Origin of the sequence: Micromonospora sp. CB01531, assembly GCF_001905095.1 — a bacterium.
Lineage (GTDB): Bacteria > Actinomycetota > Actinomycetes > Mycobacteriales > Micromonosporaceae > Micromonospora.
Genome location: NZ_LWLS01000077.1, coordinates 1 through 56,379, shown reverse-complemented (window position 1 = coordinate 56,379; position 56,379 = coordinate 1). Strand labels below are relative to the sequence as shown.

Annotated in this window: 52 protein-coding genes, 2 tRNA genes and 1 pseudogene; 37 read left to right on the top strand and 18 right to left on the bottom strand. The window is 73.0% G+C overall.

The features are described 5' to 3' along the window. Window positions 1-50: 50 nt before the first annotated feature. Window positions 51-866: an SURF1 family cytochrome oxidase biogenesis protein gene (locus A6A27_RS22500; RefSeq protein ID WP_073836649.1), complete on the bottom strand. Its 816-nt coding sequence runs from the start codon at window positions 864-866 to the stop codon at window positions 51-53. Between the two features lie 164 nt (window positions 867-1,030). On the opposite strand from A6A27_RS22500, the gene A6A27_RS22495 reads away from it, so the two are divergent. Continuing rightward, window positions 1,031-2,398: a cobyrinate a,c-diamide synthase gene (locus A6A27_RS22495; protein WP_073836628.1), complete on the top strand. Its 1,368-nt coding sequence runs from the start codon at window positions 1,031-1,033 to the stop codon at window positions 2,396-2,398. Continuing rightward, window positions 2,395-3,051, top strand: a complete 657-nt coding sequence (locus A6A27_RS22490; protein ID WP_241825393.1) for a GNAT family N-acetyltransferase — start codon at window positions 2,395-2,397, stop codon at window positions 3,049-3,051. Before A6A27_RS22495 ends, A6A27_RS22490 begins: the two co-directional genes overlap by 4 nt. 55 nt (window positions 3,052-3,106) lie before the next feature. Here A6A27_RS22490 and A6A27_RS22485 read toward each other — a convergent pair whose 3' ends face one another. Next, window positions 3,107-5,242 carry a transglycosylase domain-containing protein gene (locus A6A27_RS22485; RefSeq protein ID WP_073836627.1) on the bottom strand — a complete coding sequence of 712 codons (2,136 nt, stop codon included), beginning with the start codon at window positions 5,240-5,242 and terminating at the stop codon, window positions 3,107-3,109. 133 nt (window positions 5,243-5,375) lie between these two features. Between A6A27_RS22485 and cobC the strand changes: the two genes are divergently transcribed. The 3 genes from cobC to cobA are packed head-to-tail and all read left to right on the top strand — an operon-like array spanning window position 5,376 to window position 8,813. Continuing rightward, on the top strand, window positions 5,376-6,479 hold the full coding sequence (cobC, locus tag A6A27_RS22480; RefSeq protein ID WP_073836626.1) for an Rv2231c family pyridoxal phosphate-dependent protein CobC: 1,104 nt from the start codon (window positions 5,376-5,378) through the stop codon (window positions 6,477-6,479). Beyond that, entirely contained in the window at window positions 6,479-7,558 is a 1,080-nt protein-coding gene (gene cobT / locus A6A27_RS22475; protein ID WP_073836625.1) for a nicotinate-nucleotide--dimethylbenzimidazole phosphoribosyltransferase, read from the top strand. The genes cobC and cobT overlap by 1 nt, the downstream gene beginning before the upstream one ends. Before the next feature lie 46 nt (window positions 7,559-7,604). After that, window positions 7,605-8,813, top strand: a complete 1,209-nt coding sequence (cobA, locus tag A6A27_RS22470) for a uroporphyrinogen-III C-methyltransferase (RefSeq protein WP_073836624.1) — start codon at window positions 7,605-7,607, stop codon at window positions 8,811-8,813. A 183-nt stretch (window positions 8,814-8,996) separates the two neighbouring features. On the opposite strand, the gene otsB is transcribed toward cobA, so the two are convergent. Together otsB and A6A27_RS22460 are read right to left on the bottom strand one after the other, a co-directional pair. Continuing rightward, window positions 8,997-11,558, bottom strand: a complete 2,562-nt coding sequence (gene otsB, locus A6A27_RS22465) for a trehalose-phosphatase (RefSeq protein WP_443189993.1) — start codon at window positions 11,556-11,558, stop codon at window positions 8,997-8,999. Between the two features lie 29 nt (window positions 11,559-11,587). Beyond that, window positions 11,588-12,988, bottom strand: coding sequence for an alpha,alpha-trehalose-phosphate synthase (UDP-forming) (locus A6A27_RS22460; protein WP_073836622.1), 1,401 nt, complete (start codon window positions 12,986-12,988; stop codon window positions 11,588-11,590). A 312-nt stretch (window positions 12,989-13,300) separates the two neighbouring features. On the opposite strand from A6A27_RS22460, the gene ettA reads away from it, so the two are divergent. From ettA to A6A27_RS22440, 4 genes are all read left to right on the top strand, one after another. Further along, window positions 13,301-14,977, top strand: a complete 1,677-nt coding sequence (ettA, locus tag A6A27_RS22455; protein ID WP_073836648.1) for an energy-dependent translational throttle protein EttA — start codon at window positions 13,301-13,303, stop codon at window positions 14,975-14,977. Beyond that, window positions 14,970-15,413 (top strand): acyl-CoA thioesterase, encoded by a 444-nt coding sequence (locus A6A27_RS22450; protein WP_073836621.1) that lies wholly within the window; start codon window positions 14,970-14,972, stop codon window positions 15,411-15,413. The genes ettA and A6A27_RS22450 overlap by 8 nt, the downstream gene beginning before the upstream one ends. Window positions 15,414-15,522: 109 nt before the next feature. Next, window positions 15,523-16,191, top strand: coding sequence for a hypothetical protein (locus tag A6A27_RS22445; RefSeq protein WP_073836620.1), 669 nt, complete (start codon window positions 15,523-15,525; stop codon window positions 16,189-16,191). Window positions 16,192-16,322: 131 nt separating this feature from the next. Further along, complete coding sequence (locus A6A27_RS22440) at window positions 16,323-16,907, top strand: YbjN domain-containing protein (protein ID WP_073836619.1); 585 nt, start codon at window positions 16,323-16,325, stop codon at window positions 16,905-16,907. A 48-nt stretch (window positions 16,908-16,955) separates the two neighbouring features. On the opposite strand, the gene A6A27_RS22435 is transcribed toward A6A27_RS22440, so the two are convergent. The 3 genes from A6A27_RS22435 to A6A27_RS22425 form a co-directional block, all read right to left on the bottom strand. After that, complete coding sequence (locus A6A27_RS22435; RefSeq protein ID WP_073836618.1) at window positions 16,956-17,345, bottom strand: globin; 390 nt, start codon at window positions 17,343-17,345, stop codon at window positions 16,956-16,958. Between the two features lie 83 nt (window positions 17,346-17,428). Then, entirely contained in the window at window positions 17,429-18,820 is a 1,392-nt protein-coding gene (locus tag A6A27_RS22430) for an MFS transporter (RefSeq protein WP_073836617.1), read from the bottom strand. A 249-nt stretch (window positions 18,821-19,069) separates the two neighbouring features. Beyond that, window positions 19,070-20,110, bottom strand: a complete 1,041-nt coding sequence (locus A6A27_RS22425) for a mechanosensitive ion channel family protein (RefSeq protein WP_083672769.1) — start codon at window positions 20,108-20,110, stop codon at window positions 19,070-19,072. A gap of 179 nt (window positions 20,111-20,289) precedes the next feature. Here A6A27_RS22425 and A6A27_RS46855 point away from each other — a divergent pair, with 179 nt between their 5' ends. Then, window positions 20,290-20,412: a hypothetical protein gene (locus A6A27_RS46855; RefSeq protein WP_274534575.1), complete on the top strand. Its 123-nt coding sequence runs from the start codon at window positions 20,290-20,292 to the stop codon at window positions 20,410-20,412. Beyond that, a complete protein-coding gene (locus A6A27_RS22420) occupies window positions 20,405-20,944 on the top strand; it encodes an HNH endonuclease (RefSeq protein ID WP_073836615.1) in 540 nt (179 codons plus the stop codon). The genes A6A27_RS46855 and A6A27_RS22420 overlap by 8 nt, the downstream gene beginning before the upstream one ends. A gap of 86 nt (window positions 20,945-21,030) precedes the next feature. On the opposite strand, the gene A6A27_RS22415 is transcribed toward A6A27_RS22420, so the two are convergent. From A6A27_RS22415 to A6A27_RS22405, 3 genes are all read right to left on the bottom strand, one after another. Continuing rightward, complete coding sequence (locus A6A27_RS22415) at window positions 21,031-21,804, bottom strand: class F sortase (RefSeq protein ID WP_073836647.1); 774 nt, start codon at window positions 21,802-21,804, stop codon at window positions 21,031-21,033. A 489-nt stretch (window positions 21,805-22,293) separates the two neighbouring features. Further along, a complete protein-coding gene (locus tag A6A27_RS22410) occupies window positions 22,294-22,803 on the bottom strand; it encodes a hypothetical protein (RefSeq protein WP_073836614.1) in 510 nt (169 codons plus the stop codon). Window positions 22,804-22,915: 112 nt separating this feature from the next. Continuing rightward, window positions 22,916-23,386 (bottom strand): Lrp/AsnC family transcriptional regulator, encoded by a 471-nt coding sequence (locus A6A27_RS22405; RefSeq protein ID WP_073836613.1) that lies wholly within the window; start codon window positions 23,384-23,386, stop codon window positions 22,916-22,918. A 140-nt stretch (window positions 23,387-23,526) separates the two neighbouring features. On the opposite strand from A6A27_RS22405, the gene A6A27_RS22400 reads away from it, so the two are divergent. The 15 genes from A6A27_RS22400 to A6A27_RS22330 all read left to right on the top strand — a co-directional run bounded on the left by A6A27_RS22400 (window position 23,527) and on the right by A6A27_RS22330 (window position 36,946). Further along, entirely contained in the window at window positions 23,527-24,411 is an 885-nt protein-coding gene (locus A6A27_RS22400) for a tryptophan 2,3-dioxygenase (RefSeq protein ID WP_073836612.1), read from the top strand. 14 nt (window positions 24,412-24,425) lie between these two features. After that, window positions 24,426-25,703, top strand: coding sequence for a kynureninase (gene kynU, locus A6A27_RS22395; protein WP_073836646.1), 1,278 nt, complete (start codon window positions 24,426-24,428; stop codon window positions 25,701-25,703). After that, window positions 25,700-27,034 (top strand): FAD-dependent oxidoreductase, encoded by a 1,335-nt coding sequence (locus A6A27_RS22390; RefSeq protein WP_073836611.1) that lies wholly within the window; start codon window positions 25,700-25,702, stop codon window positions 27,032-27,034. The genes kynU and A6A27_RS22390 overlap by 4 nt, the downstream gene beginning before the upstream one ends. Before the next feature lie 20 nt (window positions 27,035-27,054). Next, window positions 27,055-28,536, top strand: a complete 1,482-nt coding sequence (locus tag A6A27_RS22385; protein WP_073836645.1) for a 2-hydroxymuconic semialdehyde dehydrogenase — start codon at window positions 27,055-27,057, stop codon at window positions 28,534-28,536. A 196-nt stretch (window positions 28,537-28,732) separates the two neighbouring features. Next, window positions 28,733-29,530: a 2-keto-4-pentenoate hydratase gene (locus tag A6A27_RS22380; RefSeq protein ID WP_073836610.1), complete on the top strand. Its 798-nt coding sequence runs from the start codon at window positions 28,733-28,735 to the stop codon at window positions 29,528-29,530. Continuing rightward, the gene (locus tag A6A27_RS22375) at window positions 29,527-30,522 is read left to right on the top strand and encodes an acetaldehyde dehydrogenase (acetylating) (protein ID WP_073836609.1); all 996 of its coding nucleotides are present in this window, start codon (window positions 29,527-29,529) and stop codon (window positions 30,520-30,522) included. Before A6A27_RS22380 ends, A6A27_RS22375 begins: the two co-directional genes overlap by 4 nt. Further along, entirely contained in the window at window positions 30,519-31,574 is a 1,056-nt protein-coding gene (gene dmpG, locus A6A27_RS22370) for a 4-hydroxy-2-oxovalerate aldolase (protein WP_073836608.1), read from the top strand. The genes A6A27_RS22375 and dmpG overlap by 4 nt, the downstream gene beginning before the upstream one ends. Continuing rightward, window positions 31,571-32,344 (top strand): 2-keto-4-pentenoate hydratase, encoded by a 774-nt coding sequence (locus A6A27_RS22365; protein WP_073836607.1) that lies wholly within the window; start codon window positions 31,571-31,573, stop codon window positions 32,342-32,344. Before dmpG ends, A6A27_RS22365 begins: the two co-directional genes overlap by 4 nt. After that, entirely contained in the window at window positions 32,341-32,769 is a 429-nt protein-coding gene (locus A6A27_RS22360; protein WP_073836606.1) for a RidA family protein, read from the top strand. Before A6A27_RS22365 ends, A6A27_RS22360 begins: the two co-directional genes overlap by 4 nt. After that, the gene (locus A6A27_RS22355; protein WP_073836605.1) at window positions 32,766-33,290 is read left to right on the top strand and encodes a 3-hydroxyanthranilate 3,4-dioxygenase; all 525 of its coding nucleotides are present in this window, start codon (window positions 32,766-32,768) and stop codon (window positions 33,288-33,290) included. The genes A6A27_RS22360 and A6A27_RS22355 overlap by 4 nt, the downstream gene beginning before the upstream one ends. After that, window positions 33,290-34,291: an amidohydrolase family protein gene (locus A6A27_RS22350; RefSeq protein ID WP_073836604.1), complete on the top strand. Its 1,002-nt coding sequence runs from the start codon at window positions 33,290-33,292 to the stop codon at window positions 34,289-34,291. The genes A6A27_RS22355 and A6A27_RS22350 overlap by 1 nt, the downstream gene beginning before the upstream one ends. 33 nt (window positions 34,292-34,324) lie before the next feature. Next, window positions 34,325-34,618 (top strand): PIN domain-containing protein, encoded by a 294-nt coding sequence (locus A6A27_RS22345; RefSeq protein ID WP_143194112.1) that lies wholly within the window; start codon window positions 34,325-34,327, stop codon window positions 34,616-34,618. Between the two features lie 106 nt (window positions 34,619-34,724). Beyond that, the gene (locus A6A27_RS22340) at window positions 34,725-36,185 is read left to right on the top strand and encodes an amidase (RefSeq protein WP_073836602.1); all 1,461 of its coding nucleotides are present in this window, start codon (window positions 34,725-34,727) and stop codon (window positions 36,183-36,185) included. A 58-nt stretch (window positions 36,186-36,243) separates the two neighbouring features. Further along, window positions 36,244-36,546, top strand: a complete 303-nt coding sequence (gene ctaJ, locus A6A27_RS22335; RefSeq protein ID WP_443189991.1) for an aa3-type cytochrome oxidase subunit CtaJ — start codon at window positions 36,244-36,246, stop codon at window positions 36,544-36,546. Continuing rightward, window positions 36,533-36,946 carry a DUF5130 family protein gene (locus A6A27_RS22330; RefSeq protein ID WP_073836600.1) on the top strand — a complete coding sequence of 138 codons (414 nt, stop codon included), beginning with the start codon at window positions 36,533-36,535 and terminating at the stop codon, window positions 36,944-36,946. The genes ctaJ and A6A27_RS22330 overlap by 14 nt, the downstream gene beginning before the upstream one ends. A 59-nt stretch (window positions 36,947-37,005) precedes the next feature. Here the strand turns inward: A6A27_RS22330 and A6A27_RS22325 are convergent, their stop codons facing one another. Both A6A27_RS22325 and pepN read right to left on the bottom strand, forming a co-directional pair. Next, complete coding sequence (locus A6A27_RS22325) at window positions 37,006-37,569, bottom strand: Uma2 family endonuclease (RefSeq protein ID WP_073836644.1); 564 nt, start codon at window positions 37,567-37,569, stop codon at window positions 37,006-37,008. Window positions 37,570-37,654: 85 nt separating this feature from the next. After that, window positions 37,655-40,204, bottom strand: a complete 2,550-nt coding sequence (gene pepN / locus A6A27_RS22320; RefSeq protein WP_073836599.1) for an aminopeptidase N — start codon at window positions 40,202-40,204, stop codon at window positions 37,655-37,657. Window positions 40,205-40,452: 248 nt separating this feature from the next. Between pepN and A6A27_RS22315 the strand changes: the two genes are divergently transcribed. The 4 genes from A6A27_RS22315 to A6A27_RS22300 all read left to right on the top strand — a co-directional run bounded on the left by A6A27_RS22315 (window position 40,453) and on the right by A6A27_RS22300 (window position 43,445). Further along, a complete protein-coding gene (locus A6A27_RS22315; RefSeq protein WP_443189992.1) occupies window positions 40,453-41,052 on the top strand; it encodes a mycothiol-dependent nitroreductase Rv2466c family protein in 600 nt (199 codons plus the stop codon). A gap of 164 nt (window positions 41,053-41,216) precedes the next feature. After that, complete coding sequence (locus A6A27_RS22310; RefSeq protein ID WP_073836597.1) at window positions 41,217-41,603, top strand: hypothetical protein; 387 nt, start codon at window positions 41,217-41,219, stop codon at window positions 41,601-41,603. A 99-nt stretch (window positions 41,604-41,702) separates the two neighbouring features. After that, window positions 41,703-42,902, top strand: coding sequence for a DUF1015 family protein (locus tag A6A27_RS22305; RefSeq protein WP_073836596.1), 1,200 nt, complete (start codon window positions 41,703-41,705; stop codon window positions 42,900-42,902). Between the two features lie 72 nt (window positions 42,903-42,974). After that, window positions 42,975-43,445, top strand: coding sequence for a ribose-5-phosphate isomerase (locus tag A6A27_RS22300; protein WP_073836595.1), 471 nt, complete (start codon window positions 42,975-42,977; stop codon window positions 43,443-43,445). Between the two features lie 3 nt (window positions 43,446-43,448). Here A6A27_RS22300 and A6A27_RS47560 read toward each other — a convergent pair. Both A6A27_RS47560 and A6A27_RS22290 read right to left on the bottom strand, forming a co-directional pair. Then, window positions 43,449-43,661: pseudogene (locus A6A27_RS47560) on the bottom strand (hypothetical protein); the annotation flags it as partial. Between the two features lie 404 nt (window positions 43,662-44,065). Next, window positions 44,066-45,286 carry a GNAT family N-acetyltransferase gene (locus A6A27_RS22290; RefSeq protein WP_073836594.1) on the bottom strand — a complete coding sequence of 407 codons (1,221 nt, stop codon included), beginning with the start codon at window positions 45,284-45,286 and terminating at the stop codon, window positions 44,066-44,068. Between the two features lie 99 nt (window positions 45,287-45,385). Between A6A27_RS22290 and A6A27_RS22285 the strand changes: the two genes are divergently transcribed. Next, window positions 45,386-45,925 (top strand): hypothetical protein, encoded by a 540-nt coding sequence (locus tag A6A27_RS22285; RefSeq protein WP_073836593.1) that lies wholly within the window; start codon window positions 45,386-45,388, stop codon window positions 45,923-45,925. Window positions 45,926-46,090: 165 nt separating this feature from the next. Here A6A27_RS22285 and A6A27_RS22280 read toward each other — a convergent pair whose 3' ends face one another. The 3 genes from A6A27_RS22280 to A6A27_RS22270 all read right to left on the bottom strand — a co-directional run bounded on the left by A6A27_RS22280 (window position 46,091) and on the right by A6A27_RS22270 (window position 49,937). Continuing rightward, a complete protein-coding gene (locus A6A27_RS22280) occupies window positions 46,091-49,051 on the bottom strand; it encodes an Hsp70 family protein (protein WP_073836592.1) in 2,961 nt (986 codons plus the stop codon). A 237-nt stretch (window positions 49,052-49,288) separates the two neighbouring features. Further along, window positions 49,289-49,702 (bottom strand): VOC family protein, encoded by a 414-nt coding sequence (locus A6A27_RS22275; RefSeq protein ID WP_241825392.1) that lies wholly within the window; start codon window positions 49,700-49,702, stop codon window positions 49,289-49,291. A gap of 161 nt (window positions 49,703-49,863) precedes the next feature. After that, window positions 49,864-49,937, bottom strand: a tRNA-Gly gene (locus A6A27_RS22270). A gap of 270 nt (window positions 49,938-50,207) precedes the next feature. Here A6A27_RS22270 and A6A27_RS22265 point away from each other — a divergent pair. The 6 genes from A6A27_RS22265 to A6A27_RS22240 all read left to right on the top strand — a co-directional run bounded on the left by A6A27_RS22265 (window position 50,208) and on the right by A6A27_RS22240 (window position 55,639). Continuing rightward, window positions 50,208-50,281, top strand: a tRNA-Pro gene (locus A6A27_RS22265). A 145-nt stretch (window positions 50,282-50,426) separates the two neighbouring features. Then, the gene (tig, locus tag A6A27_RS22260; RefSeq protein ID WP_073836591.1) at window positions 50,427-51,773 is read left to right on the top strand and encodes a trigger factor; all 1,347 of its coding nucleotides are present in this window, start codon (window positions 50,427-50,429) and stop codon (window positions 51,771-51,773) included. A gap of 174 nt (window positions 51,774-51,947) precedes the next feature. Next, the gene (locus A6A27_RS22255) at window positions 51,948-52,589 is read left to right on the top strand and encodes an ATP-dependent Clp protease proteolytic subunit (RefSeq protein ID WP_073836590.1); all 642 of its coding nucleotides are present in this window, start codon (window positions 51,948-51,950) and stop codon (window positions 52,587-52,589) included. A 14-nt stretch (window positions 52,590-52,603) separates the two neighbouring features. Next, on the top strand, window positions 52,604-53,266 hold the full coding sequence (locus A6A27_RS22250) for an ATP-dependent Clp protease proteolytic subunit (RefSeq protein WP_073836589.1): 663 nt from the start codon (window positions 52,604-52,606) through the stop codon (window positions 53,264-53,266). Window positions 53,267-53,476: 210 nt separating this feature from the next. Next, complete coding sequence (clpX, locus tag A6A27_RS22245; protein ID WP_073836588.1) at window positions 53,477-54,772, top strand: ATP-dependent Clp protease ATP-binding subunit ClpX; 1,296 nt, start codon at window positions 53,477-53,479, stop codon at window positions 54,770-54,772. A 69-nt stretch (window positions 54,773-54,841) separates the two neighbouring features. After that, the gene (locus A6A27_RS22240; RefSeq protein ID WP_073836587.1) at window positions 54,842-55,639 is read left to right on the top strand and encodes a carbon-nitrogen hydrolase family protein; all 798 of its coding nucleotides are present in this window, start codon (window positions 54,842-54,844) and stop codon (window positions 55,637-55,639) included. Between the two features lie 6 nt (window positions 55,640-55,645). Here A6A27_RS22240 and A6A27_RS22235 read toward each other — a convergent pair whose 3' ends face one another. After that, window positions 55,646-55,873 carry a hypothetical protein gene (locus A6A27_RS22235; protein WP_073836586.1) on the bottom strand — a complete coding sequence of 76 codons (228 nt, stop codon included), beginning with the start codon at window positions 55,871-55,873 and terminating at the stop codon, window positions 55,646-55,648. Window positions 55,874-56,379: the final 506 nt, after the last annotated feature.

Sequence of the window (56,379 nt, the reverse complement as noted above, 5' to 3'; positions counted from 1 at the left end):
CGGCGCCGCAGTGTGCCCGCCGGCGGACCGGCCCGATCAGTGGGCGTCGGTCAGGTGGCGGCGGGCTCGGCGGCCCGGTCGACCGGCTTACGCGGCCTGTCCAGGCCGGCAGCGTGCCGCGCCTCCCGGCGCGCCACCCAGCCGTAGCCGAAGAGGCTCATGGCGGCGAAGAGCCACCACTGCACCACGTACCCGAAGTTCTGCCAGTTGTTGGTGTGCCCGATCGGGACGGCCTGGAAGGCCGGGTCGGCGGCCGGCGCCTGCTGGTCGAGCAGGACGTAGCCGCCGGCCACTGGGTAGGGCAGCTGCTTGGCGAGGCGGGGGAGGCTGATCCGCCGGGTCTCCAGCTTGCCGTTGCGCCGGTCGACCGCGCCGCCACCGCTCTCGCTGGCCACCACCCGGCCGGTGACCGTCACGTCGCCGCTGGGTGCGGCCGGCACCTGAGGCTGGGCGGTGGCGTCGCCACCCGGGGCGGGCGGGATCCAGCCCCGGTTGACCAGCACGGCGGTGCCGTCCTCGAGGACGAGCGGGGTGAGCACCTCGAAGCCGACCTCCCGACCGATCGTGCGGCCGCGGACCAGGACCAGGTTCGTGGTGTCGTACCGGCCGGTGGCGGTGACCTTGGACCAGGTGAGCTGCTCGGCCGGGGCCGCGCCGGTGGTGCCGGGCCCACCGGTCGGGGCGGGCAGGGCGTCGCGGAGCGGCGCGGGGGTCATGGTGGAGCCGGCGTCGATCCGCTCGTTGATCGCCGTACGGCCCCGGTAGCGGTCCAGCTGCCAGTTGCCGAGGAACACCATCACCGCGGCGGCGACCAGGGTGAGCGCGAGATAGCCCAGCCAGCGCGGGGTCAGCAGGAACCGGTACACGTCACAGAAGGCTACCCGTATGAGCCGGTGCCACTGACCCGGACCGGGCCGGAACAGGTCGGCCGGCGGCCGTCGCCGGTCGGACCGGGCGGGTATGGTCACGCGGGCGGAAATCACCGCGCACCGCCCACCGCGTACGTCCCGTCGCCTACGAGGAGTCGATGATGACCGTCGTGCCGCGCGTCGTGCTGAGCGCGCCCTCCTCGGGGCGCGGCACCGGTGCCCTCTCCCTCGGTCTGCTGGCCGCCCTCGCCGAGCGGGGGCTGGACGTGGCGGGCTTCAAGATCGGGCCGGACCAGGTGGACGCGGCGTACCTGGGGTTGGCCGCCGGGCGGCCGGGGCGGAACCTGGACCCGCGGCTGGTCGGGCCGGAGCGGATCGCGCCGCTCTTCGCACACGGCAGCGCCGGGGCCGGCTTCGCGCTGGTGCAGGGCACCCTGGGGCTCTACGACTCGATCACCGGCCGGCCGGAGGCCGAGTCCACCGCCGCCGTCGCCACCGCCCTGCGCAGCCCGGTGGTGCTGGTGGTGGACGTGGCCGCGATGGGCCAGTCGGTGGCCGCCCTGGTGCACGGCTTCCGCGCCTACGACGAGCAGCTCTGGCTGGGCGGCGTGATCCTCAACCGGGTGGCGTCGCCCCGGCACGAGGCGATGCTGCGCCTGGCGCTCGACGACGTCGGGGTGCCGGTCTACGGGGCGCTGCGCCGCCACGAGCTGCCCCCGGCGCTCCCGGCCCGCCGGCACGGCATGGTCCCGGTGGTCCGGCGGGACGGCGAGGCGCTGCGGGCGGTGGGCCGGCTGGGCGAGGCGGTGGCCAGCACGGTCGATCTGGACCGGCTGCTGGTGCTGGCCCGCTCCGCGCCGGAGCTGGCGGTCGAGCCCTGGTCGCCCACGTCGGTCGGCGGCGCGCCGCCCGGGGATCGGCCGGTGGTGGCGCTGGCCGGCGGCCCGGGCGGCAGCTACAGCCACCCGGAGACGGCCGAGCTGCTGCGCGCCGCCGGGGCCGAGGTGGTCACCGTCGACCCGCTGCGGGACGAGGCGCTGCCCGCCGGGACCCGCGCGCTGGTGGTCGGCGGCGGGCTCTCCGAGTCGTACGCGGAGCAGCTCTCCGGCAACCGCCGCCTCTGCATCGCCGTGGCCGAGCTGGCCCGCACCGGTCGACCGGTGATCGCCGAGGGCGCCGGGCTGCTCTGGCTGGCCCGCGAGCTGGACGGACTGCCCATGTGCGGGGTGCTCGACGCGATCGGGTCGAGCCGGGACGGTCTGGTGATCGGCTACCGGGAGGCGACCGCCAGCACCGACAGCGTGCTGGTCCCGGCCGGCACGAAGGTGGTCGGGCACAAGCAGCACGCCGCCGTGCTCACCCCGCGGGCTGGCGAGCGGGCGGCGTGGAGCTGGCCGGCTGGTGCCCCGGAGGGCTTCGTCTGGCGGGGCGTGCACGCCTCGCAGCTCGTGCCGCACTGGGCCGCGTACCCGGAGATCGCGGCCCGGCTGGTCGCGGCGGCCGTGGCGCCGGCGGAGGCCCCGGCGTGATCGGGCAGGTGGCGGTGCGCCGCTTCCCGGCGCTAACCGTCTCCACCCCGCGCACCGAGGTACGCCCGCTCGCGGCGGCCGACGCCGAGGCGGCGGACGAGGTGTTCGGGGACCGGCAGACTCAGCGCTGGCTGCCGCTGGCCGAGTCGTCGGGGCGGATCGACGGGCGTGCCTGGTGCACCGAGCTGGCCCGGCAGCGCCGGGACAGCGGCGACGGCGACCACTACGGGGTGGTCCGGCGGGAGGACCAGCGGGTGGTCGGCTGCCTCTGGACCCGGCGCACCGACTGGGGCGCCCGACTGACCGAGGTGTCGTACGCGATCGCGCCGCACGCCCGGGGCTACGGCCTGGCCGCCGAGGCGGTGGACGCGGTGGCCATCGCGCTGATCCTGGAGCACGGCTTCCAGCGGGTCGAGCTGCGGGTGGCGCCGGGGAACGTGGCGTCCCGGCGGGTGGCTGAGAAGGCCGGTTTCAGCTACGAGGGCCTGCTCCGAATGCCGGGTTCGTCCGCGGCGCCCGCGTCGACCTCGAAATCTGGTCGTTCGTCGCCGCCGACCTGCGCTGACCCACCCAGCCCGTCAGGGCCCCCGCCCGGGACGGCGATCAAGAGGTTCGCGTCCGGATCCGCACGATCCTGGACGCAAACCTCTTGATCAACCCGGGCGCACCCCCAGGTGGTCCGGCCGACGGCTCCGACCGGCGGGACGGTCAGCCGACGATCTGGTCGGACGGTGGGGTGAACTGGCGGGTGGGCTGGCCCTTGAGCGCGTCGCGCAGTGTCATCGCCACCGCTTCGACGGGCACCTGGGACAGCCCGTCACCCACCGCGTTGAACGGGTTGTCCGGGTCGGCGATGAAGCTGGCCGCGGCCAGCTCCGGGGTGTAGCCGGCGAACCAGGCGGACCGCGTGCTGTCGGTGGTACCCGTCTTGCCGGCGACCGGGCGGCCGACCGTGCCCCGGACGCTGTCGGCGGTGGACCAGCCGCCGCAGCCACCCTTTGCCGGGGTGTCACCGGTCGGGCAGCGGGCGGCGTCGGTGGCGGCCCGGGCCGCGTCCGCGCTGACCACCTGCCGGCAGCGCGGCTTGGCGACCTCCCGCTCCACCCCGCCGGCGGTGGTGTACATGGCCGGCGTGCCGTCCCGGTTCAGGATCGAGTTGACCGGGATGGCCTCGCAGTACCGGCCGTCGGCGGCCACCGCGGCGTACGCGTTCGCCACCTCCAGTGGGGTGGCGTCGGAGACGCCCAGGGTGAACGCGCCCCACTTGTTCGCCTTGCCCGGCGCGGCGTGGTCACGGTCCACGTCGGTACGCCAGCGCAGCCCGAGCTGCTCGGCCAGGCGCACCCCCTTCTCCGCGCCGATCTTCTCCTCCAGCTGCACGAAGAAGGTGTTCACCGATTTGCCGAAGCCGGACCACATGGTCTGCACGCCGGTCATCGCACCGCTGGCGTTGACCGGGGCCCAGCCGTCGTAGATGGCCGACTGGTACTTGAACGGCGAGTTGATGGTGTCGGAGAGCTTCGTACCGGAGTTGAGCGCGGCGAGCATCGTGAACATCTTGAACGTCGATCCGGCCTGGTAGCCCGGGAGTGTGCCCCCGCCGAGCAGCGGCGCGACGGTGTTCGGATAGTTCGCCTTGACGTTCGGGCCGGCCTCCGGGTTGGAGCTGTTCGGGTTCTCGCTCAGGTCGAGCGAGTAGTTCCGGTTCACCGCCATCGCCTTGATCCGTCCGGTGCCCGGCTCGGCGACCACGATTCCGTTGGCGAACGGGCTGCCGGTGCCGTCCTTGGCCCCCACGTTCTTCTCCGCTGCCTCCTGGATCTTCGGGTCGAGGGCGAGCACGATCCGGTAGCCGCCGCGGCGCAGGTTGTCCATCCGTTCCAGGCGGTTGGCCCCGAACGCCGGCTGCGAACTCCACCAGTTCTTCAGGTAGTCGCAGTAGAAGCCCCAGGTCGCCCGGTACTTCTCGAGGAGCGCGGCGCAGTCGTTCGGCGGGTTGGTGAGCCGCAGCCGGATCGGCTCGGCCTTGGCCCGGGCGGCGGCGTCGGGTGACAGGAAGCCGAGGCGGGCCATGTTGTCGAGCACGTAGTTGCGCCGGCCGGTGGCGTCCTTCTGGTCGGAGGTGATCGGGTCGTACTCCGACGGGGACTTCACCAGGCCGGCCAGGGTGGCCGCCTCGGTCGGGGTGAGGGTGGCCGGGGTCTTGGAGAAGAAGATCTGCGAGGCCGCGTAGATCCCGTACGCCCGGTGGCCGAAGTAGGCCGAGTTGAGGTAGCGCTCGAGGATCTGTTCCTTGCTGAGGTGCTTCTCGATGTCGAGCGCCATGCGCATCTCCTTGACCTTGCGCAGGCTGGTCTGCTGGGTGGCTTCCTGGACCTCCTTCGGGGTCTTCGCGCTGTCCCGCAGGGCCATCCGGACGTACTGCATGGTCAGGGTCGAGGCGCCCTGGGAGACGCCGCCGGAGCGGGAGTTGGCGACGAAGGCGCGGGCCACGCCCTTCGGGTCGACGCCGCGGTGCTGGTAGAAGCGGTTGTCCTCGGCGGCGACGATCGCCTGCTGCACGTTCGGCGAGATGTCCTGGATCTTGGTGTACTGCCGGTACTCCTCGTAGAACATCGTCAGCACGGTCTTGCCGTCCGGCGCGTAGAGGTACGAGGTCTCGGCGGGTAGCGCGGTCTTGAGGATGTTCGTCTTCTGCTCCACTGCGTGTGCGGTGGCCTTGGCGCCGATGCCAGAGAGGGCGGCCAGTGGAAACATCGCGGCGGAGACCACGATGCCGGCGATGAGCCCGGCGCGGAGGAGGAGAACGGCACGACCAGCGGAGGCACGGGGTCGGTTGCTCACGAGGTCAAGCTATGACATTTCCGATTCGGAAATGAGAAGAATTCATAAACGGGCGAGTGGGTCGAGCGGTGGTGACGCGTCCCACGCCGGGATCCGCTGTCCCGGGCGACGGCTTCCCGGCAGGATCGCGGACATGCGTGCTCAGCTGACCGGGACGCCGGCCGCCGCCGGGCCGGAAGCGGACCGGCGGGACGAGCCCGACCTCGGGCATCACGGGGACGCCGAGGCGACCCCGGGCCTGGTCGACATGGCCGTCAACGTCCGCCGCGCCCCGATGCCCGACTGGCTGGCCGACCCGCTCGTCGCGGCGCTGGGCGAGCTGGCCGCGTACCCCGATCCCGGTCCGGCCCGGGCCGCCGTCGCCGCCCGGCACGGGCGTACCCCGGAGGAGGTAATGCTCACCGCCGGCGCGGCGGAGGGCTTCGTGCTGATCGCCCGGGCGCTGCGCGACGCCCGGCGACCGGTCGTGGTGCACCCACAGTTCACCGAGCCCGAGGCCGCGCTGCGGGCCGCCGGGCACGCCGTCGAGCGGGTGCTGCTCGACCCGGCCGACGGCTTCCGGCTCGACCCGGCCCGGGTACCCGCCGACGCCGACCTGGTGCTGGTCGGCAACCCCACCAACCCCACCTCGGTGCTGCACCCCGCCGCGCAGGTCGCCGCGCTCGCCCGCCCCGGCCGGGTGCTCGTGGTCGACGAGGCGTTCGCCGACACCACCGTCGCCCCCGGCGTGGCCGGCGAACCCGAGTCCCTGGCCGACCGCCGCGACCTGCCCGGCCTGGTGGTGGTCCGCAGCCTCACCAAGACCTGGGGGCTGGCCGGCCTGCGGATCGGCTACCTGCTCGGCGAGCCGGCGCTGCTCGCCCGGTTCGCCGCCGCCCAGCCGCTGTGGGCGGTGTCCACCCCCGCGCTCGCCGCCGCCACCGCCTGCGCGTCCCCGGCCGCCGTGGCGGCCGAGCGCGCCATCGCCGCCGGGCTCGCCGCCGACCGCGAGCACCTGGTGGCCCGCCTGTCCGGCCTCCCCGGGGTACGCGTCGCGGGCCGCCCGGCTAGCGCGTTCGTCCTGGTCCACCTGCCCGGCGCCGCCGGGGTGCGGGAGCGGCTGCGCGAGCGCGGGTGGGCGGTACGCCGGGGCGACACCTTCCCCGGGCTCGGCCCGGACTGGCTGCGGATCGCGGTGCGCGATCCGGCGACGACCGACGCGTTCACCCACGTGCTGGCGGAGATCCTGGAGGCATGATGCTGGAGTCCACCGTGGCGGCGATCCGACCGCTCGACGAGACCGCCATGGCGGCGGCCCGCGAGCTGCAGGGCCGGCTGACCAAGCCCGCCGGCTCCCTCGGTGCGCTGGAGCCCCTCTCCGTACGCCTCGCCGGGCTGGCCGGGGCCTGCCCGCCGCCGCTGCCCGAGCCGGCCACGGTGGCCATCTTCGCCGGCGACCACGGCGTGCACGCCCAGGGCGTGACCCCGTGGCCGCAGGAGGTCACCGCGCAGATGATCGGCAACTTCCTGGCCGGCGGCGCGGTGGTCAACGCGTTCGCCCGGCAGGCCGGCGCCTCCGTCACCGTGGTCGACGTCGGCGTCGCCACCCCGCTCCTGGTCGACCCGGCGGCGGACGCCACCGACCCGGCCGGGCCCCGGCTGGTCGCCGCGACCGTCCGCCCCGGCACCCGGGACATGACCGTGACCGCCGCGCTCACCAGGGACGAGGCGCGGGCGGCGGTGGAGACCGGCATCCGGATCGCCGGGGAACTGGTCGACGCCGGGGCGGGCATCCTGCTGACCGGTGACATGGGCATCGGCAACACCACCCCGGCCGCCGCGCTGGTCGCCGCGTTCACCGGGGCCGACCCGGCCGAGGTGACCGGGCGCGGCACCGGGGTGAACGACGGGACGTACGCGCGGAAGGTCGGCGTGGTGCGGGCGGCGCTCGACCGGCACGCGCCGGACCCGGCCGACCCGCTGGGCGTGCTGGCCGCGGTCGGCGGGCTGGAGCACGCCGCGCTGACCGGGCTGGTCCTGGGGGCCGCCGCGCGCCGGGTGCCGGTGCTGCTGGACGGGGTGATCGCGGTCAGCGCCGCGCTGGCGGCCGCCGCGTTCGCACCCGACGCGGTCGGGGCGATGGTCGCCGGGCACCGCTCCGCCGAGCCGGGTGCCACGGCCGCCCTGCGGCACCTCGGCCTCGACCCGCTGATCGACCTCGGGCTGCGCCTCGGTGAGGGCACCGGGGCGCTGCTCGCGCTCCCGGTCGTCACCGGCGCGGTCCGGGTGCTGCACGAGGTGGCCACCTTCGACTCGGCGGGCGTGGCGGAGAAGTGAGCGAGCGGAGCGAGCGAACCATCAGGCTCGGTAGCGAGGCGGCGGCGTGACTGGCAACCCGTACCCCCTCGGGCTGCGGCTGGCCGGCCGGCGGGTCGTCGTGGTGGGTGGGGGAGCGGTGGCCACCCGGCGGGTGCCCGCGCTGCTCGACGCCGGCGCGGACGTCCTGCTGGTCGCGCCGGAGCTCACCCCGGCGCTGCGGGCGCACGCCGACGCGGGCCGGCTGCACTGGGTGCCGCGCCGCTTCGCCCCCGCCGACCTGGACGGTGCCTGGCTGGTCCAGGTGGCCGTCGACGACCCGGCCGCCGCGGCCGCGGTCAGCGCCGTCGCCGCCGAGCGCCGGATCTTCTGTGTCCGCGCCGACGACCGGGCGGCGGCCACCGCGTGGACCCCGGCGGTCACCCGGCACGGCCCGGTCACCGTCGCCGTGCTCGGCGGCGGCGACCCGCGCCGCGCGATGGCCGTCCGGGACGCCGTCCGCGACCTGCTGAGCGTGCGTCCCCAACCGTCCGGTAGGACCGGCGGCGCACCCGGACGGGTGGCGCTGGTGGGCGCGGGGCCGGGTGACCCGGAGCTGATCACCGTGAAGGGTTGGCGGTTGCTAACCGGGGCGGACGTGGTGGTCGCCGACCGCCTCGTCCCCGGGCTGCTCCTCGACGAGCTGCGCCCCGACGTCGAGCTGGTCGACGCCTCGAAGATCCCGTACGGGCCGTCGCGCGCGCAGGAGGAGATCAACCGGATCCTGGTGGACCGGGCCCGGGCCGGGAAGTTCGTGGTCCGGCTCAAGGGCGGCGACCCGTACGTCTTCGGCCGGGGCGGGGAGGAGTTGCTGGCCTGCGCCGAGGCGGGCGTACCGGTGACCGTGGTGCCCGGGGTGACCAGCGCCGTCGCCGTACCCGCGGTGGCCGGTGTGCCGGTCACCCACCGGGCGGTGGCGCACGAGTTCACCGTGGTCTCCGGCCACCTGGCCCCCGACTCGCCGGCGTCCCTCGTCCGCTGGGCGGCCCTCGCCGGCCTGCGCGGCACCCTGGTCGTCCTGATGGGCCTGAAGAACCTCGCCGCGATCAGCGCCGCCCTGGTCGCCCACGGCCGCCCGGCGGAGACCCCGGTGGCCGTGGTCCAGGAGGGCACGACCAGCGGCCAGCGGACACTCCGCTCGACGCTCGGCGCGGTGGCGGTCGACGTGCTCGAGGCAGGCGTCCGCCCGCCCGCCATCGTCGTCATCGGCGACGTGGTGGGGGTGCTCGACGTCTGACCCGGCTCGTCGTCGAGGGTTTCCGGGGAGCCCACCCCGCTCCAGGCGGTCAGGCTTGATCCTTCCGCGGGGCGGGCTCCCCGGAAACCTGGTCGTGGGTGGGGTCCGTCCGTCGGTGCGCGAGGGAACAGTGAACCGGCGGCCGAGACTCCTCGTCTCCGGCCGCCGGGGTTGCTGGTCAAGTCACTGCTTGAGCATGTTGTCCAGCAGCAGGGCGCAGCGGATCAGGCCGAGGTGGCTGTACGCCTGCGGGTGGTTGCCCAGGCCGCGCTCGGCGAGCGGATCGTACTGCTCCGGGAGCAGCCCGGTCGGGCCCGCCGTGTCGATCATCTGGACGAACAGCTCCTCCGCGTCGGTGCGCCGGCCGGTGCGCAGGTACGCCTCGACCAGCCACGCCGTGCAGATGTGGAAGCCGCCCTCCCGGCCGGGCAGGCCGTCGTCCCAGTGGTACCGGTAGACGACCGGGCCGCTGCGCAGGTCCGCCTCGATCTTGAGCACGGTGGACAGGAAGCGCGGGTCGTCGCCCGGGAGCAGCCCGGACAGGCCGATCCACAGCGACGAGGCGTCCATGTCCTCGTGCCCGTACGCGACGCTGTACGCCTCGGCCACCTCGTGCCAGCCGTACTCCAGCACGTTCGCGGCGATCCGGTCGCGCAGCTCCACCCACTCCGGCCGGTCCTCGTGGCCGTGCTGCCGGACCACGTGCAGTGCCCGATCGACGGTCATCCAGCACATGACCTTGGAGAAGATGTGGTGCCGCGGCGGGAGGCGGGCCTCCCAGATGCCGTGGTCGGGTTCGTGCCAGCGGCGGCGGACCGCCTCGACCATGTTGTCCAGCACCCGCCACTCGTCCTCGCGGACCGAGCCCCGCGCGTCGGCCACCGCGGCGATCAGGTCGGCGATCGGGCCGAAGACGTCGAGCTGCAGCTGGTGGTTGGCGAGGTTGCCGACCCGGACCGGTCGGGAGCCGGCGTACCCGGGCAGGGTGTCGATAACCGCCTCGGCGCCCAGTTCGTACCCGTCGACGGTGTAGAGCGGATGCAGTCGCTCCGGGTGCCCGCCGGTGCGCTCGACCACGCCGTCGATCCAGCGCAGCAGCGCCTCGGCCTCCTCGGTCGAGCCGAGGTCGACCAGGGCCCGCGCGGTCATCGACGCGTCCCGCAGCCAGCAGTAGCGGTAGTCCCAGTTCCGGACGCCGCCCAGCTCCTCGGGGAGCGAGGTGGTCGCCGCGGCGAGGATCGAGCCGCTGGGCTCGTGGCAGAGCGCGCGCAGGGTGAGCGCGCTGCGGGCGACCAGGTCCCGGGCGGTGCCGGGCAGCCGCAGCCCGGCCACCCAGTCCTTCCAGGGCTGCTCGGCGGCGGCCTGCCGCTCGTGGATCGGCACCGCGTGGTGCTCCAGGCTCTGCGTGCCGAAGCGCAGCTCCAGCACGACCTGCCCGCCTAATGCGGACAGGTCGACCACGGCCTTCGCCGTCTCGTTCACCCCGTCGCTGGTGACGTCCCAGTTCAGCCCGGGCGAGTAGAGAGCCATCGGCTCGTTGGAACCGAGCACCAGCAGGCCGTCGTCGATCGGCTGCAACTGCACCGCCACCTGGCCGAACTCCGGCCGAGGGGCGAAGTCCACCCGGGCCCGGCCGGTGCCGGTGAGCACCCGGACCAGCGTCGAGTCGCCGGTGACGACGGCCGGGCCGTCCGGGGTGGTCTCCGTCGCCGGCACGTCCAGCCAGTCGGTGACGGTCAGCCCGGACCAGCGGGTCTCCACCGTCATGGTGCCGCTGCGGTAGCGCTGACCGAGCGGGATGCCGCCGCGCTCCGGCGAGATGCTGAAGTGCCCGGCCGGGCTGCCGCCGACCAGGTCGGCGAAGATCGCCGCCGAGTCCGGCTTCGGGTGGCACAGCCAGGTGATCTTGGCGTCCGGGGTGAGCAGCGCGACGGTCCGGCCGTTGGCCAGCATCGAGTGCCGCTCGATCGGCACCGCGCGTTCGCCGAAGAGCCAGTGCCGCCGGGTCTCCAGCAGCAGGCCCAGCGCCCGGGCCGCCTCGATCGGCTCGGCCACCCGGTAGTCGGCCTGGGTGTCGCCGGGGCCGATCTTGATGCCGACGTCCGGGCCGTGCAGGTTGCCGAAGGCGTTCTCGTCGGTGACGTCGTCGCCGATGAAGAGCACCGCGCTCGCGGCGAGCTGGGTGCGGAGCTGGTCGACGGCGGTGCCCTTGTGGGTGGCCACCACCGACAGCTCGATGACCTCCTTGCCTTGCGTGACGGTCACCTCGTCCCAGGTGGCCGGGCCGCTGCGCACCGCCTCGACGGCGGAGGCGGCCACCTGCGGGTCCACCCCGCGGGTGTGCATCGCGACGCTGGCCGGCTTGCGCTCCAGCCGTACGCCGGGGTGGTCGGCGGCGATCTGGCGCAGCGCGTCCCGCAGCCGGGTCCGCACCGCGATCAGCTCGGGGGAGAGCCGCTCGACGAAGCCGATGTCGAACTCCGAGCCGTGGCTGCCGACCAGGTGCACCTCGCTGGGCAGCCGGGAGAGCGTGGCCAGGTCGCGCAGCGCGCGCCCGGAGACCACCGCGACGGTGGTCTGCGGCAGCGAGGCCAGCGCGCGGACCGCGGCCACCGACTCGGGCAGCGGGACGGCCTTGCTCGGGTCCTCGACGATCGGCGCGAGCGTGCCGTCGTAGTCGCAGGCGACCAGGAGCTGCGGAACCCGGGCGATCCGGCCGATGGCGGCACGCAGCTCGGGATCCATGACGGGGTGGGTGGCGGTGCTGGGGGAGTTCACGCCGCCTCCGCATCGGGTACGCCGAGTTCGGTCAGGAACGACTTGGCCCAGTGCCCCACGTCGTGGGTGCGCAGGTGGCGCTGCATTATCCGCATCCGGCGGCGGGCCTCGGGTTTCTCGACGTGCACGGCGCGCAGCAGCGCGTCCTTGACCGCGTCGGGGTCGTGGGGGTTACACAGGAAGGCCTGGCGCAGCTCAGTGGCGGCGCCGGCGAACTCACTGAGCACGAGCGCGCCGCCCTGGTCGGCGCGCGATGCGACGTACTCCTTGGCCACCAGATTCATTCCGTCTCGCAGCGGGGTCACCATCATCACGTCTGCCGCGACGTACATCGCGGCAAGTTCGGAGCGACTGTACGACTGATGCAGATAATGCACCGCCGGCACGCCGACCCGTCCAAATTCACCATTAATCCGGCCGACCTCCCGCTCGACCTTCACTCGAAGTGCCTGGTAGTGCTCCACCCGTTCCCGGCTCGGTGTGGCCACCTGCACCATGACGGCGTCCGGAACTGTCAACTTTCCGTCAGCCAGGAGTTCGCGGAAGGCCTTGAGCCGCAGCTCGATGCCCTTGGTGTAGTCCAGCCGGTCGACGCCCAGGACGATCGTCTTCGGGTTGCCCAACTCCTCCCGGATCTGCTTGGCCCGGGCCTGGATCGCCGGGTCCTCGGCCAGCCGCTCCATCTCCCGGGTGTCGATGGAGATCGGGAAGGCGCCGGCCTTCACCTGCCGGCCGTCGACCTGGATCATCTGCCCCTCGTAGCGCAGTCCGAGCAGGTGCCGGGCGAGCCGGACGAAGTTCTGCGCGGCCAGCCGCTGCTGGAAGCCGACCAGGTCCGAGCCGAGCAGGCCGCGCAGGATCTCGGTCCGGAACGGCATCTGCATGAACAGCTCGATCGGCGGGAACGGGATGTGCAGGAAGAACCCGATCCGCAGGTCCGGCCGCAGCTCGCGGAGCATCGCCGGAACCAGCTGGAGCTGGTAGTCCTGCACCCATACCGTCGCGCCCTCGGCCGCGACGTCCGCCGCGGCCTCCGCGAACCGGGCGTTGACCAGCCGGTACGTCTCGCGCCAGCGGCGCTTGTAGACCGGGGTCTCCACGGCGTCGTGGTAGAGCGGCCAGATCGTCGCGTTGGACTGGCCCTCGTAGTAGCGCTCCAACTCCTCGGCGCTCAGCGGCACCGGATGCAGCCGGATCCCCTCCAGGTCGAACGGCTCCGGCGCGGCCCCGGTGCCGCCGGCCCAGCCGACCCAGGTGCCCTGGTGGTCGGCGAGGACGGGATGCAGCGCGGTGACCAGCCCGCCCGGGCTCCGCCGCCACTGCCGTCCTTCGGGTGTGCTCACCTCGTCGACCGGCAGTCGGTTCGCCACTACGACAAAGGAGCTACGGACGGTCACGATCGGCCACCTCCGGGTGCTGACGGGTCCACCGCGATGAGCGTACTGAGCGTATCTGCGGCATCTGTTCCCCCGTGCGGAGTCAGGTACCCGTCCCACCCCAACCGAACCACAGACGTGATCTTGTAGACAACCCCCGAGAAGCACCTCGACCAGTCGCTCGGGGCGGGGTGATGTGGGCGGAGCGGGCCGTACCTGTCAGGATTGACGGTGGCGTGCGCGTGGCCGGCTCCGGCCGGCGGCGGCGGGCGGAGCTGCCGACCCGCGCCCGTGCCCGCGACCCAGACGCAACCGACGGAGGTAGCCCGCACCGTGGCCCAGTTCATCTACGTCCTGGAAAAGGCGCGCAAGGCGCACGGCGACAAGGTCGTGCTCGACAACGTGACGCTGAACTTCCTGCCGGGGGCCAAGATCGGTGTGGTCGGCCCGAACGGCGCCGGCAAATCCAGCCTCCTCAAGATCATGGCAGGCTGGGACCAGCCGAGCAACGGCGAGGCCCGGCTGATGCCCGGCTACACCGTCGGCATGCTGGCTCAGGAGCCGCCGCTGAACGACACCAAGACCGTCCTCGGCAACGTCGAGGAGGCGGTCGCCGAGACCAAGGCCAAGCTGGAGCGGTTCAACAAGATCGCCGAGCAGATGGCCACGGATTACTCCGACGAGCTGATGGAGGAGATGGGCCGGCTCCAGGAGGAGCTCGACAACGCCGACGCCTGGGACATCGACTCCAAGCTCGAGCTGGCCATGGACGCGCTGCGCTGCCCGGCGCCGGACGCCGACGTGACCAAGCTGTCCGGCGGTGAGCGCCGCCGGGTGGCGCTGTGCAAGCTGCTGCTGGAGGCGCCGGACCTGCTGCTGCTCGACGAGCCCACCAACCACCTGGACGCGGAGAGCGTGCAGTGGCTGGAGCAGCACCTGGCCAAGTACGCCGGCACCGTCATCGCCATCACCCACGACCGGTACTTCCTCGACAACGTGGCCGGCTGGATCCTGGAGCTGGACCGCGGCCGGGCCATCGGCTACGAGGGCAACTACTCCACCTACCTGGAGAAGAAGGCCGCCCGGATGGCCGTCGAAGGGCGCCGCGACGCCAAGATGAAGAAGCGCCTCGACGAGGAACTCGAGTGGGTCCGCTCCAACGCCAAGGCCCGGCAGACCAAGTCCAAGGCCCGGCTCGACCGGTACGAGGAGATGGCCACCGCGGCGGAGCAGACCCGCAAGCTGGACTTCGAGGAGATCCAGATCCCGCCGGGCCCGCGCCTGGGCAGCACCGTCATCGAGGTCAACGGCCTTACCAAGGCGTTCGGCGACCGGGTGCTGATCGACGGCCTCAGCTTCTCGCTGCCGCGCAACGGCATCGTCGGCGTGATCGGCCCGAACGGCGTCGGCAAGACCACCCTGTTCAAGACCATCGTCGGGCTGGAGGAGCCGACCACCGGCTCGGTCAAGGTCGGCGACACCGTCTCGCTGTCGTACGTCGACCAGAGCCGGGCGGGTCTGGCCGGCGACAAGACGGTCTGGGAGACGGTCTCCGACGGGCTGGACCACCTCCTGGTCGGCAAGGTCGAGATGCCGTCGCGGGCGTACATCGCCGCATTCGGGTTCAAGGGGCCGGACCAGCAGAAGCCGACCAAGGTGCTCTCCGGTGGCGAGCGGAACCGGCTCAACCTGGCGCTGACCCTGAAGATCGGTGGCAACGTCATCCTGCTCGACGAGCCGACCAACGATCTGGACGTGGAGACCCTCGGCAGCCTGGAGAACGCGCTGCTGGAGTTCCCGGGCTGCGCCGTGGTCATCTCCCACGACCGGATGTTCCTGGACCGGGTCGCCACGCACATCCTGGCCTGGGAGGGCGACGACCAGAACCCGGCCAAATGGTTCTGGTTCGAGGGCAACTTCGAGGCGTACGAGAAGAACAAGATCGACCGGCTCGGCGCCGAGGCCGCCCGTCCGCACCGGGTGACCTACCGCAAGCTCACCCGTGACTGACCGCTTCGTCTACCACTGCACGCTGCGCTGGTCCGACCTGGACGCGTACGGGCACGTCAACAACTCGCGCTTCCTCACCCTCTACGAGGAGGCGCGGGTGGCGTTGATGTTCGCCGGCGGCCGGGCGTGGGGGGTGGGCTCGTTCGCCGACGGGGTGGTCATCCGCCGGCACGAGGTCGACTACCTGCGCCCGGTCGACTACGCGCTGGGCCGGGCCACCGCGGAGGCGGCGCCGACGGTCCGGATCGAGCTCTGGGTGGAGGAGCTGCGGGCCGCCTCGTTCACCGTCGCCTACGAGCTGTACGACGGCGAGGTGCTGGCCAGCCGAGCCCGATCCGTCCTCGTCCCGTTCGACCTGGCGGCGCAGCGGCCCCGCCGGATCTCCCCGGAGGAGCGGGCCTTCCTGCTCCGGTACGCGCCGGGGGTGGCGGAGTGAGCGCGCCGAGCGGTTCCGCGCGCCCCGCGGCCGGGAGCCGAGGGGGCGGCGTGAGCGGGCGGCGCGGGCCGGTCCGGCGAGCCCCGCAGTCGCGAACCGAGGAGCTCGCATGACCGGGCCTGCGGCGGGGCACGGGCTCGACGGGGTGGCCGACGCGGGGGCCTTCCTGGCCCGGCTGGTCCGGCTGGACCCGGCCACCCTGGTCCGGCTCCGGCCGGTGCCCGGCGTCGGCCGTACCGCCCTCTGGGCCCGGTTGCCGTGGGGCGTCCTGGTGGTCCGCACGGTCACCGGGACGGCCCCGGGTGACGTCACCGTCGCCGCCGTGGAGCTGCTGGCCGAGCTGTCGGCCGGGGGCGCCGCGCTGCCCCGGCGTCGCGACGACGGCTGGCGCTGGCCGCTGCCGCCGCCGGCCAGTCGGGCGGTGGAGTCCCTGGCCGCCGAGGACGTACGCCGGATCGCCGCAGCGGCGGCCGGGGCGCTGCGCGAGGCGGCCACGCACGGCGTGGCGGGCCGCGCGGTGGGGCAGCGCGCGCTGCGGGACGCGTTGCTGGACCACGTCGCCGTGGTGGTGACTCCGGACGACGCGCCGGACGCCCCGGTGGAGGTGCCGCAGCGGTTGGTGCAGGGGCTGGTCCGGATGGGCTTCGTCGGCACCGGCGACGTCCGGGTACGCGTTGCCGGCCGATGGGTCGGTCTGGTCGGACCGTACGGAGCGGCCTGGTCGCGGAAGGTGGCGGAACTGAGCCTTACGCCCACAATCACTCATCCGAACGGATGACCCCTGATCATTCTTCCGGCTTGGTGCGTCCGTTGGGGGGATGCTTCAGCCCGGCTGTCCGGGTACCGTCCATGCTCGGATCCAACGCACCGTAGGCGGCTGGATCCGCTGGGGAGTGAGGTGCGCGAGCGATGCCGTGGTGGTCATGGCGCCCAGGTCCCGCCAGTGGCGGCGATCCGGAAACTCGAACCGGGATCACAGTGGAGGAAACCGTCCGGGTCGGACCACCGACCCCCCGTCAGCCGGGGGACGACACCCCGGCCGCCGAGCGGCCCGTGATCGCGGACATGCCGGCAACCGTCGCCCCGGTCACCCTCCGCCGGGTCTGCGACGCGCTCGACCTGCTCGACGTGCGTTACCTGGCCGACGGCGACGGCAACCTGCTGGCCATGTGGGAGCGGCACGCCGTGCTGGTCACGCTGGAGGGGCCGGACGACGAGATCCTGGTGATGCGGGCCCGTCCACACGCGACGGTGCCGCCGGACTGGGCCGACCGCGCCTACCGCGTGGTCAACGAGTGGAACCACACTCGACGGTTCTGCAAGGCGTACATCGGCGACCCGACCGAGCGCGGCCAGCTCCCGATCTACGCGGAGCTTCAGGTCCCGCTCGGCGCCGGCACCCACGACGCGCTGCTGGTCGAGATGCTCGACTGCGGCGCCGCGGTGGCCGCCACCTTCGTGGACTGGCTGCACGACGAGGGCGCCCTGCTCTGACCGCGCTGCCGGGGCCCCCGGGCCCCGACGCCGCGCGATCCGCTGCCGTCAGGCCCCGGCGGCCGGGTCCTCCATCACGTTGACCATGAAGTACGCGGCCCTCTCCAGGTAGTCCCAGAGCGCGTCGGCGATCTCCGGCGGCAGGTCCAGCCGGTCCACGGCGCGCCGCATGTGGCGCAGCCAGGCGTCCCGCTCGGCCGCCCCGATCCGGAACGGCGCGTGCCGCATCCGCAGTCGCGGGTGGCCACGCTGCTCCGAGTACGTGTGCGGGCCGCCCCAGTACTGCATGAGGAACAGGGTCAGCCGGTCGGCCGCCGGGCCGAGGTCCTCCTCCGGGTACATCGGGCGCAGCAGCGGGTCATTGGCCACACCCGCGTAGAACTCGTCCACCAGCTTGCGGAAGGTGGGTTCGCCGCCGACCGCCTCGAAGAGGGTCATCGACTCGCCTGGGGAATTCACCCTTCCATCCTGCCAGGTGCCGACTGCGCAACCGCCCCGCCCACCGGCCGGCGGGAGTCAGGTCACCCCACCGCGTGCCGGCGCCGGCCGTGCTCACCGGAGCGGTTGCCGATCACGCCGGGCGTGCCCGTCATGGCCGGGGTGTGCGGGTCTGGGCCGGCGGTGTCCCGGGCGACCGAATCGGCCTCGGCCGCCGCGACGGTCGCGGCCACCGTCTCCGGGCGCGGCCAGGTGAGCACCGCCAGGAGCATCAGCCCCACCCCGGCGGCACTCCACACGCCCACCACCGTGGGGATGCTGAACCGTTCTGCGAGCGCCCCGGTGACCAGCACGGCCCCACCCTGGGTGATCTGCGTCCCACTGGCCATCACGCCGAACGCCCGGGCCCGGTAGCCGTCCGGCAGGGCGCGGACGAACAGACCGTTGGCCACCGGCAGCAGCCCGCCCACCGCGAAGCCGCAGCCGGCGGCGAGGAGCGCCACCAGGAGCGGCGGCGGGTCGAGCAGGGCGGGAACGAGCGCCGCCGGGGCGAGGACCGCCAGCGGGCGGATCAACGCCACCCGGCGGCCCGGGGCGACGAGCCGGCTGATCAGCAGCCCGCCGAGGATGTAGCCGATCGGGTTGGCCGCCATGATCACCGCCTGGGCGGTGCCGGCGTCCATCGCGCCGTCGGTCCGGTCGGCGGCCCATGGGGCGGCCAGCCCCTCCGGCACGATCGAGAAGACCACCGCACTGAACACCACCACGGCGATGGCCCGCAGGACCTGCTGACCGAAGACGATGCGGAAGCCCTCACCGGTCTCCCGCAGCAGGTGGCTGCGGTGCGCGGCGGTCATCGCGGGCGGCCGGTCCCGGAGGCCGAACCGGCACAGGGCGGCCGACAGGCCGAAGGTGGCCGCGTTGATCAGCAGGGCGACGTTGGGGTCGATCGCGGCGATCGCCGCGCCGAGCAGGTAGCCGACGACCTGGGCGGCCTGGGCGGTGCTCGCGGTGACCGACAGGCCCAGCACCAGCCGGTCGCCAGTGAGGATGTGCGGCGTCAGCGCGGACCGGGCGGCCTGGCTCGGCGGGTTGGCCAGGGTGGCGGCGAAGATCAGGGCGAGGATCGCCCAGGGGGGCATCACCGGCACGGCCACCAGTGCCATCAACGCCATCCGGATGACGTCACAGATCACCATGACCTGCCGGTACCGGTGCCGTTCGGCCAGCGCGGAGAGCAGTGGGCCGCCGATCAGCCAGGGCAGGTAGCTGGCCGCGAACGCGGCGGCGGAGAGCGCCACCGAGTCGGTCTCCCGGTAGACCAGGACGGTGACGGCGGCTTTGGCCAGGTAGTCGCCGACCCAGGAGAGAGTGCTGGCGGTGAAGAGAGCGCGGAACTCCGGCTGGCTGAACACGTCGCGGAAGGTGGCCGAGCCCTCCTGGGCGGGTCGCTCGTCGGACACCGTCGCCTCCATCGTCCCCGGGCCGACCACTCATGGTGGGACCGACCGGGAACCGTCGTCAGGTTTACGGATCAGCGAGGACACGAGCACGCTCCGACCGGAGCGTGCTTACCGGATTCTGCCCGATCGTCTGACAACTGGCTAGGGTGAACGGATTGATCGTCGCATCTCCGACTGAACGATCGGACGATACCCGAGGGGCCGCACGGCGCGCGACCCCCGCCAACCGCCGGTCCAGCAGGGGCCGGGTGGCGACCGGCCTCAGGTCGCGCCGCCGGTGCCGGTCTCCCCGGGAGTCGGGAGGTTGGGCGGCAGGCCCGGATAGAGCCGGGCCGCCGCGATCCGGGCGGTGATGCCGGAGTTCTCCAGCGCCTCGGCCAGCCGGCGGCGCAGCTCGCGGCCGACGGCGAACTGCCCGTCGGCGGTCGTCTTGACCACCGTGCGGATCACCGCCCCGTCCACGGTCATCTGTTCGACGCCGAGCACCTCCGGCGGCTCGACGATCTGGGGTGCCAGCTCCGGGTCCATCGCCACCGACGCGGCCGCCGTACGCAGCACCGCGGTGGCCTCCTCGGTGCCGGCGAAGCCGATCGGCAGGTCCACCACCACCAGGGCCCACCCCTGGCTCTTGTTGCCGACCCGGACGATCTCGCCGTTCCGGATGTACCAGAGCACGCCCCGGCCGTCCCGGACCGTGGTGACCCGCAGGCCCACCGCCTCCACCACGCCGGTCGCCTCGCCGAGGTCGACGGTGTCGCCGACGCCGTACTGGTCCTCGATCAGCATGAACAGGCCGGCGATCAGGTCCTTGACCAGGCTCTGCGCGCCGAAGCCGAGGGCGACGCCGGCGATGCCCGCGCTGGCCAGCAGCGGGGCCAGGTCGAAGCTGAACTCCTTCAGCACCATCAGCAGCGCGATGCCGAAGATGAAGGCGGTGACCATGCTGCGCAGCACCGAGCCGATCGCCTCGGCGCGCTGCCGCCGCCGCTCCGGCACGAAGTCCTCCGGGTTCGCCGCGGCGCTGGGGATCCGCTCGCGCAGCGGCTTGAGGAGGGTGGGCACCGCGGTCTCGCTGGTCGTCCGGACCAGCCGGTCGATCGCCCGGTGCAACGCCCAGCGGGCGACGAAGGCCAGCAGCAGGATCAGGATGATCCGCAGCGGCTTCAGGACGATCCAGTAGCTGCCCTCGGCGAACCAGACTGAGCCGGTCAGCTCCAGTACCTGCTTGCACAGGGGGTCGGTCCGGCAGTCGACGGACGGACTTGGGCCGGGGTCGGGCGCGGCGGCCAGAACGCGGAGCATCAGGTCGGCGGTACTCACCCTGCTTTCGTACCGCACGGCTCCTGGGCGCCCGCTGCTGACCCACCAGGACGGGGGCCTCGTCACGACTTCCCAGTGAACCGATCATCGTGGCACAGCCACGAAAGGTTCATGAGCGTACCCCGGATTAGTACGTGCAATCGCGGGTCCGATCAGGGACGATGGGCGCAGCGGACGTCGGTGATCCGGCCGGCGTCGGTGCGGCTCCCCGCTGCCTGCGGGGCACCCCCCGGCGCAAACAGCGGCAGGAGCGGCTGGACCGGGAGGGTGAGCACGATGCCTGACATACGACCCACGGCGGGCTCCGGTGCACTCGTTCTCAACGCCACCTACGAGCCGCTGTGTGTCGTGTCGGTGCGTCGCGCCGCGATCCTCGTGCTCTCCGCCAAGGCCGTCTGCGTCGCGGACGGCGACGGCGTCCTGCACAGCGCCCGCAACGCGCTCCCGGTCCCCTCGGTGGTCCGGCTGACCCGCTACGTCCGGGTGCCCTACCGCACCCATGTCGGGCTCTCCCGCCGCGCGATCTTCGCCCGGGACGGCTGGCGGTGCGCCTACTGCCGCGGTCCGGCCGAGACCATCGACCACGTCTTCCCGCGCAGCCGGGGCGGCCGGCACGCCTGGGAGAACGTGGTCGCCGCCTGTGCCCGGTGCAACCACACCAAAGGGGACAAGACGCCGGCGGAGCTGGGCTGGCGGCTGCACAGCCTGCCGGCGGCCCCGAAAGGGACGGCGTGGCGGGTGCTCGGGCACCGGGCGCCGGACCCGCGCTGGGCGGACTGGCTGGACCTGCGCGAGCCCGAGCCCGAGGCCGCCTGAGCCCGCTCTCCGGCCGTGCGCCTGAGCCCCGGTCACCGGCCACGCGTCTGAGCCCGTTCACCGGCCGCCCGCCCCTGCGCCCGGGCTCACGGGCCACGCGCCTCGACCAGCGACGCGTAGACCACCAGGTTGTCGGCGTAACCGGTCGCGCCGCCCACCCATCGGCCGCCGCAGGTGATCAGGCGCAGGTTCGGCTGGCTGAAGTCGCCGAAGATCTCGTTCACCGGCAACCGCTCCTTGCCGTACCGCTGCACGGAGGTGACCTCGAAGACGGCCACCGAGCGGTCCTCCCGGGTCACCTCGACCCGGTCGCCGTCGTCCAGTTTCTTGAGATCGTGGAAGACGGCGGGACCGGTGGTGGTGTCGACGTGCCCGACGATCACCGCCGGGCCGTTCTGCCCCGGGGTCGGTCCCTGGTCGTACCAGCCGGCCTCGCCGGCCCGCTCCAGCGCGGGTACGGCGATGCTGCCGTCGGCGGCGATGCCGACCCGGTGCACCGGGGCACGCAGGCCGAGCTTGCCGATCGCGATGTCGGTCGGCGGGCTCGCCGCCAGCACCGGGAACTTCTTCGGCGGCGGCCGTATCCCGGCAAAGAGCCGGTCCGGCAGCACGGTGACACCGGTCACCCGTTCCACGCCGAGCATCGCGATGATCAGCACCATCAGCGTGCCGATCACCAGTACCGGGGCGCCGGGGCCGCGCCGCGCCGCGTACCGCCAGCGAGCGGCGGTGCGGGTGGGCCGGACCGGCGCGATGCGGGCGCGCGGGTCGGCGGTGGCGACGCTGGCCGTGGCGGCCTGGCCGGCGGTGCGGGCGAACCGACGGGTGGCCCGGGTCACCAGCCGAAGCGAGGTCCGCAGCCCGTGGCCGGCCGTACCGGGCCGGGTCCCGCGGGCGTCCCGGTTCGCCTGCGGCCGGACGTTCCGCACGTGGCCCACGCCCCGGACGGGCCGGCCGCGGCCGCCGCCGATCCGCCGGGTGCGGCCGTCGCCCTGGATGCGCGGGCTGCCGTCGAGGCGGGCCGGTCGGCCGCCGATCCGCCGGGTGCGGCCGTCGCCGTGGATGCGGGTGCCGCGGCGACCGGGGGCCGGCGGCATGCGGCCGTCCCGACGGATCCGGGCGGCCCGGCCGTCACCCTGGATCCGCCGGCCGCGGCCCCTGCCGTCGATCCCCGTGGGGCGTCCGCCGGGGCCGGCCGGCGCGGGTGCGCCGGTCAGGGCGGCGACACCGGCGTCATCCCGCGGCGCCGGGGTGCGGCCGTCGCCGCGGATCCGCGTGCTGCGACCGTCGTTCCGGGCGTCCGGCTGCCGGCCGGCTCGGGTCCGTGGGCCTGCCATGGCCGCACCTCGTCAGAAGCGCGACCCGGTCCTGCGGCGGGCGCCGACGCCGGCCACCACCGCCACCGCGACCAGCCCGCCGACCAGCAGCAGCGAGCCGGCGCCCCGGCCGCCCGCCGTGCCGCCCCCGCCGGTGGCCGGGCCCTTGCTGGGCTGGGCCATGTTCAGCACGGTCAGCACGGTCTGTGCGGTGTTCCCGTTGGAGCAGCGCAGGTCGACCGGGAAGTCACCGGCCTGCTTGTTGGCCGGGATGGTCACCGCCCCGGTGAGGAAGCCGTTGTCCGGTCGGAGCATCACCCGCCCGAAGGCGTCCGAGTTCACCTCGGCCTGCCGGTTGTTCGCGTTGTCGCAACTGGCCCGGATGTTCACCCGGGTGCCGGCCTGCGCGGGATTCGGCGTGACCTCGACGAAGACGTTCTCCCCGGCGCGGGCCGGCGTGGCGGTCATCAGGATGAACGCCCCGACCAGGGCGAGCACGCCCAGTACGGCGGACAGGGCGCGGTGTGACACGAGCCCTCGCATGGTTCCCCCCTCCCGGTGCGGCGCACCGGAATCCTGCTGACGGGCAGTGCCGGCTGCATTCCCGCTGGCGCCGGGGCAAACCGGCGCGGGACCGCCGACCGGGAGATCACGCTCAGCGGCGGCGACCGGCCGACGATGAACCGGTGCGGGGCAGCGGGGTGACCGGGTGCCAGTCCAGCGGGGTGGAGAGCACCATCGTGCTGGACGGCTGGCCGTACGGGGCGAGCCGGTCGATGACCCGCTCGAACTCGTCGATCGAGCCCGCCGCGACCTTGAGCATGCTGCACGCGTCCCCGGTGATCCGGTGGATCTCCATGATCTCCGCCCAGCCCGCCACGTCCGGGTCGTTGAGGATGCACCGGGACCCGTAGCAGGACATCCGGATCAGGGCGACCACGGTACGGCCGGCCCGGGTCAGGTCCACGTGCGCGTGGTAGCCGGTGATCACCCCGGACTCCTCCAGCCGGCGGACCCGTTCGGCCACCGCAGGCGGCGACAGGTGCACCCGGCGGGACAACTCGCTGAACGAGAGCCGGGCGTCGGCCTGGAGCTCGCGCAGCAGGGCCCAGTCCATGTCGTCCACTGCGTGACCTTTCTTTCGTGAACCCGGCAGCCGTGCGGCCTTCAACACGACAGGTCAAACCACCGTACCGCCGTTGAACAGGCATTCCATCGGTGGATACAGGAGCGGGATCATGTCGTCTACCCCGCGTACCGAGGGAGATGACGGTGGAACAGACGACGGCGGTTCGTCCGGCCACCCCGCAGCAGCGGGCGGCCCGGGCGGCGCGCAACGGCGGCGAGCCGACGCTGGAGTTCGCCGACCGGGTGCCCTACGACGCCTACGTGCGGGCGAGCACGCTGCACCGGTTGCAGCAGCCGCTCAGCGACGATCCGGGCGAGATGTCCTTCCTGATGGTCAGCCAGATCATGGAGCTGTACTTCGGGCTGACCTGCCACGAGCTGCGGCACGCCCAGCGGGAGCTGCGGGCCAACCGGATCTGGGAGGCGCTGCCCCCGCTGCGCCGCGCCGCCCTGCACCTGGAGGGGCTCAACGCCGCCTGGCACGGGCTGCGCTGGATGACCCCGGCCGACTTCAACCGCTTCCGCGACCGGCTCGGCGAGGGCTCCGGCTTCCAGTCCGCCATGTACCGGCAGCTGGAGTTCCTGCTCGGCCTGCGCGACCCCGCCCTGATCCGCCCGTTCCGGCGGCAGACCGAGGTGCATGCGGAGCTGACCGCCGCCCTCGCGACACCGAGCCTCTGGGACGACGTGATCGCCCTGCTCGCCCGGCGCGGCTTCGACCTCCCCGGCGAACTGCTCGACCGGGACGTGGCGACCGAGCACGACCCGCACCCCACGGTCGAGGCGGCGTGGGTGCGCATCTACGCCGACGGCGGCCCGGACAACCACCTGCGCCTGCTGGGTGAGGCGCTGACCGAGGTGGCCGAGCGGTTCGGCGACTGGCGCTGGCAGCACATCAAGGCGGTGCAGCGGACCATGGGCGCCAAGGTCGGCAGCGGCGGCTCGGCCGGGCTGGCCTGGTTGCAGCGCAGCATGGCCCGGGTGGTCTTCCCCGAGCTGTGGTCGGCCCGGACCGCGATGTGACCGGAGAGAAGGACATGCCCACCCCCGAAGAAGAAGCCCGCCGGCTCGACGCCGCCGACCCCGGCCACCGGCACCTGTTCCACGTGCCCCCCGCCGAGGGCGGGCGGTACCCCGAGGTGGCGTACCTGGCCGGCAACTCGCTGGGCCTGCAACCCCGGGCCACCCGGGACGAACTCCTCGCCGACCTGGACGCCTGGCGCCGGCTGGGCGTGGAGGGGCACCTGGAGGCGGAGCGGCCCTGGCTGCCGTACCACGAGCTGCTGACCGCGCCGGCCGCGCGTCTGGTCGGCGCGCTCCCGGCGGAGACCGTGGTGATGAACTCCCTCACGGTCAACCTGCACCTGCTGATGGTGAGCTTCTACCGGCCGGCCGGCGAGCGGACCCGGATCGTCATCGAGGACAGCGCCTTCCCGTCGGACAGCTACGCGGTGCGCAGCCAGGCCCGGTTCCACGGCCTGGACCCGGACGCCACCGTGGTCCGGTTGGCGCCGCGCCCGGGCGAGGACACCCTGCGCACCCAGGACGTCCTCGACTTCCTGGCCGCCGAGGGGCACACCGTGGCGCTGCTGCTGCTCGGCGGGGTCAACTACCTGACCGGCGAGCTGATGGACCTCCCGGCGATCACCGCGGCCGGGCGGGCCGCCGGTGCGGTGGTCGGCTGGGACCTGGCGCACGCGGTCGGCAACGTCCCGCTGGCGCTGCACGACTGGGACGTCGACTTCGCCGCCTGGTGCTCGTACAAGTACCTCAACTCGGGGCCGGGCGCGCTGGCCGGTGTCTTCGTTCACGAGCGACACCTGGGCGACCCCGGCCTGCCCCGGTTCGAGGGCTGGTGGAGCACCGAGGCCGCCACCCGGTTCGAGATGACCCCGGTCTCGCGGCCGCCGGCCACCGTCGAGGCGTGGCAGATCTCCAACCCGCCGATCTTCGCGATGGGACCGGTGCGTACCTCGCTGGAACTCTTCGACTCGGTCGGCATGCCGGCGCTGCGGGAGCGCAGCCTCCGGCTCACCGGCTACCTGGAGCGGCTGCTGGACGAGGTGACCGTCGGCCGGCCGCTGACCGTGGTCACTCCCCGCGACCCGGCCCGCCGGGGCTGCCAGCTCTCTGTGCGGATCGGACTGGGCAGCGCGAACGAGCTGACCAAGCGGCTGCGGCACGAGCACGGCGTGATCGCCGACGCTCGCGAACCGGACATCGTCCGGTTCGCCCCGGTTCCGCTCTACTCGACGTACCACGACTGCTGGCGGGTCGCCGACGCGCTGGCCGCCACCGTGGAGGCCACCGCATGATTACGGAACGCGACGAGATCGCCGTCGTCGGGGCGGGGCTGGCCGGCTGCCTGCTGGCCTGCTACCTGGCCCGGCGCGGATACCCGGTGGCCCTCTACGAGCGGCGTCCGGACCCGCGCAGCGGGCAGGTCGAGCGGGGCCGCTCGATCAACCTGGCGCTGTCCGAGCGCGGCCTGGACGCGTTGCGCCGGATCGGGCTGGAGCGGCAGGTGATGGCGGACGCGCTGCCGATGCGCGGCCGGATGATCCATCCTGTCGAGGGGGAGCCGCAGTTCCAGTCGTACAGCGGCTCCGGCGACCGGGCGATCAACTCGATCAGCCGGGGCGCGCTGAACAACGCGCTGCTCACCGCCGCCGCCGCGCGGCCCGGTGTGCGGGTCGCGTTCGACCACCGGCTGGTCGGGCTCGACCCGGCTACCAACGAGATGACCTTCGAGACCCCGCAGGGCAAGGTCACCGCCACCGCGTCGGTCGTCCTCGGCGCCGACGGCGCCGGCTCCGCCGTGCGTGGGCAGCTCCTCGGGTACGGCGCGCTGACCGAGAGCCTGGACTTCCTCGACTACGGCTACAAGGAACTCAGCATCCCGCCGATCGGCGGCGAGTTCGCCCTGGATCCGGGCGCCCTGCACATCTGGCCGCGGGGCACCTCGATGATGATCGCCCTGCCCAACCCGGACCGCTCCTTCACCTGCACCCTGTTCTGGCCCACCCACGGCACCGCGAGCTTCGCCTCGCTGGGCAGCCCGGCCGCCATCGAGCGGTACTTCCGCACCCACTACCCGGACCTGATCCCGCTCGCGCCGAACCTGGTGGACGACTACCAGCACAACCCGGTCGGGGTGCTGGGCACGGTCCGCTGCACCCCGTGGCAGCTGGACGGCAGGATGGGCCTGCTCGGCGACGCGGCGCACGCCATCGTGCCGTTCTACGGCCAGGGCGCGAACTGCGCCTTCGAGGACGTGGTCGAGCTGGACCGCTGCCTGGACGAGTGCGGCGACCAGTGGTCCGTGGCGCTGCCGCTGTTCGAGCAGCGGCGGCAGGCCAACGCCGAGGCGATCGCCCGGATGGCGCTGGCCAACTTCGTGGAGATGCGGGACAAGGTCGCCTCGCCGGTGTTCCAGACCCGCAAGCGGATCGAGCACGCCCTGGAGCGGGCGCTGCCCGGCCGGTACGTGTCGCAGTACGAGTTGGTCTCCTTCTCCACCACCCCGTACGCCGAGGTGCGCCGCCAGGTGCGCCGGCAGTACCAGGTGCTCGGGGCGGTCGCGGCCGGCGCGGTGGCGGCGCTGGCCGGCGCGGCGATGGTGCTCGGGCGAGGGAGGCGGCGATGACACTCTGGGATCCGCGGCTGATGGCCGGGCACGCGCCGGACGGCCCGGGCCTGCTGCGCAACTTCGTCGGCGGCGAGTTCGTCGCCGCCGGGCGGCGGTTCACCAAGCGCAGCCCGGTGACCGGCGAGCCGGTCTTCGATGTGGTCGAGGCCGACTCGTCCACGGTGGACGACGCGGTGGCGGCGGCCCGGGCGGCGCTGCGTGGCCCGTGGGGCCGGATGGGCGAGCGGGAGCGCGCCGAGGTGCTGCGGCGGATCGCCGACGAGTTGGAACGCCGCTTCGACGATCTGGTCGCCGCCGAGGTGGCCGACACCGGCAAGGCCATCTCCCAGGCCTGTACGCTGGACATCCCGCGCGGCGCGGCCAACTTCCGGGCGTTCGCGGAGATCGTGGCGACCGCGCCGACCGAGTCGTTTACCACGGTCACCCCGACCGGCGGGCGGGCGCTCAACTACGCGGTCCGCAAGCCGGTCGGTGTGGTCGCGGTGATCGTGCCGTGGAACCTGCCGCTGCTGCTGCTCACTTGGAAGGTCGCCCCGGCCCTGGCCTGCGGAAACGCCGTGGTGGTCAAGCCCAGCGAGGAGACTCCGGCGTCGGCCACCCTGCTCGCCGAGGTGATGGCCGCGGCGGGCGTACCGGAGGGCGTGTTCAACCTGGTGCACGGCTTCGGCCCCGACTCGGCCGGGGAGTTCCTCACCCGGCACCCGGGCGTGGACGCGATCACCTTCACCGGGGAGTCCGCCACCGGCAGCGCAATCATGCGGGCCGCCGCGGACGGGGTGAAGGCGGTCAGCTTCGAGCTGGGCGGCAAGAACGCCGGCCTGGTCTTCGCCGACGCCGACCTGGACGCGGCGGTCGCCGGGTCGGTCCGGTCCAGTTTCACCAACGGCGGCCAGGTGTGCCTCTGCACCGAGCGGATCTACGTGCAGCGGCCGGTCTTCGAGGAGTTCACCGCGCGGCTCGCCAAGCGCGCCGACGAATTGGCGTACGGCTGGCCGGCCGACGAGGCGACGGCGAACATGCCGCTGATCTCGCACGGCCACCGGGACAAGGTGCTCGGCCACTACGACCTGGCCCGGGCCGAAGGCGCCGAGGTGTGCGCCGGGGGCGGGGTGCCGCGCTTCGGCGACGCCCGGGACGGCGGCGCGTACGTGCAGCCGACCGTGCTGACCGGGCTCGGGCCGGACGCCCGCACCAACCGGGAGGAGATCTTCGGCCCGGTGGTCCACGTCGCACCCTTCGACGACGAGGACGCGGCGTACGCCCTGGCCAACGGCACCGACTACGGCCTGGCGGCGACGGTCTGGACCCGCGACGTGGGCCGGGCGCACCGGGCCGGAGCCCGGCTGGACGCCGGCATCGTCTGGGTGAACACCTGGTTCCTGCGCGACCTGCGCACCCCGTTCGGCGGGGTGAAGGCATCCGGCATCGGCCGGGAGGGCGGGGTGCACTCGCTCGACTTCTACTCCGAACTCACCAACGTCTGCGTGGACCTCACATGAGCGAGCGGAGCGAGCGAATCAGCCGGCTCAGTAGCGCGGCGCCTCGCGCCGCCGTGGAGCGACGCGAGGCGGTGGCGTGAGCGGGCGGAGCGGGCAGAATGGCCGGCATCGTGAGCGCGAGGAGCGGGCCGGGGTGGCGAGCCCCGTGGTCGCGAACCGCCGTGAGCGTCGTCAGCGAGCGCAGCGAGGAGCGGGGATGACCACCGTCGACATCGAGGCCGCCAACCGGGAACTGGCCGTCGCCCGGCAGGACGAGAAGCCGTGCCCGCCCCTGCGGGGCCGGCTGTTGCCGGAGGGCGACATCGAGTCGGCCTACCAGGTGCAGCAGGTTTACACCCGGCAGCGGCTCGGCAAGGGCCACCGCCGGGTGGGGGCGAAGATCGGGCTGACCTCGCGGGCGGTGCAGGAGAGCTTCGGCGTGTTCCAGCCCGACTTCGGGGTGCTCTTCGACGACATGGCGGTCGGCGACGGCGTCGAGGTGCCGATGGGCCGGTTGCTCCAGCCCCGGGTGGAGGCGGAGATCGCCTTCGTGCTGGGCGCGGACCTGCCCGACGAGCGGGTCACCACCGTCGACCTGATCCGGGCCGTGGACCACGTGCTGCCGGCCATCGAGATCGTCGACTCGCGGATCGCCGGGTGGGACATCTCCATCGTGGACACCGTGGCGGACAACGCCTCCAGCGGGCTCTTCGTGCTCGGCACCGCGCCTCGCCGGCTCGCCGACCTCGACCTGCGGCTGTGCGGCATGGTGCTGGAGCAGGCCGGTGAGCCGGTCTCGGTGGGGGCGGGGGCGGCCTGCCTCGGCAACCCGCTGCACGCGCTGGAGTGGCTGGCCGGCACGATGGCCCGCGCCGGCGACCCGCTGCGCGCCGGGGACGTGGTGCTCTCCGGGGCGCTCGGCCCGATGGTGCCGGTCAGCCCTGGGGCGGCATACGAGGCGCGGATCTCCGGGCTGGGCTCGGTGCGGACCTGTTTCTCCAAGGAGACGCGATGAGCGAGCGTCAGCGAGCGAGTCATCAACGCAGCGTCGGTGTGGCGGTGCTGGGGTCGGGCAACATCGGCACCGACCTGATGATCAAGGTGCTGCGGCTGAGTGACCGCCTGCGCATGGTGGCGATGGCCGGCATCGACCCGGCGTCGGACGGCCTGGCCCGGGCTCGGCGGCTGGGCGTGGCGACCACCGCCGAGGGCGTGGACGGCCTGGTGGCGCTGCCTGAGTTCGCCGATGTCGAGCTGGTCTTCGACGCCACCTCGGCCGGCGCGCACCGCCGCCACGACGCGGTGCTGCGGGCGCACGGCCGGACCGTGGTCGACCTGACACCGGCCGCCATCGGCCCGTACGTGGTGCCGCCGGTCAACCTCGACGAGCACCTGCACGAGGCGAACGTCAACATGGTCACCTGCGGTGGGCAGGCGACCGTGCCGATCGTCGCCGCCGTCGGCCGGGTCACCCCGGTGGCGTACGGGGAGATCGTCGCGTCGATCGCCTCGAAGTCGGCCGGGCCGGGCACCCGGGCCAACATCGACGAGTTCACCGAGACCACCGCCCGGGCCATCGAGGTGGTCGGCGGCGCGGAGCGCGGCAAGGCGATCATCGTGCTGAACCCGGCCGACCCGCCGCTGCTGATGCGGGACACCGTCTACTGCCTCTGCCCGGACACCGACGCCGATCGGGCCGCCATCGCCGCCTCGGTCGGCGAGATGGTGGCCACCGTGCAGGAGTACGTTCCGGGCTACCGGCTCAAGCAGGACGTGCAGTTCGACCGGGTCGACACGTACGTGCCGTCGCTGGGGCGGCAGCTGACCGGGCTGCAGGTCTCCGTCTTCCTGGAGGTCTCCGGCGCCGGGCACTACCTGCCCGCGTACGCCGGCAACCTGGACATCATGACCTCGGCCGCGCTGCGCACCGCGGAGCGGCTGGTGGCCCTGCGCTCGGCCGGGCGCGGCCCCGCGCCGGCGCGGCACACGGAGGTGACCGTCCGATGACTGATCTCTACATCCAGGACGTGACGCTGCGGGACGGCATGCACGCCATCGCGCACCGGTACACCGTGGACCAGGTGCGGACCATCGCCGCCGCGCTGGACGCCGCCGGGGTGGCCGCCATCGAGGTGGCCCACGGCGACGGCCTGGCCGGGTCCAGCGTCAACTACGGCCACGGCGCGGCCAGCGACGCCGACTGGATCTCCGCCGCCGCCGAGGTGCTGACCGGCGCGAAGCTCACCACGCTGCTGCTGCCCGGGATCGGCACCATCGCCGACCTGAAGGCCGCGAAGGCGCTCGGGGTGACCAGCGTCCGGATCGCCACCCACTGCACCGAGGCGGACATCTCCGCCCAACACATCTCCTGGGCCCGGGAAAACGGCATGGACGTCGCCGGGTTCCTGATGATGTCGCACATGAACGACCCGGCCGGGCTGGCCGCCCAGGCCAAGCTGATGGAGTCGTACGGGGCGCACTGCGTCTACGTGACCGACTCCGGCGGCCGGCTGCTGATGTCCGACGTGGCCGAGCGGATCGACGCGTACCGGCAGGTGCTCGAGCCGGAGACGCAGATCGGTATCCACGCCCACCACAACCTGTCGCTCGGGGTGGCGAACAGTGTGGTCGCGGTCGAGCACGGGCGGATCCTCGGGGACGGGCCGCTCGGCTCCCCGTCCGGGCGGACCGTCCGGGTGGACGCCTCGCTGGCCGGCATGGGTGCGGGCGCGGGGAACGCTCCGCTGGAGGTCTTCGTCGCGGTCGCCGAGCTGCACGGCTGGAAGCACGGCTGCGACGTGTTCGCGCTGATGGACGCGGCCGACGACGTGGTCCGCCCGCTCCAGGACCGGCCGGTCCAGGTGGACCGGGAGACCCTCTCCCTGGGGTACGCGGGCGTCTACTCCAGCTTCCTCCGGCACGCCGAACGCGCCTCCGCGAAGTACGGGGTGGACGTCCGCTCGATCCTGGTCGAGCTGGGCCGGCGCCGGATGGTCGGCGGCCAGGAGGACATGATCGTGGACGTGGCGCTGGACCTCGCGGGCAAGGAGAACTCATGATCGGACCGGACATCGCGGGGATCGCCGAGAAGCTGGGCGCGGCCGCCGACACGGCCACCGCCATCCCGCAGCTCGCGGCCGAGACCGGCCTCGACGTCGACACCGCGTACGCGGTGCAGTCCGCGCTGCTCCAGCGCCGCCTCGACCGGGGCGAGCGGCTGGTGGGGCTGAAGATGGGGTTGACCAGCAAGGCGAAGATGGCCCAGGTCGGCGTGGACGAGGTGATCTGGGGCCGGCTCACCGACGTGATGCGGGTCCCCGACGGCGGGAGCGTCGACGTGGCCGCCTTCATCCACCCCCGGGTGGAGCCGGAGGTGGCGTTCCTGCTGGACCGCCTGCCCGAACCCGGCGAGCCGGTCGGCGCGTTCACCGACGCGGTGCGCGCGGTCGCCCCGGCCATCGAGCTGATCGACTCCCGCTACGCCAACTTCACCTTCTCCCTGCCGGACGTCGTCGCCGACAACACCTCGGCCGCCGCGTTCGTCGTCGGACCCTGGTCGCCGGTGCCGGAGGGGCTGGACAACCTCGGCGTGCTGCTGGAGATCGACGGCCGGGTGGCGCAGGTCGGCTCGACCGCGGCGATCCTCGGCGACCCGCGCCGGGCCCTCGACGAGGGGCTCCGGCTGGCCGGCCGGCACGGCGTGCGGCTGCGCGAGGGCTGGCTCTTCCTGGCCGGCGCCGCGACGGCCGCGGTGCCACTGCGCCCGGGCACCCACGTCCGTGTCGTGGTGGAGAAGCTCGGCACCGCGTCGCTGCGGGCTTCGTCGTGAGTGACGAGGCGCGCGTGGTGGCCGGGAAGGCGATCCCTCGGGGCGCGTTCCCGCACGTCAAGGTGGCCGGGGGGTTCGTCTTCGTCTCGGGTACGTCGTCCCGGCGGCCGGACAACACCTTCGCCGGTGTCGAGGTGGACGAGTTCGGCACGACCAACCTGGACATCCGGGTGCAGACGCGGGCGGTGATCGAGAACGTCCGGGATCTGCTGCGGTCGGTCGGCGCCGAGCTGTCCGACCTGGTCCAGGTCACCAGCTACCTGGTCAACATGAATGATTTCGGTGGATACAACGAGGTGTGGGCGGAGTTCTTCGACGCCACCGGGCCGACCCGGACCACGGTGGCGGTGCACCAGTTGCCGCATCCGCACCTGCTGATCGAGATGCAGGCCGTGGCCCTACTTCCGTCGGGAGGTCAGTCGTGAGTGAGATCGCCGAGCCGTTCAGCTTCCAGGGCTGGATCGGGGAGAACCAGCACCTGCTCAAGCCGCCGGTGGGCAACAAGGAGATGTTGCCGGGCAGCGATGACTTCATCGTCATGGTGGTGGGCGGCCCCAACCAGCGGACCGACTTCCACGTCGACCCGTACGAGGAGTTCTTCTACCAGGTCAAGGGCAACATGCACATCAACCTGATGCTCCCCGAGGGCCCGCGTACGGTGCACGTCCGCGAGGGTCAGACGTGGATGCTGCCGCGCAACACCCCGCACTCGCCGCAGCGGCCCGAGGCCGGCTCGATCGGCATGGTGATCGAGCGGGTCCGCGAGGAGGGCACGCTGGAGAAGTTCCAGTGGTACTGCCCCGAGTGCAGCCACCAGGTGCACGAGGTGGAACTCCAGGTCCGCGACATCGCGGCCGACCTGCCCCCGGTCTTCTCGGCGTTCTACGCCGACGAGAAGGCCCGTACCTGCACCAACTGCGGCGCGCTGCACCCGGGCAAGGGCTGATGCCGGGACGTGTCGTGGACGTGCACACGCACGTCGTACCCAAGGGGTGGCCGGACCTCGCCGCGGCGTGCGGCGGGTCCGGCTGGCCCTGGCTGCGGGTGGACTCCGAGCGCGCCGCCATGATCATGGTCGGCGAGACGGAGTTCCGGCCGGTCGGCGCGGAGTGCTGGGACGCGGCGACCCGGCTGGCCGACATGGCCGCCGACGGCGTCGACGTGCAGGTGGTCTCGCCGACCCCGGTCTTTTTCAGCTACGACCGCCCGGCCGAGCAGGCCGTCCGGGTGGCCCGGATCTTCAACGACCTCACCCTGGCGGTGACCGCTGCCGGGGGCGACCGGCTGGTGCCGTTCTGCCAGGTGCCGTTGCAGGACCCGGACCTGGCCTGCGCGGAGCTGGACCGCTGCCTGGCGGCCGGCCACGTCGGGGTGGAGATCGGCAACCACGTGGGCGACCGCGACCTCGACGACGCCGGCACCGTGCAGTTCTTGACCCACTGCGCGCAGGTGGGCGCCCCGGTCTTCGTACACCCCTGGGACATGCCGGGCGGCCCGCGGCTGGACCGCTGGATGGCCCGCTGGCTGACCGGGATGCCGGCCGAGACGCACCTCTCGGTGCTGGCGCTCATCTTCGGCGGGGTCTTCGACCGGGTGCCGGAGACGCTGCGGATCTGCTTCGCGCACGGCGGCGGCAGCTTCCCGTTCTGGCTGGGCCGGGCCGACAACGCCTGGCACCGCCGGGGCGACCTGGTACGCGGCGCCTCCACCGCCCCGCCGAGCTCCTACGTCGACCGGTTCTGCGTCGACTCGGTGGTCTTCGACCCGGCCGCGCTGCGGCTGCTGGTCGACACCATGGGGGAGGACCGGGTGCTGGTGGGCAGCGACTATCCGTATCCGCTGGGGGAGCGGCCGGTCGGTCAGGTGGTCCGGAAGGCGGACTTCCTCACCGCCGACCAGCGCGACAAGCTCCTCTCCCGCAACGCCCTGCGCTTCCTGCACGGCTGACGGCGGCCGGGCCAGGCTATAAAGACGGTGCGGGTGACCGCGATTCTTGAGGAAGCTCTGGCGGCGACCTGCCTACCCCTGGATCTCGAAGACGGCCGCAGTGCGCGAGACTTCCGAGATGCCATGACGATCCGCGCCCGCCGGACTCAGCTCATGATCGATCTGCCCGTGACCGCCGCTGTCTCGACTCGCACGCGTGACCTTCAGTTGGCGCTGACCGCGCGGGGTCATCATCGGGCCGCCAGTCCCGTTGACCTGACGGTTGCCGCTGTGGCGGCCGAATATTCCGCGACGGTCCTGCACTACGACCGCGACTTCGATCGGTAGGCCGAGGTCGGTGGCCCTCGGTCCGAATGGGTCGCACCGCCCGGGACCCTGTGAGTCGGACCGTGTCGGGACGGCCCACGCCGGCCCGGCACGGCAGGATGGGGCTATGGCCGAGCCGCACGACCTGACCGCGCTGGAGCAGGCCGCCGCGATCCGCCGGGGCGAGCTGTCCAGCGTGGAGCTGGTCGAGCACCACCTGCACCGGGTCGAGGCGCTCGGCGACACCGTCGGCGCGTTCGTCACCGTCACCCCCGAGCGGGCCCGGGAGGCGGCCCGGGCCGCCGACGCGGTGCCGGTGGACCGACGGGGCCCGCTGCACGGCGTACCGACCGCGATCAAGGACCTCACGCTGACCGCCGGGGTGCGGACCACCTTCGGTTCGGCCGCCTTCGCCGACCTCGTGCCGCCGGTCGACGCCGACGTGGTCCGGTTCATGACCGCCGCCGGGCTGGTCAGCCTCGGTAAGACCACCACCTCCGAGCTGGGCTGCTCGCTCTACTCGGAAGGGTTGGTGGCGCCACCGGCGCGGAACCCGTGGCGCCTCGCGTACACCGCGGGCGGTTCCAGCGGCGGCGCGGCGGCTGCGGTGGCGGCCGGGCTGGTGCCGGTGGCCCAGGGGTCCGACGGCGGCGGCTCGCTGCGCATCCCGGCGTCGCTCTGCGGTCTGGTCGGATACAAGCCGAGCCGGGGCCTGGTCTCCGGCGGCCCGCTCGGGTTCGGCGGGTTCGGGCTGCCGGTGAACGGCCCGCTCGGACGGACCGTCCCCGACGTGGCCGCGCTGCTCGACGTCATGGGCCAACCGGTGCCCGGCGAGCCGTACCTGCCGCCGGCCGCGCCCGCCGGCGGTTATCTGGGCGTCGCCCGCGACGCGGCGCCCGGGCGGCTGCGGATCGGCCGCTTCACCACGCCGATGCTCGCCGACGAGCCCGTCCACCCCGACTGCGTGGCCGCTGTCGACCGGGCCGCCGCGCTGCTCACCGCGGCCGGCCACGAGGTGGTCGAGGTGCCCGCGCCGCTCGGCCCGGCGGCGTGGCCGCTCTTCGAGACCCTCTGGTACGTGCTCGCGCTCTCCCCGGTGCCGCCGGAGCGGGAGAGCGAGCTGCTGCCGCTGACCCGGTTCCTCCGCTCCCGGGGCGCGGCCGTCGGCGCCGGTCCGCTGCTGGCCGCGCTCGGCGAACTGCAGGCCCAGGTACGCCTCGGCGTCCGCCGGACCGCCGGCTGCGACCTGCTGCTCTGCCCGACCCTGGCGGCGCCACAGGCGCCGGTGGGCGCGTTCGCCGCCCTCGACCCGGCCGAGGACTTCGACCGGCAGCGCCGCTTTTCGCCGTACTGCGCCATCTTCAACGTGACCGGTGATCCGTCCGTTTCCCTGCCGCTCGGCCGGACCGGTGACGGCCTGCCGGTCGGGGTGCTGCTCACCGGCCGGTACGGCGCGGACGCCACATTGATCGCCACGGCCGCGCAGTTGGAGCACGGCTGTGGCGGGTGGGATCAGCACCCCGCAATCTGGCGGGCGGTCGGCTCCGCTAACGTGAACATCACAAGCGGGGTCGGGGACCCGTCGTAATGATCGTCCACCCGACCCGGAAATTCCTGGTCTCTCTTTCCGCCTGGGGGCGTTGGGATTGTCTGTTACCGAGACGTTGCTGGTCTTCGCTGGCATCCCGGCGGCCGCGGTGCTGGTGATCGCCGGACTGGCGTTCGTCGGCGGCCGTGGCGGCGGTGGCGGCGCCAAGCGCTACCGGCCGGGCCGGCCCTTCGACTTCACTCCGGTCTGGTTCCTGGGCCGTCCGGAGCAGCTGGCCGACTCGGCCGGCACGGCACTGGCCGCCGGGGCGCAGGCGCCGGCGCTGAGCAGCCGCAAGCAGGAACTGGCCGGCCGGGAGGCGCCGGCCGCGGGTACCGGAGGCGCAAGTGACCGTTGGTGAGATGTCGGCCGCGACCGGGACGGGCAACCCGCCCCAGGTGTTGGACGGGCCCTTCTCGACCCGTCAGCTGCTCCGCATCGACGAGGCGCTCCGCTTGGCCGACCAGGGCACCGGACTGGTCTTCTCGGTCTACGTGGGCGGCCTGGACGAGCCGATCCGGGAGCACGCCGAGCGGCTGCACCGGCAGCTCGCCGAGCCGGACAAGTCGGTGCTGATCGCCGTGTCGCCCAACCAGCGGCAGCTGGAGATCGTCACCGGCCGGTACGCCCGCAAGCGCATCCCGGACACGTACGTCAAGCTCGCCGCGCTCTCCATGGTGGCGTCCTTCGGCGGCGGCGACCTGGCCGGCGGCATCATCCAGGGCCTCGACCAGCTCGCCAGCCACGCCGGCAAGGGCTGAGCTCTTCCCGTACGACGAAGCCCGCCCCGCGAACTCGCGGGGCGGGCTTCGTCGTCCTGTCAACGGGGCCAGACGGACGGGTCAAGCCGCATCGACCACGGCTCGCCGACCGCGACCGGGTCATCCGGTCCCACCGTGCCGAGCAGGTCGTAGTGGACGCCCTTGACCAGCTCGTAGCGGTACACCACCGGACCGAAGTCGCCCCGCTCGACCCGCCAGTAGGCGGGGATGGCCGCCTCGGCGTACAGGGCGGGCTTGGTGAAGCGGTCGTGCCGGCGGCTGTTGGGCGACTCCACCTCGACGACCAGGGCGATGTTCGCCGGATCCGCCCACATCCGATCTCGAGGCGCACCAGGCTTGAGGACCGTGATGTCCGGAAACAGGTTGCCACCTGGCACCCGGACACCGATCTCTCGGATCACCCTCCAGCCGTCCGGCGCAGTCTGCCGCAGCGCCATCCGGATGTCGTCCGCCAGTTCGTGATGGTCTGGTCCGGCCGGAGGGGGCACGTGCAGGCTCCCGTCGATGATCTCGTAGCGGTTCCCGTCCTCCGGCAGGTCGAGCAGGTCCTGCTCGCGCCAGCTACGTTCCGGTGGGCGCCACTCGTAGGTCGGCCGTGCCATCACGTCCACCTCCTGCCCACACGATAACGGCCCGGGGCGACGCGGGCTCGCACCCGCGCCGGCCCCGGGCCGCGTACTCCTCAGGTCAGGCGCTCCGGGCGTCCTTGGCCCGGGCCGTCAGGGCGCGGACCACGCCGTCGCGGCCCTCGGCAACCAGCCGGCGCAGCGGGGCCGGATGCCCGTCGCCCGCCAGCCACCCGTCGGTCGCCGCCACCGTGTCGTCCTCCACCACGTACGCCGGGTAGGCGAGCTGGGCGAACTCCTGCGCCGGCTCGCTGTCCCGGCTGCCCCAGACCTGGTCCACCGTGGCGAAGTACTTCTCCCGGTACGGCGCCACGAGGTCGACCTGCGCCGGGTGCGCGAAGCCCTGCAGCAGCGCCCGGTTGCGCCAGTTCGGCAGCGCCTCCGGGCCGGTGAGCGCCGCCCACACCGCCGCCTTGTTCTCCGCGGTCGGCACCAGGGCGTGCGCGTACGCGGCCTCCCGCTCGCCGCTGGCGGTGCGGTCCCGGGCCAGCTCGGCCTCCACCTCGGCGGCCCCGGCCGCACCGTTGGCCACCAGCGACTGGAGCACCCCCCAGCGCAGCTCGGTGTCCACCGACAGCCCGGCCGGCACCTCGACGCCGTCCAGCCAGCCGCGCAGCGCCGCCAGGTCCTCGGCGGACCGGGCCGCGGAGGTGTACGCCCGAGCCCAGGCGAGCTGGAACCCGCTGCCCGGCTCGGCCGCGGCCAGTGCCGCGCGGGCGGTACGGGCCAGCTCGGTCCAGCCGGCCGGCGCCCACGCCGGGTCGGCGTAGAAGGTGAGCGCGGTGGTGGCCTGCCGCAGCGTGGCGGTGACCAGGTTGATGTCGCTCTCGGCGGGCAGGCCGGCCAGCACGAGCGCGACGTAGTCCCGGGCGGACAGTTCGGCGTCCCGAACCATGTCCCAGGCGGCCGTCCAGCACAGCGCCCGCGCCAGCGACGACTCGAAGCCGGCGATGTGCTGCACCACGTTCGCCATGGACCGCTCGTCCAGCCTCAGCTTGGTGTAGGTGAGGTCGTCGTCGTTGAGCAGCAGCACGTCGGCGGCGGGCGTGCCGTGCAGCGCGGACAGCTCCGTCGTCTCGCCGGTCACGTCCACCTCGATCCGCTCCCGGCGGACCAGCCGCCCGTCGGTCAGGTCGTAGAGGCCCACGCCGATCCGGTGGGTACGCAGCGTCGGGTGCCCGGCCGGCGCCTCCTGCCGGACCAGCACCCGCTCGTAGCTGCCATCGGCGCCGATGGTCAGCTCCGGGCGCAGCGTGTTGACCTGCGCGGTCTCCAGCCACTGGGCGGCGAACTTGCGCAGCTCCCGGCTGGAGGCCGCCTCCAGCTCGGCGAGCAGGTCGTCGAAGGTGGCGTTGCCCCAGGCGTGCTTGCCGAAGTATGCCCGCAGGCCGGCCAGGAACGGCTCCTCACCGACGTACGCGACGAGCTGCTTGAGCACGCTGGCGCCCTTGGCGTACGTGATGCCGTCGAAGTTGACCTCGACGGCCTCCAGGTCCGGCATCTCGCAGTAGACCGGGTGGGTGGAGGAGAGCTGGTCCTGCCGGTAACCCCAGTTCTTGCGGATCGACAGGAAGGTCGTCCAGGCGTCCTGGAACCGGGTGGCGTGGGTGTTGCACCAGTGGCTGGCCCACTCGGCGAACGACTCGTTCAACCACAGGTCGTTCCACCAGCGCATGGTGACCAGGTCGCCGAACCACATGTGGGCCAGCTCGTGCAGGATCGTGTTGGCGCGCTGCTCGTACTCGAAGTCGGTGACCTGCGAGCGGAAGATGTAGTGCGACTCGGCGTGCGTGACGCAGCCGAAGTTCTCCATCGCGCCGGCGTTGAAGTCCGGCACCCAGAGCTGGTCGTACTTGGCCAGCGGGTACCGCACGCCGAACTTCTCGTGGAAGAAGTCGAAGCCCTGCTTGGTGATCAGGAACAGGTCGTCCGAGTCCAGGTACTGCGCCATCGAGGCCCGGCAGAAGACGCCCAGGTCGATGCCGTCGTGGCTGTCCCGCACCTCGTGGTACGGGCCGGCGCAGAGCGCGGTGATGTAGGTGCTCATCCGCGCCGACTCGGCGAAGTGGACGGTCTTGAGCGCCTCCCCGGCCGGCTCCTCCCGCTCTACCGGCATGTTGGACACCACCCGCCAGTGGTCCGGCACGGTGGCGTGCCAGGTGTAGACGCTCTTCAGGTCGGGCTGGTCGAAGCAGGCGTACACCTTCTGTGCGTCCGCCGTCTCGAACTGGCTGTAGAGGTAGGTCTCGCCGTCGACCGGGTCGACCGTGCGGTGCAGACCCTGCCCGCTGTTCGAGTACGCGAAGTCCGCGTCCACCACGAGGACGTTCTCCGCCGCCAGGCCGGCCAGGGTGAGGCCCTTCTCCGCCGACCAGCCGGAAGTGTCCACCGGCGCGCCGTTGAGCGTGGCGGACCGGACCGAGTCGGCGGCCACCTCGATGAACGTGCTCGCCCCCGGCTCGGCGCAGCGGAACCGGACCTCCGTCACCGAGCGGAACGTGCGGCCGGTGGCGGCCTGCACGGCAGTGGACAGGTCAAGGCTGATGTCGTACCCGGTCACGTCGAGCAGGCGGGCCCGCTCGGTGGCCTCGACCTGGGTCAGGTTACGCACTCCCGGCACTGTTCGTCTCCATCCCACTGTTGTCGCCGCGGCCCGCGGCACCGGCCTCGCCGGCCCGCTCGTGGCGGCCGGTCCGCACCGAGTCTTCCATGCAATGACACCCTTCGGTGGCCGAGGTCACGCTCTCATTCCGGCACCGGTCGATGCCGCCCGGGGTGAGGATCGGGGGTAAGGCGCCGGAGTTCCGGCGTGCGAAGTCGTGAAGGGATATCACCGTGACCGAACGTGCCGCCGTGGACATGTGGTTCGACCCGCTGTGCCCGTGGGCCTGGATCACCTCCCGCTGGCTGCTGGAGGTCGAGCAGGTCCGGGAGGTGGACATCCAGTTCCACGTGATGAGCCTCTCCGTGCTCAACGAGGGCCGGGACCTGCCCGAGCAGTACCGGGACCTGATGAAGCAGGGCTGGGGCCCGGTGCGGGTCTGCATCGCCGTCGAGCAGGCCCACGGCGGGGAGACGCTGGCGAAGCTCTACACGGCCATGGGCACCCGGATCCACCTCGGCAAGGAGCCGCTCGGCCGGGAGATGCTGGTCGGCGCGCTGACCGACGTCGGGCTGGACCCGGCGCTCGCCGACGCTGCCGAGACGACCGCGTACGACGAGGCGCTGCGGGCCAGCCACGAGGCGGGCATGCGGCCGGTCGGCACCGAGGTCGGCACCCCGGTGATCCACGCCCCCGGCCCGGACGGCGGCCAGGTCGCCTTCTTCGGCCCGGTGATCACCCCGGCCCCGAAGGGCGAGGCGGCCGGCCGGCTCTGGGACGGCGTGCTGCTGGTCGCCGGCACCCCCGGCTTCTACGAGCTCAAGCGGACCCGGGAGCTCGGCCCGATCTTCGACTGAGGTGTGGACGGGCCCCCGGTCGACGCTTCGGTGGAGCGGGACCCTTCCTGGCAGCGCGCGACCCCGCGGCGCCGGCGTCACCCCGGCGGCGCGGGGTTCGTTTCATCAGGTGTCCCAGCCGGCGGCCCGCGGGGCCGCACCCCGGCAGCTCCTGGAGGCGTTCCATGGGTAAGCACCGCCACCTGTCCGAAAACGCGCCGGTGCCGGCGACCGAGGACTCCGGTGCGACGTACTGGTCCGTGGCCGAAGGCGACTGGCCGGCCGTCCGGCCGACCCTGCCGCCCGAGATGGTGGACCTGCTGGCCCCGCCGATCGTGGTCGGCGTCGCCCGGGTTGTGGCCACCTCCCGGATGACCCCGCCCGCCGACGCCGCCCTGCCGCCCGGGACCGCCGGGCCGGTCCGGTCCGGCGCCGCGGCCGGCCGGCCCGCGCCGGGCGCGACGACGGTACGCCTCGCTTCCTCCGCCGCGTCCCGGCCGGCCACCCCGGCACCGAGCCGCCGGCCGGCCCCCGGCCGGCACCGCAGCGCCGGCGTCGACCGCACCGCCTGACGGCTGTCCGGAAGGGCTGCCTGCGCCACTCCTTTCACCTGATGGAAGCAGCGAGGGTCCGGCACGGCGCGGTGGGTGGCGCGGGTAGCGTCAGCGGGCATGACGGTCGTGCATCCGATCGCCCGGGCCTGGATCACCACTGGCGGCACCGGCGCGCAGAACTACGACGAGTTCGCCGACGACGCGGAGATCACCGCCATCGTCGAGGCGAATCCGCACAGTGCACTCGGCATCGAGATGCCCCACCGGGCACCGGGCAGCGTCGGGAAGCCCTTCCTCGACGCGCTCCCCGACGCGGTGGCCCGCCTCGCCGAGGCCAAGGCGGACGGCAGCTACACCCCGGCCGAGCAGGTCGTGGTGCTCTACCGGATCAGCGCACCCGGCGAGGAGCCCGCGTACGGGCTGTTCGCCATGGTCGACACCGACCAGATCTCCACCCGGGCCGACGAGCCCGGTCTGGTGATCCGCAACGAGGACGTCTTCATCGCCAAGGTGCGGGAGCGGGTGGCCCTGGCCGAGGCGCTGGGCCACCTGCTCTCGCCCGTACTCCTGCTGCAGACCGGGCGGGGTGACGAGCTGCACGCCGCGCTCGCGGCGGCGACCGAGGCGGCGGGCGCGCCCGCCGCGACCGACGTCGACCAGGCCGGGCGGACGCACGCCATCTGGCTGGTCGGCCCCGGCCCCGAGCAGGACGAGCTGACCGCCCTCGCCGGCGGCGGGGAACTGGTGGTCGCGGACGGCAACCACCGCAGCCTGGCCGCGCAGACCGGTGGCCTGACCCGCTTCCTCTCGGTGATCACCACGCCCGCCTCGGTCGCCATCCAGCCCTACAACCGGCTGGTCAGCGAGCTGACCAGCACCCCGGAGGAACTGCTCGACCGGCTGCGCGCCGCCGGCGCCGAGGTCAGCCCGATCAACGGCCCGGTCGAGGTCCCGGCGGCCGGCGGCACCGTCCGCCTCTACCTCGCCGGCCAGGGGTACGCGGTCAGCCTGCCGCAGGTCGGGGGCGGCCGGCTGGAGAACCTGGACCACGCGCTGGTCGAGCGGCTGCTGCTGCGCGACGCGCTCGGCCTCGACCCGGGCGACAAGCGGATCACCTACGTGGGCGGCGACTACCCGGCGAGCTGGCTCACCGGCGAGGTGGACGCCGGCCGGGCCGAGCTGGCCGTCCTGATCGCCCCGGTGACCGTGGACGACTTCGTCGCGGTGAACCTGGCCCGGGAGAAGATGCCGCGCAAGAGCACCTGGTTCACCCCGAAGGCGCGCGCCGGCCTGGTCGTGGCCGAGCTGCCGCGCTGATCCTGTGACGAATTCGCCTCCGTGCCGCCGCCCGCGCGGCGGCACGGAGGCCGGCCTGACAGACTGCGCGGTATGCGCGTCTACCTGGGATCCGATCACGCCGGCTTCGAGCTGAAGGGGCACCTGGCCAACCACCTGGCCAAGCAGGGGTACGAGGTCGTCGACGTGGGCCCGCACGGCTACGACCCGGACGACGACTACCCCGCGTTCTGCCTGCACACCGGCGACCGGGTGGTCAACGACCCGGGCAGCCTCGGGGTGGTCATCGGTGGCTCCGGCAACGGCGAGCAGATCGCCGCCAACAAGATCGCCGGCGCCCGGGCCGCCCTCGCCTGGAGCATCGACACCGCCCAGTTGGCGCGGGAGCACAACGACGCCAACATCATCGCCGTCGGGGCCCGCCAGCACACCCTGGACGAGGCGACCGCCCTGGTGGAGGCGTTCCTGACCACGCCGTTCTCGGGCAACCCGCGGCACGCCCGCCGGATCGCCCAGGTGGCCGCCTACGAGCAGACGCGCGAGCTGCCCGACCTGCCCGCCTGACGGCTAGCGGTTCGCGCGGGGGAGTTCCTCGCGGGGCACCCAGTTGCGCCGGACGATCACGACGCGGGCCTCGGCCTCGGCCAGGTCCGCGTCGGTCGGCCGGGCGGCGTCCCGCGCCCGCAGCGCGGCGGTCACGCTCACCTGCGAGGAGCCCGAGCCGACCAGGCCGCGCAACCCCCGCTCACCCTCCTCGGCGGGGCCGCCGCGGCGTCCCCGCTCCGACGACTCCAGCTCGGCGTGTCTTGCGCCACGCCGCGACCTGGAGCCGTCGTCCGACGACTCCAGCTCGGCGGGTCTGGTGGCACGCCGCGACCTGGAGCCGTCGTCATGCACCTTCGCCGTGGTGGCGGTCGGCCCGTCTGCGAAGGTGCCGGCGGGCTCATGCCGGCCGGCCCGCCCGGCGGCGCCTTCGCCGTCCGGCGCCCCGGCCTCGCCGTGGTGCCGCAACCGGCGGCGTCGCCGCTCCGCATCACCCATCACCCGACCGTACCGTCCCACCGCTGATCGCGCCCGCCCACGCCCGGCCACCCCGAAGCCGGCGATCATGGAGTCGGCGGTAGCGAAACCGGGCGCATTTCGCGGTCATGATCGACGTGGGCGGCGGGCTCAGCGGCGGAGACTCAGAAGACCTCCATCGGGGCCGGGGCACGGTGCCAGCCGAAGGCCGGGGCCACCTCGGCTACGGTGCCCGGCACCAGTTCGCGGACCCGGCCGGCGGCGGCGAGCGCCCCGAGCCCGGACCCGCCCAGGTACAGCTCGCCGAGGACGCGGACGTCGCAGCCGAGCCGGGCGGGTGCGTCGCTCGCCGCGCACTCGGCCCCGGTCGGACCGCCGACCAGCCGCCAGCGGCCGGTGTTCTCCGGCAGCAGGTCGTCGGTCACCTCGAACACCACGTCCACGTCGACGGCGTACCGGCGGGCGGCCAGCGCGGCCGGGACGTCCACGACGCGTAGCCACAGTGCGTCGGAGACGTGGGCGCCGAGCTGCCGAGGCTCGTTCACCAGCCACAGCAGCGGCTCGTCCACGGCGGCCCGGTCGAACGACAGGCGCCGGGTCAGGTCGATCGACAGCAGTAGCCGCCACAGCGCCTGGTACGCCGCCGGGTTCCCGGCCACCACCTCGTCGACCCGGACCTCGCCGCGCGGGCCGGTCCGGTCCCACTCCTCCTTCGTCCGGTACAGCGCGTACCCGTCCAGGCCGGCGCGCCCCTCGTGCAGCAGCACCCGGCGCTCGGTCGCGCCGCCCCGCAGGTCCGCCACGTCGGCGAGTACGTACGCCCACCAGCGCTCGTCCCGTCGCGACCAGCCGGGGCGGTCGGCGCGGACCCGCTCGTACAACTGGGCCAGCTCGGCCTGGTGCGCGGCCGGCCGGTCCAGGCGGAGCGTGCCTTCGACGGACGCCGGTTCCGGCAGCCGCAGTTCGCTGGTGTCGCAGCTCAGCGTGTACCGCTGCGCGGCCAGGCCGTAGCCGAAGCGGGGATAGATGCGACCCTCGCTGGCCCAGAGCACCGCGACCGGCTCGCGGCCGGCGTCGCGGATCTCGCGGAGCTGCCGGCGCATCAGCCCGGTGAGCAGGCCCCGGCGGCGGTGGGTCGGGGCGACCGAGACCATCGTCACGTGCGCCGCCGGCACGGTCGCGCCCGGCACGGTCAGCTCGCGGCTGAACGCGCTGGCGTGCGCCACGGCGGCGTCGCCGTCGCGGACCAGCAGGGCGCGCTCCGGCTCGAAGATGGGCCGCTCGATCTCCCGCAGCTCGGGGTCAACGCCGCCGTGGAAGGCGAGGGCGAGCAGCCCGGCGATCTCGTCGAAGTCCTCGGCCCGGGGCACCACAGCGTCGATCATCGGAACTGTCTAACCCATCACCTTCGGGGTCGGCGACCGATTTGCCGGCTCGCTACCCTCGGAACCGTGGCCGGCGTCGGTCGAGGGGGAGGACACGAGATGGCGGACCAGACACAGCCGTGGGCCGAGCGCACCGTGGAGGTGCCGCCGCAGCCCGGTGTCGGGGTGGTGCCACCGCAGCGGGACGCGTTCCGGCGCGGGGTCGCCGCGGTGGGGCAGCCGAGCAGGCCGCGGACCGAGCAGTTCTCCACCGTCGACCCGACGGCGGGCTGGTCCGGTGACTCCGCCCCGCGCCGCCCCATGAGCTGGCATCTGGCCCAGCTGCGCCGGGGCGGCGAGTGGAGCGCGGCAGGCGCCCTGTTCGCCTTCGTCTGCTGGGGGATCTGGGCGATCTCCGGGCGGGGCGATCTCGGTGCCCCGCTGCTCACCTTCGTGCTCAGCCTGCTCACGGCCGTCGGCCTCTTCGCGCTCGCCCGCCTGCTCGGCCGGCTGGTCTGGGAGCGGCAGCTGGGCCGGATACGCCGCAGCGCACGCGGAGCCCACCTGGTGACGGCGATCTTCCTGGCCGGTGTCGGGGTCGCCTACCTCCAGCAGACCGAGTGGGTCGTGGCCGCCTGGAACTGGGTCAGCGGCAACTGATCCGCCGTGACCGCGGGCGGGTCGGCGTTCCGCCGCCCGCCCGCAGGCCCGGTCGCGGGATGCCGCGACGCCGGTCGTCACTCCACCAGGACGGGGTCGCCTTACCCCTCTTTGCCCGGTTCATCCGTCGCCCGGTGGGCTGAGCCGTCCAGCGACCCGGGCGGATCAGTCCGCGAACCGGTACAGCACGAAGTCCTTCTCGGCACCGCAGGCGAGCACCTCGGCGTTCCACGAGCAGGACTCGCTGCGTACCTCCTTGAGCAGCCCCATCTCGGACGGGCCGTCGGCGCTCACCGACATCCCGGCCACGCTGCGGTCGTCCGCCACGCTGCTCGGCGTCTCCGCGAAGAGCAGCACGTTCCCGGCGTCGATCCGCCCGGCCACCCCGTCCCGGTCCCGCAGCACCGCCGTGCCCTCTGGGTCGAAGAGGGTGACCGCGGCCTGCGGGGCGTCGCGCCGGACGAGCAGGTGCTCGCCGAGCGGTACCAGCCCATCCGCCTTCGGGGCCGGCCAGTGACGGGTGGCCTTCCCCTCGGTGACCGCCACCACCTCCGTCCCGTCAGCCCCGGAGCCCGGCACCTCCAGCAGGCAGGCCCGGTGCTCGCCGCAGGTGACCAGCGTCTTCGCCCGGCGCCGCTCGTCCGGGGCGGTGTAGAGCACGACCGGCCCGGCGAGGCTGCCGAGGTCGTAGGCGAGCAGCCGGTAGCCGTGGGTGTCCTCGATGACGTACAGCCGGTCGTCGCGCGCCGCCACCAGGTCGTCGACGTCGGCGACGTTGGTCCGCTGGCGGATCTCTCCGCTGTTCATGTCGATGACCCGCACCGACCGGTCCGCCCCCACCTGGACGAGCCGGGTCGCGTCCCCGAGCCATGGCGCCCGCGGCGATCCGTCGAAGTACGCGGGCCCGCCGAGCGCCTCGCCCGTGCCGACGGGCACCACCGCGGTGCGGGCGTCGCCGTACTCGTTGCGCGGGTTGTCGTGGTGCCACTTCTCCTGACCGTTGTCGAGCCGCAGCCCGACCAGCCGGCCACCGGTCCGGTCGAGCCAGACCGCCGTCTCCTTGGTGAAGTACAGGGCGTCGTCGCCCCGGATGGTCAACCGCCAGCGCTGGTTGCCCGAGCCGGCGTCGAGTACCACCAGGTCGCGGGGGGTGGCACCGGAGGCGTCGGCGAGCACGGCGACCGCGCCGGGCAGCGCCTGCACGGCCTGCCACCGGTCCGCCGCCACCGGGGTCGGCTTGCGCCACCGCTCGTCGCCGGTGGCCGCGTCGACCGCCACCACCTCCAGCCGGTTGTCCGCGCCCGGATACGCCAGGTAGGCCCGGTCGGCCAGCACCGAGGTGAACATCGCGGCCGGTCGCTCGCCGCCCGCCTCGGGCCGGGCAATCAACTTCGGGGTACGGAACTCCAGCGCCGGGTAGGGGTCCCGGAGCGCCCACAGCACCGCCGCTGCCACCACACCGATCACCACGAGGCCGGCGCCGGCCGCGATCCAGAGAGCCCGCCGGCCCCGTCCCGGTCGGGCCGCGCCGATCCCCGGCGGCGCGGGCGAGACCGGCGGCTCCCCGCCGGATGTCCCCAGTCCCCGGCCGCCGGGAGCGAAACCGCGCTGACCGGGGACGGCCGGGGGTTGCCCGGCACCGGCGTACCCGGACGGAGCCGGGGCGACCGCGTACCCGGGCAGCGTCGGCGCGTCGTCGACCAGAGTGCCGTGCGGGGCGGGGACCGGCACCGTGGTTGCCGGGAGCGCGCCCCCGGGTGCCGCGCCCTTGGGCAGGATGCCGTGCGGTCCGGCGGCCGGCGGCGGGCTCTGGGGCAGCGTGTCGGGCGGCCCGGCGGGTGCGGGCACGGTGGGGGCCGTTGGCGCGCTCTCGGGTCGGGTGCCGTGCGGGCCGGCGGGTGCGGGCCCGGCCGGCGCCGGGGCGCTCTGGGGCAGCGCACCCTGCGGGCCGGCGGGCACCGCCGGTGGCGTCCCGGCTGCGGCCCGGCGGGGCAGCGGAAGGTCCGTCAGCGCGCCCTCGGCGACCGGCAGCTCGGGCTGTTCCAGGACGGTCGGGGCGACCCCCAGGTCGGCGTGCAGCATCCGGGCCACCAGCGGCACCCGGGACGACCCGCCGACCAGGAAGAGGCCGGCGAGCTGCCCGGGAACGAGCCCCGCGGCGGCGATCACGTCCCGGGTCTCGGCCACCGCCCGGGCCAGCAGGGGAGTGGCGAGCAGTTCCAGGTCCTCCCGGGTCAGTTGGGCTGCCGCCTCCACCCCCGGTACGGCCACCGGCGCGACCATGGCCCGGGAGAGCATCTCCTTCGCGCCACGCACGTGGTCCCAGAGCTGATGCCGGTCCCGCCACTCCGCGGTGGTCGTCGCGCTGGTCAGGCGCGCCCACGCGGCCGGGTGCACCGGGCCGACCAACTCGCCGAGCCGGCCGACCAGGGCGGCGTCCAGGTCCAGACCGCCGAGGTCGGCGACGCCGCCGCTGGCGACCAGGGCGAATCCCGAGTCGCCCCAGGGGTCGGCACCCTCGTTGCGCAGCACCGCCACGTCGAGGGTGCCGCCGCCGAAGTCGAACACCGCGACGGCTCCCCCGACCGGCACCGGCCGGCGCAGCACCTGGGCGTAGTAGCGGGCGGCGGCCACCGGCTCGCGCAGCAGGCGGGTGCCGGGCGTGATCGGACCGGCCATGGTGTGCTCGGCGGCCGGCGGCCAGCCGGCCAGCGCGAGCGCGTCGTGCAGCACCTGCCGGCGGGGCGCCGCCCAGGCCGCCGGGTGGGTGACCACTGCAGGCGGGAGGAAACCCACCGCGGCCACGGCGGCGTCCGCCACCGTCCGCAACGTCGCCGCCAGCAGCTCCGCCGGCCGGTACGTCCGGCCGCCCAGCTCGACCGTCTCCTCGGCCACCCGGCGCTTGGGGTTCGGCTCGTACCCGGCCGGGTCGGCCTGGGCCAGCCGTTGCGCGTCCCGTCCCACGTGGAACCGTCCGTCGGAGTCGACGTAGACGCCGGAGGGGAGGATCGGATGTCCGTCCACGAGCAACGGGCGGCTCCGCCCGTCCGGCCAGCGCAGCACCGCCACCGTGTTCGAGGTGCCGAGGTCGACGCCGAGGGCGAACCCGTCCTGCTGGCCTGACATCGTGGCTACCTCCACCCGACGCGGGGATGTCCGGCCCCGCATCGTACGCAGCCCCCGCCGCCCGGCTCATCCGCCGGTCGGGACGGTCGAACCGGGTCCTGGCCGATCATGGTGGGCCGCCGGTACGTCGGACCGGACCGTTCAACTGCCGAGGCCGGCCTCCCGGGCCCGGACGACCTCCTCCTGCTCGGCGCCCTTCATGAGGTAGCCGGCGAAGAGGCATCACTCACGGGGTCGTCAGCTCTTGTGGGTGAGGACGTTGATGACCCTGCCGTTGGGGTCACGCATGAAGAAGCGTCGGACTCCCCATGGTTCGTCGGTGAGCGGGTGCACGATCTCAGCGCCGGCGTTTCGGGCGGCCTGATGCGCGGCATCGACATCGTCGACCTCCACGGACACGTCGGGGATGACCGGTGCAGTGGCGTCGTGGGTCATGAGGCTCAGCTGAGCTCTCGGGTTGGCGCGATCGCTCAGGGTCACGATCCAGCCCATGTCCATGACGACCTCGAAGCCAAGTACCTCGACGTAGAAGGCGGTGGCCGCCGCGATGTCGTCGGTAGCCAGGTCGGGCATTACGCGCTTTATGGCCATGGGGGCCATGCTGCCGCACGGCAAATCCGTCGACCAGGTCTGCCCCGCCTTGTGCGTCATGGCGCTGCCGGAAGTAGGGGCCACCCGAGCTGCCGGCTGGGCAACAAGCCCCGGTGCCGCCCCGAGCCCGGATGCGGCGTGGTTGCCACGCAAAATCAAAGCTGGGGAGATGTGAAAGGCCCAGGTGCCGCGATCATGCGGTCTACCTGGGCCTTCCTGGGTGGAGCGGGCGACGGGAATCGAACCCGCACCGTCAGTTTGGAAGACTGAAGCTCTGCCATTGAGCTACGCCCGCATGCACCCCGCTGCGGCGGGGCGCGCCCGACAGCCTACCGAATCCCCGAACCGGACGCGCAGCCCCGTGCCGCGCGTCGCTGGTCGCTCGACTTCAAGATCTTCACTACTTCCCTGAAAGCGCCCCCTCGCCGCCCCGAGAGACCACTCTTTCCCCGAAACTGCTGCCTCCTGCAAACCCGGCGCGGGCCTTGCGTCGCGCCAGCGCGGGGCCTGGCGCGGCCCCGGTGCGGGTCCGGGGGGCGCGGACGGCATACACTTCTCGTCGCCACGGGGTGTGGCGCAGCTTGGTAGCGCACTCGCTTTGGGAGCGAGGGGCCGTGGGTTCAAATCCCGCCACCCCGACTGTCCGTTCGCGGCCCGGCCGTCCGGGAACCGCCGATTTTTCCGCGCGGCACCCGGGCGCTGCCGATGCAGCAGGCCGGCTCGCCTACACTCGATGCGCGTAATCACGCCCAGACTCAACTGAGATCCGTCAAGGAGTACGCCTGTGAAGAGCACCGTCGAGACTCTGAGCCCGACGCGCGTGCGGCTCGCCATCGAGGTGCCGTTCGTCGAGCTCGAGCCGAGCCTCAAGAAGGCGTACCGGGAGATCGGGCAGCAGGTCCAGGTTCCCGGCTTCCGTCGGGGCAAGGTTCCCCCGCGGGTGATCGACCAGCGGGTGGGCCGGGGCACCGTCCTCAACGAGGCGGTGCAGGAGGCGATCCCGCAGAACATCCTCGCCGCGGTCCGCGAGCACGACCTGAAGACCCTCGGTCGCCCGGAGGTCGAGATCACCGAGTTCGCCGACGGCGACTCGCTCAACTTCACCGCCGAGGTCGACGTCCGCCCGGAGATCACCCTGCCGGACCCGGCGTCCATCGAGGTGACCGTGGACGAGATCCAGGTCGCCGACAGCGAGATCGACGAGCAGGTCAACGGCCTGCGTGAGCGGTTCGCCACGCTGAAGACCGTCGAGCGGGCCGCTCAGGAGGGCGACTACGTCCAGATTGACCTGAACGCCACCGTCGACGGCGAGGAGGTGCCGGGCGGTTCGGCGAGCAACATCTCGCACGAGGTCGGCAGCAAGCAGCTCCTGCCGGGCCTGGACGAGGCCCTGGTCGGCCTGGCCGCCGACGAGAGCACCACCTTCTCCACGCAGCTGGTGGGCGGCGACTACGCCGGCCGTGACGCCGACGTGGCGGTGACCGTCCGCACGGTCAAGGAGAAGGAGCTGCCGGAGCTCAACGACGACTTCGCCCAGCTGGCCAGCGAGTTCGACACCATCGAGGAGCTGCGCAACGACCTCCGCGAGCGGGTGACCCGGGGCAAGCAGGTCGAGCAGATCTACGCCGCCCGGGACAAGGCCCTCGAGCAGATGGTGGCCACCGCCGAGGTGCCGGCCCCGGAGGGTGTCGTCCGCGAGGAGGTCGAGAGCCGCAAGGCCGCGATGGTCGACCAGCTCGAGCGCATCGGTGCCTCCCTGGAGGAATACCTCGCCGCCGAGGAGAAGACCGAGGAGCAGATCGACACCGAGCTCAACGAGGCGGCGACCGAGGGCGTCAAGATCCAGCTCCTGCTGGACACCCTGGCCGACGCCGAGGACGTCCAGGTCTCCGACGACGAGTTCGGCCACGAGATCGTCCACCGCGCCCAGCGCGCCGGCATGGCCCCGCAGCAGTACTACGACCAGCTGGTCCGCTCTGGCGCCGCAGCGGCCGTCTTCGGCGACGTCCGCCGGGGCAAGGCGCTCGCCGCCGTGATGGAGAAGATCAAGATCAAGGACTCGGCGGGCAACGAGGTCACCCTGGACGCGCTCCGCGCCCAGAACGAGGCCGAGCACAACCACGAGCACTGATCGCCGGGTGTCGGCCGCCGTCCCTCGCTGCACGCTGGACGGCGGCCGAAACCCTTTTCGGGGTACGCCCTCCAGGGCAGCTGCGCTGAGAGCGAACAGTGCCCCGACCGGGAGTACGCCCCCCGGCTGAGCGGTTAGTGTCGGGTACGACGGTACGGAGAGCGAAGGGCTGCCATGACCGACATGCACATCCCAGCGAAGCCGCTCCGGGCGCTCGAGGCCCGCGGTGGTGACTCAATTGGCAACCTCGACGACTCGGTCTACAACCGGTTGCTCAAGGAGCGGATCATCTTCCTGGGCAGCGAGGTGACCGACCAGGTCGCCAACCGCATCTGCGCGCAGCTGCTGCTGCTCGCCGCGGAGGACCCGGACCGCGACATCAACCTCTGGATCAACTCGCCGGGTGGCTCGGTCTACTCCGGCATGGCCATCTACGACACCATGCAGTTCATCGACAACGACGTGTCGACCGTGGCGATGGGCATGGCGGCCTCGATGGGCCAGCTGCTGCTCTGTGCGGGCACCAAGGGCAAGCGGTACGCCCTGCCGCACGCGCGGATCATGATGCACCAGCCGTCGGGTGGCATGGGCGGTACGGCCGCCGACATCGCGATCCAGGCCGAGCAGATGCTCTACACCAAGCGGATGTTCCAGGAGCGGGTCGCGTTCCACACCGGCCGGAACGCGGCGGAGATCGAGGCGGACTCGGACCGCGACCGCTGGTTCACGGCCCAGGAGGCCATGGACTACGGCTTCATCGACAAGGTGATCACCGGAGCCGCCCAGGTTCCGGAAGGCGCCGGGACCCTGAGCTGACCGAGGAGCTGACGATGACCGACCTGAGCCTGCCGCCCCAGTTCGCGGCCGTGCACAACCGCTACGTTCTGCCGTCGTTCGTCGAGCGCACGTCGTACGGGATGAAGGAGTCCAACCCGTACAACAAGCTCTTCGAGGACCGGATCATCTTCCTCGGCGTGCAGGTGGACGACGCCTCGGCCAACGACGTGATGGCCCAGCTGCTGACGCTCGAGGGCACCGACCCGGACCGCGACATCATCATGTACATCAACTCGCCCGGCGGCTCCTTCACCGCCATGACGGCGATCTACGACACCATGCAGTACGTCCGCCCGGACATCCAGACCGTGTGCCTCGGCCAGGCGGCCAGCGCGGCGGCCGTGCTGCTCTCCGCGGGCACCCCGGGCAAGCGGATGGCGCTGCCCAACTCCCGGATCATCATCCACCAGCCGGCCACCGAGGGCGGCTACGGCCAGGGCTCGGACATCGAGATCCAGGCCCGGGAGATCCTGCGGATGCGGACGCAGCTGGAGACGATGCTGTCCCAGCACTGCAACCGCCCGGTTGACCAGGTCCGCAAGGACATCGACCGTGACAAGATCATGACGGCCGAGGAGGCCAAGGAGTACGGGCTGGTCGACACGATCCTGACCAGCCGCAAGAAGGGTCTGCTGGCGGCGCACGCCGCGAGCTGAGCTCTGCAGGATCGGAGGTCGGCCGGGGCATCGGTCCCGGCCGACCTCTGACACACCCGTTTTGGGGGTCGGAGAAACCTCCGTCAGCGGGTAACGTCGGGTCTGTACCGCTTCGCTGGTGCGGACCGGCGGATGGGACGACAGACGGACGGGCGGCAGGCCCGCAGGTCAGGGCCGGCGCTCCGGCCGACGAGTGCAGGGAGAACGTAGGTGGCACGGATCGGTGACGGCGGCGACCTACTGAAGTGCTCCTTCTGCGGCAAGTCGCAGAAGCAGGTCAAGAAGCTCATCGCGGGCCCGGGCGTCTATATCTGCGACGAGTGCATCGATCTCTGCAACGAGATCATCGAGGAGGAGCTGGCCGAGTCCGGCGAGGTGAAGTGGGAAGAGCTTCCCAAGCCGATGGAGATCTGCCAGTTCCTCGACAACTACGTCGTCGGTCAGGAGCAGGCCAAGAAGGCGCTCGCCGTCGCGGTCTACAACCACTACAAGCGGATCCAGGCCGAGGCGGCCGGCGCGCCCGGCTCCGGCAACGACGGCGTGGAGCTGGCCAAGTCCAACATCTTGCTGCTCGGTCCCACCGGCTGCGGCAAGACCCACCTGGCGCAGACCCTGGCCCGGATGCTCAACGTCCCGTTCGCGATCGCCGACGCCACCGCCCTCACCGAGGCGGGATACGTCGGCGAGGACGTGGAGAACATTCTCCTCAAGCTGATCCAGGCGGCCGACTACGACATCAAGCGCGCCGAGACCGGGATCATCTACATCGACGAGGTCGACAAGATCGCCCGTAAGTCGGAAAACCCGTCGATCACGCGGGATGTCTCCGGCGAGGGCGTGCAGCAGGCGCTGCTGAAGATGCTCGAAGGCACCGTGGCCAACGTGCCGCCGCAGGGCGGGCGGAAACACCCGCACCAGGAGTTCATCCAGATCGACACCACCAACGTGCTGTTCATCTGCGGCGGTGCCTTCGCCGGCCTCGACCAGATCATCGAGGCCCGCACCGGCTCCGGCGGCACCGGCTTCGGCGCTCGGCTCCGGTCGGTGTCCGATCGGTCGACCGACGACATCTTCAGCCAGGTCATGCCGGAGGACATGCTCAAGTTCGGGTTGATCCCCGAGTTCATCGGCCGGCTCCCGGTGATCACCAACGTGCGCAGCCTCGACCGGTCGGCCCTGGTGCGGATCCTCACCGAGCCGCGCAACGCCCTGGTCCGGCAGTACCAGCGCCTCTTCGAACTGGACGGCGTGGAGCTGGAGTTCGAGCAGCCGGCGCTGGAGGCGATCGCCGACCAGGCCATGCTCCGCGGCACTGGCGCCCGTGGCCTGCGGGCGATCATGGAAGAGGTCCTGCTCTCCGTGATGTACGAGGTGCCGAGCAACCCCGACGCCGCCCGGGTGCTGATCACCCGCGAGGTGGTGCTGGAGAACGTCAACCCGACCATCGTGCCCCGCGAGTTCACTGGTCGCCGGGCTCGTCGGGATCGCGAGGAGAAGTCCGCCTGACCGTCAGCACCGGGGCGCTGCTCGGCTGAGCCCTGTCGCCGACCGCGCGCCGCCCGTACGCTGAGCCCCATGCGCGTCGCCGTCTGCCAGCTCAATGCCCGCGACGACCGTGCGGCGAACCTGGCCGCCGCCGAGGCCCTGCTGGTCAGGGCCGCGGCGGCCGGGGCCGACCTCGCCGTCCTCCCCGAGTACGTCGACTATCTGGGCGTGGCCGAGCGGATGCCGCCGGCCGAGCCGGTCGACGGCGTGGTGGGGGAGTTCTTCGCGGGGGTCGCCCGCCGGCTGGGCATGTGGGTGATCGCGGGCTCGTTCCACGAGGCCGGACCGGATCCGGACCGCACCTGGAACACCTCGCTGGTCTTCGACCGCACCGGTGCGCTCGCCGCCAGCTATCGCAAGATCCATCTGTACGACGTGGAGATTCCGGGCCGGGTCTCCTACCTGGAGTCCGCGACGGTGGCTCCGGGTGACCAGCCGGTGGTGGTCGACGTCGACGGCCTCCGCGTCGGCCTCTCGATCTGCTACGACCTGCGATTCCCCGAGCTCTACCGGCAACTGGCCACGGACGGCGGCGCCGCGCTCCTGGTCGTGCCCGCCGCGTTCATGATGTACACCGGCCGGGACCACTGGGAGGTCCTGCTGCGGGCGCGGGCGATCGAGAACCAGTGCTTCGTCGCCGCCGCCGGCCAGACCGGTGACCACGATCCGGGGCGGACCTGCTTCGGACGCAGCATGGTGGTGGACCCGTGGGGGACGGTGCTCAGCCAGGTCCCGGACGGCCCTGGCCTCGCCGTCACTGATCTGGACCTCGACCGGCTGCGGAAGATCCGCGCCGAGTTGCCCAGCCTCGCCAACCGCCGGCTGTGAGCCCGGTCAGCTCTCCAGCAGCACACCGAGCACGGTGAAGCCGGCGATCGCCGCGGCGGTGATCAGCAATGCCGTGGTCATCCGGGAGCGGCCGCGTTTGGCCAGCCGCCCCACCGACGCCGCGACGACGAAGACCACGAAGGCGGCGATGACGAGCTGCCAGAACGGCAGCAGCAGGCCGAGCAGGGTGTCTGCGGCGAGCGTCGCCACCGGGATCCGGGACACGTCATCCATGCCAGACACTCTGGCACGGTTGTGCGCTCCGTGGTCGTCCTCGATGCCTCCGGTCCGCCATCCGATGCTGTGGCACCCGCCGGAAGCGCAGTGACAGACGTTGATTTGCCTTCTCGGGGCCGTCCGCGTAACTTTCTCTCTGCACGCGGGAGGCCGGACAAACCGGCCGACAGCGGGCGCCAGGCTCGTGGCGGAGACGCCGAGCGAGACTGGGGATCTGGGCGGTGCGAGGCGCTCCGAAATACGGGGTTGCGATCGCGAAGCCGACCGGGTAGAGTTCGAAGGCCGGCAGGGAGCCGGGCGGGTGATCGCGAAAGCGACACCGGCCGGTCCGCCGGAACCCACGACAGCAACGACCGCCGGGAACGGCGTGCGTCGGCGTGGATCGGACCGAACCAAGTTGATCACCTCGGATACGAGGTTGACTGCGCGGAACGGCCCGGGTAGAGTGGAGAGGTTGCCCCGGACAGGGTCCTGCGGAATGCAGGGTTGCTGGATGGTGTGTG

Coding starts and splice junctions, on each gene's coding strand:
- A6A27_RS22390 (WP_073836611.1), top strand. CDS start 25,700: ATGATTACGGAACGCGACGAGATCGCCGTCGTCGGGGCGGGGCTGGCC.
- A6A27_RS22340 (WP_073836602.1), top strand. CDS start 34,725: ATGGCCGAGCCGCACGACCTGACCGCGCTGGAGCAGGCCGCCGCGATC.
- A6A27_RS22305 (WP_073836596.1), top strand. CDS start 41,703: ATGACGGTCGTGCATCCGATCGCCCGGGCCTGGATCACCACTGGCGGC.
- A6A27_RS22240 (WP_073836587.1), top strand. CDS start 54,842: ATGCGCGTCGCCGTCTGCCAGCTCAATGCCCGCGACGACCGTGCGGCG.
- A6A27_RS46855 (WP_274534575.1), top strand. CDS start 20,290: ATGGGCGCAGCGGACGTCGGTGATCCGGCCGGCGTCGGTGCGGCTCCC.
- A6A27_RS22420 (WP_073836615.1), top strand. CDS start 20,405: ATGCCTGACATACGACCCACGGCGGGCTCCGGTGCACTCGTTCTCAAC.
- cobT (WP_073836625.1), top strand. CDS start 6,479: ATGCTGGAGTCCACCGTGGCGGCGATCCGACCGCTCGACGAGACCGCC.
- A6A27_RS22400 (WP_073836612.1), top strand. CDS start 23,527: ATGACGGTGGAACAGACGACGGCGGTTCGTCCGGCCACCCCGCAGCAG.
- A6A27_RS22365 (WP_073836607.1), top strand. CDS start 31,571: ATGATCGGACCGGACATCGCGGGGATCGCCGAGAAGCTGGGCGCGGCC.
- A6A27_RS22375 (WP_073836609.1), top strand. CDS start 29,527: ATGAGCGAGCGTCAGCGAGCGAGTCATCAACGCAGCGTCGGTGTGGCG.
- A6A27_RS22410 (WP_073836614.1), bottom strand. CDS start 22,803: ATGCGAGGGCTCGTGTCACACCGCGCCCTGTCCGCCGTACTGGGCGTG.
- A6A27_RS22435 (WP_073836618.1), bottom strand. CDS start 17,345: ATGACCCTCTTCGAGGCGGTCGGCGGCGAACCCACCTTCCGCAAGCTG.
- A6A27_RS22495 (WP_073836628.1), top strand. CDS start 1,031: ATGACCGTCGTGCCGCGCGTCGTGCTGAGCGCGCCCTCCTCGGGGCGC.
- A6A27_RS22380 (WP_073836610.1), top strand. CDS start 28,733: ATGACCACCGTCGACATCGAGGCCGCCAACCGGGAACTGGCCGTCGCC.
- A6A27_RS22440 (WP_073836619.1), top strand. CDS start 16,323: ATGCCGTGGTGGTCATGGCGCCCAGGTCCCGCCAGTGGCGGCGATCCG.
- A6A27_RS22430 (WP_073836617.1), bottom strand. CDS start 18,820: ATGGAGGCGACGGTGTCCGACGAGCGACCCGCCCAGGAGGGCTCGGCC.
- A6A27_RS22235 (WP_073836586.1), bottom strand. CDS start 55,873: ATGGATGACGTGTCCCGGATCCCGGTGGCGACGCTCGCCGCAGACACC.
- A6A27_RS22425 (WP_083672769.1), bottom strand. CDS start 20,110: ATGCTCCGCGTTCTGGCCGCCGCGCCCGACCCCGGCCCAAGTCCGTCC.
- A6A27_RS22445 (WP_073836620.1), top strand. CDS start 15,523: ATGACCGGGCCTGCGGCGGGGCACGGGCTCGACGGGGTGGCCGACGCG.
- A6A27_RS22285 (WP_073836593.1), top strand. CDS start 45,386: ATGGCGGACCAGACACAGCCGTGGGCCGAGCGCACCGTGGAGGTGCCG.
- A6A27_RS22315 (WP_443189992.1), top strand. CDS start 40,453: ATGTGGTTCGACCCGCTGTGCCCGTGGGCCTGGATCACCTCCCGCTGG.
- A6A27_RS22275 (WP_241825392.1), bottom strand. CDS start 49,702: ATGACGCACAAGGCGGGGCAGACCTGGTCGACGGATTTGCCGTGCGGC.
- cobC (WP_073836626.1), top strand. CDS start 5,376: ATGCGTGCTCAGCTGACCGGGACGCCGGCCGCCGCCGGGCCGGAAGCG.
- A6A27_RS22385 (WP_073836645.1), top strand. CDS start 27,055: ATGGCCGGGCACGCGCCGGACGGCCCGGGCCTGCTGCGCAACTTCGTC.
- A6A27_RS22350 (WP_073836604.1), top strand. CDS start 33,290: ATGCCGGGACGTGTCGTGGACGTGCACACGCACGTCGTACCCAAGGGG.
- dmpG (WP_073836608.1), top strand. CDS start 30,519: ATGACTGATCTCTACATCCAGGACGTGACGCTGCGGGACGGCATGCAC.
- A6A27_RS22290 (WP_073836594.1), bottom strand. CDS start 45,286: ATGATCGACGCTGTGGTGCCCCGGGCCGAGGACTTCGACGAGATCGCC.
- kynU (WP_073836646.1), top strand. CDS start 24,426: ATGCCCACCCCCGAAGAAGAAGCCCGCCGGCTCGACGCCGCCGACCCC.
- A6A27_RS22300 (WP_073836595.1), top strand. CDS start 42,975: ATGCGCGTCTACCTGGGATCCGATCACGCCGGCTTCGAGCTGAAGGGG.
- A6A27_RS22310 (WP_073836597.1), top strand. CDS start 41,217: ATGGGTAAGCACCGCCACCTGTCCGAAAACGCGCCGGTGCCGGCGACC.
- otsB (WP_443189993.1), bottom strand. CDS start 11,558: ATGGATCCCGAGCTGCGTGCCGCCATCGGCCGGATCGCCCGGGTTCCG.
- A6A27_RS22280 (WP_073836592.1), bottom strand. CDS start 49,051: ATGTCAGGCCAGCAGGACGGGTTCGCCCTCGGCGTCGACCTCGGCACC.
- A6A27_RS22250 (WP_073836589.1), top strand. CDS start 52,604: ATGACCGACCTGAGCCTGCCGCCCCAGTTCGCGGCCGTGCACAACCGC.
- A6A27_RS22325 (WP_073836644.1), bottom strand. CDS start 37,569: ATGGCACGGCCGACCTACGAGTGGCGCCCACCGGAACGTAGCTGGCGC.
- A6A27_RS22255 (WP_073836590.1), top strand. CDS start 51,948: ATGACCGACATGCACATCCCAGCGAAGCCGCTCCGGGCGCTCGAGGCC.